The organism is Arthrobacter sp. AG258 (assembly GCF_004364695.1).
In the GTDB taxonomy this organism is placed as follows: Bacteria; Actinomycetota; Actinomycetes; order Actinomycetales; family Micrococcaceae; genus Arthrobacter.
The window spans coordinates 114,191-170,258 of the sequence record NZ_SOBI01000004.1 but is presented as its reverse complement, the minus strand read 5'-3'; the positions used below and the strand labels follow the sequence as shown (position 1 = coordinate 170,258).

54 protein-coding genes (2 of these 54 cut by a window edge) are annotated in these 56,068 nt (G+C 66.5%); 27 read left to right on the top strand and 27 right to left on the bottom strand.

Features of this window, described 5'->3' with window-relative positions:
* Window positions 1–1,471, top strand: the 3' portion of a protein-coding gene (locus DFO47_RS09980; RefSeq protein ID WP_133831541.1) for an acyl-CoA dehydrogenase. It extends 644 nt beyond the left edge of the window; the window shows 1,471 of its 2,115 coding nt (coding positions 645–2,115); its start codon lies beyond the left edge, outside the window; it ends in the stop codon at window positions 1,469–1,471.
* A gap of 92 nt (window positions 1,472–1,563) precedes the next feature.
* On the opposite strand, the gene glgA is transcribed toward DFO47_RS09980, so the two are convergent.
* A complete protein-coding gene (glgA, locus tag DFO47_RS09975) occupies window positions 1,564–2,769 on the bottom strand; it encodes a glycogen synthase (RefSeq protein WP_026264462.1) in 1,206 nt (401 codons plus the stop codon).
* Between the two features lie 101 nt (window positions 2,770–2,870).
* Between glgA and glgC the strand changes: the two genes are divergently transcribed.
* From glgC to DFO47_RS09960, 3 genes are all read left to right on the top strand, one after another.
* Window positions 2,871–4,283: a glucose-1-phosphate adenylyltransferase gene (gene glgC / locus DFO47_RS09970; RefSeq protein WP_133831540.1), complete on the top strand. Its 1,413-nt coding sequence runs from the start codon at window positions 2,871–2,873 to the stop codon at window positions 4,281–4,283.
* Between the two features lie 87 nt (window positions 4,284–4,370).
* Entirely contained in the window at window positions 4,371–5,822 is a 1,452-nt protein-coding gene (locus tag DFO47_RS09965; RefSeq protein WP_133831539.1) for an SDR family NAD(P)-dependent oxidoreductase, read from the top strand.
* A gap of 18 nt (window positions 5,823–5,840) precedes the next feature.
* A complete protein-coding gene (locus DFO47_RS09960) occupies window positions 5,841–6,311 on the top strand; it encodes a pyridoxamine 5'-phosphate oxidase family protein (protein WP_026264461.1) in 471 nt (156 codons plus the stop codon).
* 47 nt (window positions 6,312–6,358) lie between these two features.
* On the opposite strand, the gene DFO47_RS09955 is transcribed toward DFO47_RS09960, so the two are convergent.
* Genes DFO47_RS09955 through DFO47_RS09945 form a run of 3 tightly spaced genes read right to left on the bottom strand, consistent with a single transcriptional unit; the run spans window position 6,359 to window position 9,750 of the window.
* Window positions 6,359–7,210, bottom strand: coding sequence for a transglutaminase family protein (locus DFO47_RS09955; RefSeq protein ID WP_018761309.1), 852 nt, complete (start codon window positions 7,208–7,210; stop codon window positions 6,359–6,361).
* A complete protein-coding gene (locus DFO47_RS09950) occupies window positions 7,207–8,133 on the bottom strand; it encodes an alpha-E domain-containing protein (protein WP_018761308.1) in 927 nt (308 codons plus the stop codon). Before DFO47_RS09950 ends, DFO47_RS09955 begins: the two co-directional genes overlap by 4 nt.
* A 60-nt stretch (window positions 8,134–8,193) precedes the next feature.
* Entirely contained in the window at window positions 8,194–9,750 is a 1,557-nt protein-coding gene (locus tag DFO47_RS09945; protein ID WP_018761307.1) for a circularly permuted type 2 ATP-grasp protein, read from the bottom strand.
* Between the two features lie 179 nt (window positions 9,751–9,929).
* Between DFO47_RS09945 and DFO47_RS09940 the strand changes: the two genes are divergently transcribed.
* Both DFO47_RS09940 and pepN read left to right on the top strand, forming a co-directional pair.
* Entirely contained in the window at window positions 9,930–10,922 is a 993-nt protein-coding gene (locus DFO47_RS09940; protein WP_133831688.1) for a putative sulfate exporter family transporter, read from the top strand.
* A gap of 33 nt (window positions 10,923–10,955) precedes the next feature.
* A complete protein-coding gene (gene pepN / locus DFO47_RS09935; protein WP_133831538.1) occupies window positions 10,956–13,592 on the top strand; it encodes an aminopeptidase N in 2,637 nt (878 codons plus the stop codon).
* Window positions 13,593–13,603: 11 nt separating this feature from the next.
* Here the strand turns inward: pepN and DFO47_RS09930 are convergent, their stop codons facing one another.
* The 5 genes from DFO47_RS09930 to DFO47_RS09910 form a co-directional block, all read right to left on the bottom strand.
* On the bottom strand, window positions 13,604–14,698 hold the full coding sequence (locus tag DFO47_RS09930; RefSeq protein WP_133831537.1) for a biotin/lipoate A/B protein ligase family protein: 1,095 nt from the start codon (window positions 14,696–14,698) through the stop codon (window positions 13,604–13,606).
* A 97-nt stretch (window positions 14,699–14,795) separates the two neighbouring features.
* Window positions 14,796–15,053 (bottom strand): type B 50S ribosomal protein L31, encoded by a 258-nt coding sequence (locus DFO47_RS09925; protein ID WP_018761303.1) that lies wholly within the window; start codon window positions 15,051–15,053, stop codon window positions 14,796–14,798.
* 164 nt (window positions 15,054–15,217) lie between these two features.
* Window positions 15,218–16,027 (bottom strand): RNA methyltransferase, encoded by an 810-nt coding sequence (locus DFO47_RS09920; RefSeq protein WP_018761302.1) that lies wholly within the window; start codon window positions 16,025–16,027, stop codon window positions 15,218–15,220.
* Window positions 16,028–16,034: 7 nt separating this feature from the next.
* Complete coding sequence (locus DFO47_RS09915; RefSeq protein WP_109044609.1) at window positions 16,035–16,820, bottom strand: sulfite exporter TauE/SafE family protein; 786 nt, start codon at window positions 16,818–16,820, stop codon at window positions 16,035–16,037.
* Window positions 16,821–16,840: 20 nt separating this feature from the next.
* Window positions 16,841–17,626: an ABC transporter ATP-binding protein gene (locus DFO47_RS09910; RefSeq protein ID WP_018761300.1), complete on the bottom strand. Its 786-nt coding sequence runs from the start codon at window positions 17,624–17,626 to the stop codon at window positions 16,841–16,843.
* Window positions 17,627–17,749: 123 nt separating this feature from the next.
* Here DFO47_RS09910 and serB point away from each other — a divergent pair, with 123 nt between their 5' ends.
* Window positions 17,750–18,643 carry a phosphoserine phosphatase SerB gene (serB, locus tag DFO47_RS09905; protein WP_133831536.1) on the top strand — a complete coding sequence of 298 codons (894 nt, stop codon included), beginning with the start codon at window positions 17,750–17,752 and terminating at the stop codon, window positions 18,641–18,643.
* A 72-nt stretch (window positions 18,644–18,715) separates the two neighbouring features.
* On the opposite strand, the gene DFO47_RS09900 is transcribed toward serB, so the two are convergent.
* Window positions 18,716–19,468, bottom strand: coding sequence for an SDR family oxidoreductase (locus DFO47_RS09900; protein WP_109044610.1), 753 nt, complete (start codon window positions 19,466–19,468; stop codon window positions 18,716–18,718).
* 140 nt (window positions 19,469–19,608) lie between these two features.
* A complete protein-coding gene (locus tag DFO47_RS09895) occupies window positions 19,609–20,334 on the bottom strand; it encodes a beta-ketoacyl-ACP reductase (protein ID WP_109044611.1) in 726 nt (241 codons plus the stop codon).
* 152 nt (window positions 20,335–20,486) lie between these two features.
* Between DFO47_RS09895 and DFO47_RS09890 the strand changes: the two genes are divergently transcribed.
* From DFO47_RS09890 to DFO47_RS09875, 4 genes are read left to right on the top strand one after another with little or no spacing between them, the layout of a single operon-like run.
* The gene (locus DFO47_RS09890; protein WP_018761296.1) at window positions 20,487–20,915 is read left to right on the top strand and encodes a DUF3099 domain-containing protein; all 429 of its coding nucleotides are present in this window, start codon (window positions 20,487–20,489) and stop codon (window positions 20,913–20,915) included.
* Entirely contained in the window at window positions 20,912–21,172 is a 261-nt protein-coding gene (locus DFO47_RS09885) for a hypothetical protein (protein WP_018761295.1), read from the top strand. The genes DFO47_RS09890 and DFO47_RS09885 overlap by 4 nt, the downstream gene beginning before the upstream one ends.
* Window positions 21,173–22,048, top strand: a complete 876-nt coding sequence (locus DFO47_RS09880) for an SURF1 family protein (RefSeq protein WP_018761294.1) — start codon at window positions 21,173–21,175, stop codon at window positions 22,046–22,048.
* A gap of 2 nt (window positions 22,049–22,050) precedes the next feature.
* Window positions 22,051–22,527 (top strand): YbaK/EbsC family protein, encoded by a 477-nt coding sequence (locus DFO47_RS09875; protein WP_133831535.1) that lies wholly within the window; start codon window positions 22,051–22,053, stop codon window positions 22,525–22,527.
* Here DFO47_RS09875 and DFO47_RS09870 read toward each other — a convergent pair.
* On the bottom strand, window positions 22,524–24,122 hold the full coding sequence (locus DFO47_RS09870) for an ABC-F family ATP-binding cassette domain-containing protein (protein WP_018761292.1): 1,599 nt from the start codon (window positions 24,120–24,122) through the stop codon (window positions 22,524–22,526). The genes DFO47_RS09875 and DFO47_RS09870 overlap by 4 nt on opposite strands.
* 209 nt (window positions 24,123–24,331) lie before the next feature.
* Here DFO47_RS09870 and DFO47_RS09865 point away from each other — a divergent pair, with 209 nt between their 5' ends.
* Window positions 24,332–25,396, top strand: a complete 1,065-nt coding sequence (locus tag DFO47_RS09865; protein ID WP_133831534.1) for a spore photoproduct lyase family protein — start codon at window positions 24,332–24,334, stop codon at window positions 25,394–25,396.
* A gap of 26 nt (window positions 25,397–25,422) precedes the next feature.
* On the opposite strand, the gene DFO47_RS09860 is transcribed toward DFO47_RS09865, so the two are convergent.
* Window positions 25,423–26,427, bottom strand: a complete 1,005-nt coding sequence (locus tag DFO47_RS09860; RefSeq protein WP_133831533.1) for a DUF808 domain-containing protein — start codon at window positions 26,425–26,427, stop codon at window positions 25,423–25,425.
* A gap of 97 nt (window positions 26,428–26,524) precedes the next feature.
* Window positions 26,525–26,962 (bottom strand): VOC family protein, encoded by a 438-nt coding sequence (locus tag DFO47_RS09855; protein WP_018761289.1) that lies wholly within the window; start codon window positions 26,960–26,962, stop codon window positions 26,525–26,527.
* Between the two features lie 307 nt (window positions 26,963–27,269).
* On the opposite strand from DFO47_RS09855, the gene DFO47_RS09850 reads away from it, so the two are divergent.
* Window positions 27,270–27,674, top strand: coding sequence for a VOC family protein (locus DFO47_RS09850; protein WP_133831532.1), 405 nt, complete (start codon window positions 27,270–27,272; stop codon window positions 27,672–27,674).
* A 110-nt stretch (window positions 27,675–27,784) separates the two neighbouring features.
* On the opposite strand, the gene DFO47_RS09845 is transcribed toward DFO47_RS09850, so the two are convergent.
* Together DFO47_RS09845 and DFO47_RS09840 are read right to left on the bottom strand one after the other, a co-directional pair.
* Entirely contained in the window at window positions 27,785–28,351 is a 567-nt protein-coding gene (locus DFO47_RS09845) for a dihydrofolate reductase family protein (protein ID WP_109044615.1), read from the bottom strand.
* A gap of 148 nt (window positions 28,352–28,499) precedes the next feature.
* A complete protein-coding gene (locus DFO47_RS09840) occupies window positions 28,500–29,432 on the bottom strand; it encodes an NADP-dependent oxidoreductase (protein ID WP_133831531.1) in 933 nt (310 codons plus the stop codon).
* Between the two features lie 90 nt (window positions 29,433–29,522).
* Between DFO47_RS09840 and DFO47_RS09835 the strand changes: the two genes are divergently transcribed.
* From DFO47_RS09835 to DFO47_RS09820, 4 genes are all read left to right on the top strand, one after another.
* The gene (locus tag DFO47_RS09835) at window positions 29,523–30,023 is read left to right on the top strand and encodes a MarR family transcriptional regulator (RefSeq protein ID WP_109044617.1); all 501 of its coding nucleotides are present in this window, start codon (window positions 29,523–29,525) and stop codon (window positions 30,021–30,023) included.
* Between the two features lie 131 nt (window positions 30,024–30,154).
* Window positions 30,155–30,799: a biotin transporter BioY gene (locus DFO47_RS09830; protein ID WP_109044618.1), complete on the top strand. Its 645-nt coding sequence runs from the start codon at window positions 30,155–30,157 to the stop codon at window positions 30,797–30,799.
* A gap of 11 nt (window positions 30,800–30,810) precedes the next feature.
* Window positions 30,811–31,548, top strand: a complete 738-nt coding sequence (locus DFO47_RS09825; protein WP_133831530.1) for an ABC transporter ATP-binding protein — start codon at window positions 30,811–30,813, stop codon at window positions 31,546–31,548.
* Window positions 31,545–32,168 carry an energy-coupling factor transporter transmembrane protein EcfT gene (locus tag DFO47_RS09820; RefSeq protein ID WP_133831529.1) on the top strand — a complete coding sequence of 208 codons (624 nt, stop codon included), beginning with the start codon at window positions 31,545–31,547 and terminating at the stop codon, window positions 32,166–32,168. The genes DFO47_RS09825 and DFO47_RS09820 overlap by 4 nt, the downstream gene beginning before the upstream one ends.
* A gap of 22 nt (window positions 32,169–32,190) precedes the next feature.
* On the opposite strand, the gene DFO47_RS09815 is transcribed toward DFO47_RS09820, so the two are convergent.
* A complete protein-coding gene (locus tag DFO47_RS09815) occupies window positions 32,191–33,375 on the bottom strand; it encodes a thiolase family protein (RefSeq protein ID WP_133831528.1) in 1,185 nt (394 codons plus the stop codon).
* Complete coding sequence (locus DFO47_RS09810; protein WP_133831527.1) at window positions 33,365–34,771, bottom strand: AMP-binding protein; 1,407 nt, start codon at window positions 34,769–34,771, stop codon at window positions 33,365–33,367. The genes DFO47_RS09815 and DFO47_RS09810 overlap by 11 nt, the downstream gene beginning before the upstream one ends.
* Window positions 34,772–34,829: 58 nt before the next feature.
* Here DFO47_RS09810 and DFO47_RS09805 point away from each other — a divergent pair, with 58 nt between their 5' ends.
* Window positions 34,830–35,711, top strand: a complete 882-nt coding sequence (locus tag DFO47_RS09805) for a neutral zinc metallopeptidase (protein WP_133831526.1) — start codon at window positions 34,830–34,832, stop codon at window positions 35,709–35,711.
* A 109-nt stretch (window positions 35,712–35,820) separates the two neighbouring features.
* On the opposite strand, the gene DFO47_RS09800 is transcribed toward DFO47_RS09805, so the two are convergent.
* The 6 genes from DFO47_RS09800 to DFO47_RS09775 are packed head-to-tail and all read right to left on the bottom strand — an operon-like array spanning window position 35,821 to window position 40,977.
* The gene (locus tag DFO47_RS09800; RefSeq protein ID WP_018761278.1) at window positions 35,821–36,153 is read right to left on the bottom strand and encodes a metal-sulfur cluster assembly factor; all 333 of its coding nucleotides are present in this window, start codon (window positions 36,151–36,153) and stop codon (window positions 35,821–35,823) included.
* A 12-nt stretch (window positions 36,154–36,165) separates the two neighbouring features.
* Window positions 36,166–36,960: a Fe-S cluster assembly ATPase SufC gene (gene sufC / locus DFO47_RS09795; RefSeq protein WP_109044623.1), complete on the bottom strand. Its 795-nt coding sequence runs from the start codon at window positions 36,958–36,960 to the stop codon at window positions 36,166–36,168.
* 43 nt (window positions 36,961–37,003) lie between these two features.
* A complete protein-coding gene (locus DFO47_RS09790; RefSeq protein ID WP_018761276.1) occupies window positions 37,004–37,360 on the bottom strand; it encodes a non-heme iron oxygenase ferredoxin subunit in 357 nt (118 codons plus the stop codon).
* A gap of 19 nt (window positions 37,361–37,379) precedes the next feature.
* Window positions 37,380–38,621: a Fe-S cluster assembly protein SufD gene (gene sufD, locus DFO47_RS09785; RefSeq protein ID WP_109044624.1), complete on the bottom strand. Its 1,242-nt coding sequence runs from the start codon at window positions 38,619–38,621 to the stop codon at window positions 37,380–37,382.
* Window positions 38,621–40,084 carry a Fe-S cluster assembly protein SufB gene (sufB, locus tag DFO47_RS09780; RefSeq protein ID WP_018761274.1) on the bottom strand — a complete coding sequence of 488 codons (1,464 nt, stop codon included), beginning with the start codon at window positions 40,082–40,084 and terminating at the stop codon, window positions 38,621–38,623. The genes sufD and sufB overlap by 1 nt, the downstream gene beginning before the upstream one ends.
* Window positions 40,084–40,977 (bottom strand): crosslink repair DNA glycosylase YcaQ family protein, encoded by an 894-nt coding sequence (locus DFO47_RS09775; protein WP_347876401.1) that lies wholly within the window; start codon window positions 40,975–40,977, stop codon window positions 40,084–40,086. Before DFO47_RS09775 ends, sufB begins: the two co-directional genes overlap by 1 nt.
* 78 nt (window positions 40,978–41,055) lie before the next feature.
* Here DFO47_RS09775 and DFO47_RS09770 point away from each other — a divergent pair, with 78 nt between their 5' ends.
* From DFO47_RS09770 to DFO47_RS09760, 3 genes are read left to right on the top strand one after another with little or no spacing between them, the layout of a single operon-like run.
* Entirely contained in the window at window positions 41,056–42,024 is a 969-nt protein-coding gene (locus DFO47_RS09770) for an ABC transporter ATP-binding protein (RefSeq protein ID WP_109044704.1), read from the top strand.
* Complete coding sequence (locus tag DFO47_RS09765) at window positions 42,021–42,788, top strand: ABC transporter permease (protein ID WP_133831525.1); 768 nt, start codon at window positions 42,021–42,023, stop codon at window positions 42,786–42,788. The genes DFO47_RS09770 and DFO47_RS09765 overlap by 4 nt, the downstream gene beginning before the upstream one ends.
* Before the next feature lie 7 nt (window positions 42,789–42,795).
* A complete protein-coding gene (locus DFO47_RS09760; RefSeq protein WP_133831524.1) occupies window positions 42,796–43,740 on the top strand; it encodes a COX15/CtaA family protein in 945 nt (314 codons plus the stop codon).
* Between the two features lie 91 nt (window positions 43,741–43,831).
* On the opposite strand, the gene DFO47_RS09755 is transcribed toward DFO47_RS09760, so the two are convergent.
* Window positions 43,832–46,099 carry a bifunctional SulP family inorganic anion transporter/carbonic anhydrase gene (locus DFO47_RS09755; protein ID WP_133831523.1) on the bottom strand — a complete coding sequence of 756 codons (2,268 nt, stop codon included), beginning with the start codon at window positions 46,097–46,099 and terminating at the stop codon, window positions 43,832–43,834.
* Between the two features lie 219 nt (window positions 46,100–46,318).
* The gene (locus tag DFO47_RS09750; RefSeq protein WP_133831522.1) at window positions 46,319–47,278 is read right to left on the bottom strand and encodes a heme o synthase; all 960 of its coding nucleotides are present in this window, start codon (window positions 47,276–47,278) and stop codon (window positions 46,319–46,321) included.
* Between the two features lie 513 nt (window positions 47,279–47,791).
* Between DFO47_RS09750 and tkt the strand changes: the two genes are divergently transcribed.
* From tkt to pgl, 6 genes are read left to right on the top strand one after another with little or no spacing between them, the layout of a single operon-like run.
* Window positions 47,792–49,909, top strand: a complete 2,118-nt coding sequence (gene tkt, locus DFO47_RS09745) for a transketolase (protein WP_109044628.1) — start codon at window positions 47,792–47,794, stop codon at window positions 49,907–49,909.
* Between the two features lie 25 nt (window positions 49,910–49,934).
* Window positions 49,935–51,050 (top strand): transaldolase, encoded by a 1,116-nt coding sequence (gene tal, locus DFO47_RS09740; protein ID WP_018761266.1) that lies wholly within the window; start codon window positions 49,935–49,937, stop codon window positions 51,048–51,050.
* A gap of 6 nt (window positions 51,051–51,056) precedes the next feature.
* Window positions 51,057–52,688: a glucose-6-phosphate isomerase gene (locus DFO47_RS09735; RefSeq protein ID WP_133831521.1), complete on the top strand. Its 1,632-nt coding sequence runs from the start codon at window positions 51,057–51,059 to the stop codon at window positions 52,686–52,688.
* Between the two features lie 15 nt (window positions 52,689–52,703).
* The gene (gene zwf, locus DFO47_RS09730) at window positions 52,704–54,263 is read left to right on the top strand and encodes a glucose-6-phosphate dehydrogenase (RefSeq protein ID WP_026264452.1); all 1,560 of its coding nucleotides are present in this window, start codon (window positions 52,704–52,706) and stop codon (window positions 54,261–54,263) included.
* Window positions 54,260–55,201, top strand: a complete 942-nt coding sequence (locus tag DFO47_RS09725) for a glucose-6-phosphate dehydrogenase assembly protein OpcA (protein WP_018761263.1) — start codon at window positions 54,260–54,262, stop codon at window positions 55,199–55,201. The genes zwf and DFO47_RS09725 overlap by 4 nt, the downstream gene beginning before the upstream one ends.
* Window positions 55,191–56,009, top strand: coding sequence for a 6-phosphogluconolactonase (pgl, locus tag DFO47_RS09720; RefSeq protein ID WP_109044629.1), 819 nt, complete (start codon window positions 55,191–55,193; stop codon window positions 56,007–56,009). The genes DFO47_RS09725 and pgl overlap by 11 nt, the downstream gene beginning before the upstream one ends.
* Here the strand turns inward: pgl and DFO47_RS09715 are convergent.
* On the bottom strand, window positions 55,962–56,068 hold the 3' end of the coding sequence (locus DFO47_RS09715) for an RNA polymerase-binding protein RbpA (protein ID WP_018761261.1). 289 nt of this gene lie beyond the right edge of the window; the window shows 107 of its 396 coding nt (coding positions 290–396); its start codon lies beyond the right edge, outside the window — the gene reads right to left on this strand; the stop codon is at window positions 55,962–55,964. The two genes, pgl and DFO47_RS09715, sit on opposite strands and share 48 nt — an antisense overlap.

The window sequence follows — 56,068 nt, the reverse complement described above, 5'->3', positions numbered from 1 at the left end:
CCAGCTTGTCACCAGGGGAGTCAACCACGGCGTCCACGCACTCTATGTTGACCTCCGGGACCCGGACACCAAGGAGTTCCTGCCCGGCATCGGCGGCGAGGATGATGGCATCAAGGGCGGCCTGAACGGGATCGACAACGGCCGCCTGCACTTCACGAACGTCCGCGTCCCGCGCACCAACCTCCTGAACCGGTACGGCAACGTGGACGCCGATGGCGCCTACACGTCCCCCATTGCGAGTCCCGGCCGCCGCTTCTTCACGATGCTGGGAACGCTGGTCCAAGGGCGCGTGTCCCTGGACGGCGCTGCCGTTGCCGCGTCCAAGCTGGCGTTGAAGGCGGCCATCCAGTACGCCACCGAACGCCGCCAGTTCAACGCTTCGTCCCACACCGACGAGGAAGTCCTGCTGGACTACCAGCGGCACCAGCGGAGGCTTTTCACCCGCCTCGCCACCACCTATGCTGCCGGCTTTGCCCATGAACAGCTGCTGCAGAAGTTCGACGACGTCTTCTCCGGCGCGCACGACACCGACGCGGACCGCCAGGACCTCGAAACCCTCGCGGCGGCGCTTAAGCCGCTGAGCACCTGGCACGCGCTGGATACCCTGCAGGAGTGCCGGGAGGCATGCGGCGGTGCCGGATTCCTGATCGAGAACCGGTTCGCCTCGCTCCGGGCCGACCTTGACGTCTATGCCACGTTCGAGGGCGACAACACCGTGCTGCTGCAGCTTGTGGCCAAGCGCCTGCTCGCCGACTACGCCAAGGAGTTCCGGAACGTGGACTTCGGCGTGCTGGCGCGCTACGTGGTAAACCAGGCGGCCGGCGCCGCGGTCCACCGCACCGGCCTGCGCCAGGTGGCGCAGTTCGTGGCGGACACCGGGTCGGTCCAGAAGGCTGCGATCGCCCTCCGCGACGAGGAAGGCCAGCGCGCGCTCCTGACCGACAGGGTGCAGACCATGGTGGCTGAGGCGGGTGCCGCACTCAAGGGCAGCAAGCGCCTCTCGCAGGACAAGGGCGCAGCCTTGTTCAACAGGCACCAGAACGAACTTATCGACGCTGCCCAGGCACACGCCGAGCTGCTGCAGTGGGAGGCCTTTACCGAGGCGCTCCAGCAGGTGGCCGACCCGGGCACCAGGAAGGTCCTGACCTGGCTGCGGGACCTCTTTGGCCTGTCCCTGATCGAGAAGAATCTGTCCTGGTACCTCATGAACGGCCGCCTCTCCATGCAGCGGGCACGGACAGTGGGCGGCTACATCAACCGGCTGCTGGAGAAGATCCGTCCCCACGCCGTGGACCTGGTGGACGCTTTCGGCTACGGGGAGGACCATGTCCGCGCCGCCATCGCCACGGGTGCCGAAAAGGTGCGCCAGGACGAGGCCCGTGCGCACTTCCGGAATGAGCGTGCCAGTGGCCAGGCTCCGGTGGACGAGAAGGTCCTGATCGCTAAGACCGCGGCCGGCCGCAACGGCTGAGACACACGGGCCGCCCCCTCGAGTGGCATAACGACGACGGCGCCGCCCCCCTTCCACGGGGGCGGCGCCGGCGTCGTTTCTGCGTGGAACGCTCAGCTGGTGGCGGGCAGCACCGAACGGTAGACCTCAAGGGTGGTCTCGGTGATGGATTCCCAGGAGAAGTGTTTTTCGGCACGTTCCCGGCCGGCCTGTCCCATGGCGCGGGCACGCTCGGGATCTGACACCACTTCGGTGAGGGCTGCTGCGAACTCCTTGACGAACTTCTCCGGATCCAGCGGCGTTCCGGTCCCGTCGGTCACCTGCTCCAGGTCCACCAGGAGCCCGGTCGTGCCGTGCTCCACCACTTCGGGGATGCCGCCGGTGGCGCTGGCCACCACGGCTGCCCCGCAGGCCATCGCCTCGAGGTTGACGATTCCGAGGGGTTCGTAGATGGAGGGGCACGCGAACGCTGTGGCGTGGCTGAGCACCTGGATCAGCTCATGGCGCGGCAGCATCCGCTCGATGAGGACAACGCCCGTGCGCTGCTTCTGCAGGTCCTCGATCAGTGCGGCGGTTTCCGCTGCCAGCTCGGGGGTGTCGGCCGCGCCCAGGCACAGGACCAGCTGAACGTCGGCGGGAAGCTTCGCGGCGGCCCGCAGGAGGTAGGGGACGCCCTTTTGCCGCGTGTTTCTTCCCACAAAAACGACGCTTGGTTTGGCTGGATCGATGCCCAGGGCGCGGACGGCGTCGTCATTCTCGTCACGCTGCCACAGCGCAACATCGATGCCGTTGTGGACCACCCGGACCTTCTCCGGGTCCACGTTGGGGTAGCTGCGCAGGATGTCCTGCCGCATGCCCTCCGAAACGGCGATGATGGCGGCCGCAGCTTCGTACGCCGTCTTCTCCACCCAGGACGAAAGGGCGTAGCCACCGCCGAGCTGCTCAGCCTTCCAAGGACGCAGCGGCTCGAGGCTGTGGGCACTGAGAACGTGCGGAATTCCGTGAAGCAGCGACGCCAGATGCCCCGCCATGTTGGCGTACCAGGTGTGCGAATGGACCACGTCGGCGCCTTGGACATCCGGCACGATGCGGAGGTCCACGCCCAGGGTCTGGACCGCGGCATTGGCCCCGCCGAGGTCCTCCGGCACCTGGTAGGACGTCACCGTCGCCCCGTGGTAGTCAGCGTCCCGCGGCGCCCCGAAAGCACGAACCTGCAGGTCAACATGCTTACTAAGCACCCTGCTCAATTCGGCGACGTGCACCCCGGCGCCACCGTAGATCTCCGGCGGAAACTCTTTAGTCACAATGTCTATACGCACAAGACCCAAGGTAGTCCTTCACGCATAACTGTTCTAGTGTGAAGGAGTCCGGGTGCACCGGACTGTCTTGGGAGTTACGAAGGCGTACAGGAGCGACCACCATGCCGTTAAATAAGAAAGTCCTGGCCATTGTCCTCGCAGGCGGCGAGGGAAACAGGCTGATGCCACTGACGGCAGACCGGGCCAAACCCGCCGTGCCCTTTGCCGGCAGCTACCGACTTATCGATTTCGCGTTATCCAACCTTGTGAATTCCCGCTACCTGCAGATTGTCGTCCTGACCCAGTACAAGTCGCACAGCCTTGACCGCCACATCTCTGAGACCTGGCGCATGTCCACCCAGTTGGGCAACTACATCGCTTCCGTTCCCGCCCAGCAGCGCGTGGGCAAGAGCTGGTTCCTTGGCAGCGCCAACGCCATCTACCAATCCCTGAACCTTATCCATGACGCCAACCCCGACATCGTCGTCGTGGTCGGCGCGGACCACGTCTACCGCATGGACTTCGCCCAGATGGTGGCCCAGCACGTCCACAGCGGCGCCAAGGCCACGGTCGCGGCCGTACGGCAGCCGCTGCACATGGCCGATCAGTTCGGCGTCATCGAAGTGGACCAGAACGACTCCCAGAAGATCGCCGCGTTCGTCGAAAAGCCGGCCAGCACGCCGGGCCTGGCGGCGGACCCGTCCCAGTTCCTGGCCTCCATGGGCAACTACGTATTCGACGCTGACGCCCTGGTGGCAGCCCTGCATGTGGATGCCGAGCGGCTGGACACCAAACACGACATGGGCGGCGACATCATCCCCTACTTCGTCAACCGTGGTGAAGCCGGTGTCTACGACTTCACGCTCAACGACATTCCCGGCTCCACCGACCGTGACCGCACCTACTGGCGCGACGTGGGCACCATCGACTCCTTCTACGATGCCCACATGGACCTCATCTCCCCGATGCCGGTGTTCAACCTCTACAACTCCGAGTGGCCCATCTACACCCGGCAAAGCATCTCGCCGCCCGCGAAGTTTGTCCGGGGCGACAACAACACGGTGGGAACGGCCCTGGACTCGATCGTGGCCAGCGGCGTGGTCATCTCCGGCGGCATCGTTGAAGGCTCCGTCCTTTCCAACGACGTCTACGTGGCCACGAGCGCCAGGATCACGGACTCGGTCCTGATGGACAAGGTTCAGGTTGGAGCAGGCGCCGTGATCAACCGGGCCATCCTGGACAAGAATGTCAAGGTGCCGGCAGGGGCTGCCATCGGCCTGGACCCGGACCTGGACCGGGCGCGTGGTTTCAAGGTCACCGAATCCGGCATCACCGTCCTGGCCAAAGGCCAGCAGGTACCGGAACCCGGCGACGACGAACGGCAGCTGGCCGCCCAACACCTGGGGCTCATGCCAAACGCCGTCAAGGCTGCGGCTGACCAGTACCCCGAGGTCCGCGAGACCGTGGGCAAGGTGGCCGGGACGCACGCGGCCGCCGCGGCGCAGGCCTCACCGGACGGCGCCAGGGTGTCCTGACCTAGTACTGACGGCAAGAGCATACGGCGCGGGCCGGAGCACCTGGACGGTCCTCCGGCCCGCGCCGTACGCTGTAAAATTTGGCTAATGAGCTCCCCCGATCTGACCCCTGAGGAAATCCAGGCCTGCCTCAAGGTCCTGAATACGATCCACGCGTACGACGAGGAGCACCCCGACTACGTTTCGGTGCGCCGCGCCACCGGCAAGATGTTCAAGGCCGTCAAGCGCCACCGCAGGGTCACCAAACGCGATTCCATTGCCGAAGCCGACCGGGCAGTCATCGCCCAGACCGCCACCGCTGCCCCGGACCGGATCGACGACGAAACCCGCGGCAACAAACTGGCCCCGTCCGCCACCGGAAACATCGCCGGCCACCTCATCCGGTCACGTCCGTGCTACATCTGCAAGCAGCATTACACCCAGGTGGATGCCTTCTACCACCAGCTCTGCCCCGAATGCGCGGCCTTCAGCCACAGCAAGCGCGACGCACGCGCTGACCTCACCGGCCGGCGTGCGCTGCTCACCGGCGGCCGCGCCAAGATCGGGATGTACATCGCCCTCCGGCTGCTCCGGGACGGTGCCCATACCACCATCACCACCCGCTTCCCCAAGGACGCCGCCCGCCGGTTCGCCGCCATGGAGGACAGCGCCGACTGGCTGCACCGGCTCCGGATCGTCGGCATCGACCTCCGTGATCCGGCCCAGGTGATGGCATTGACCGATTCGCTGGACGAGGCCGGGCCGCTGGACATCATCATTAACAACGCGGCCCAGACCGTCCGTCGGTCAGGCAACGCCTACAAGCCGCTGGTGGATGCCGAGGATGAGCCGTTGCCCCCGGCCCTGGAACACGCCAACGGTGGTCCCGAGTTGCTGACCTTCGGCCACGCCCATGACAAGCACCCCCTGGCCCTGGCCGGCAGCGTGACCGAACACCCGGTCCTGGCCGGCGATGCGATCACGTCGCTCGCCCTGTCCACCGGCTCGGCGTCACTGGAACGGATTGCGTCCGGGACGGCCATCGACGCCGGGGGGCTGGTCCCGGACCTGGCCACCATCAACAGCTGGACCCAGGTGGTGGACGAAGTGGATCCGCTGGAAATGCTCGAAGTCCAGCTCTGCAACGTCACGGCCCCGTTCCTGCTGGTCAGCCGCCTTCGCGGGGCCATGAAACGGTCCACGGCGCGACGAAAGTACATCGTGAACGTCTCCGCCATGGAAGGCCAGTTCTCCCGGGCCTACAAGGGGCCGGGACACCCGCACACCAATATGGCCAAGGCAGCGCTGAACATGATGACCCGCACCAGCGCCCAGGAGATGCTGGACACCGACGGCATCCTGATGACGGCAGTGGACACCGGGTGGATCACCGACGAACGGCCCCACTTCACAAAGGTCCGGCTCATGGAGGAAGGCTTCCACGCTCCCCTGGACCTGGTGGACGGCGCGGCCCGCGTCTATGATCCGATCGTCATGGGCGAAAACGGTGAGGACCAGTACGGTGTCTTCCTCAAGGACTACAAGCCCAGCCCCTGGTGATGGGCGTATGCTCACGGCATGAGCAACGAGTCATCAACCCAAGTGGAGAACCTGGAACACCACGATTGCTGGGCATTGCTGCGGACCGTCTCCGTGGGCAGGCTCGCGGTACTGGTGGACGGGCGGCCGGACATTTTTCCGGTCAACTACACAGTGGACGGGGGCACCCTGGTGTTCCGCACCGGCCAGGGCACCAAGCTCTCCGCCGCAACCGGTGAGGACGCCGCCGTCGCCGTGGAGGCAGACGGCGTGGACCCGGCCACTGGCCTGGCGTGGAGCGTGGTGATCAAGGGGACCGCCGCACTGGTCACCAGCACCGAGGAGGTCCTCGATACCTCCCGCCTCTACCTGTTCCCCTGGCAGGCAGGACGCAAGGATGCGTTCGTGCGCGTCACCCCGGAGTCCATGACCGGGCGCCGCTTCAAAGTCACCGATCCGATGACCTGGTGGACGCAGATCAGCAGTTCTGCCAGGTCAGCACCGGAATAGGACGACGCCGCCACCTCCCCCGGCCGCGAGGGCCGGGGGCGCCGTGGTCAGGCGAGCTGGGTGATCTCGACGCTTACATTGAGGGCGGACCCGCCACCGCCGGACAGGATGCCCTTCAGCGGAGGCACGTCGCGGTAGTCCCGGCCACGCGCCACCGTGACGTGGAAGTCCCCGGCCGGTTTGTGGTTGGTGGGGTCCCAGCTGCGCCAGTCCCCGTCCCACCATTCCAGCCAGGCGTGCGACTGCCCGGCCACGGTTTCGCCGATCCCGGCACTGGACCGCGGGTGCAGGTAGCCGGAAACATACCGGGCCGGAATGCCGCAGCTCCGCAGTGCACCGATGGCAAGGTGGGCCAAGTCCTGGCAGACACCCTGACGCTGGCCCCAGGCCTCTTCCGCATTGGTGGTGACGGCGGTGGAGCCGGACATATACGTCATCTCGCCCCGCATCCAGGCAAAGACCGCCATGGCCGCCTCGTGCGGGTTCTTGCCGGCCACCACGCCGGGAACGATGCCCAGGACTTCCTCACCGGGGCCGCTCAGCCGGGACTGCGGCAGCCAGTCGCTGAACGTGTTCAGGGTGTCCGGCGACGCCAGGACGTCCCAGCCCACGATGTCCGCCTCGGTGGGGATCTTTTCCGCCCGGTGCACCTCCACAGTGATGTTGGAGACCACTTCGAGGTTGTCGTGCGGCATCTGCATGTCAAAGGCCGTCACCCGGGTGCCCCAGTAGTCACGGTAGGTGCTGACGGCTGCCTGGGACGGGGACACCTTGACCACGGATTCCAGCACTACCTGCTGGGAGTCCGTCAGCGGCGTCATCCGGGCTTCGTTGTAGGACAGCGTCACCCGCTTGTTGTATTTGTAGGCCGTCCTGTGGACGATGCTCAACCGGGTCATGACACTTCTCCCACCCAGGCAAGTTCGTCCGCCTGATTGAAGTACTTACGGGAAATGGCATCCGAGGCCTGGGAAACCGCCTTCTGCACCCGCTCCATGTGCTCTGGCAGTTCGGACATGAGGTCATCCGTCCGGTGGAACTCGAGGAAGGTCCGGGCCTGGCCAACGATGCGGCGGGCGTCGTTGATGAAGCCAACCCGCTGCGCGGACGGATCCAGCTTGGCAAGGCACTCGTCGGCGTCGCGCAGTGCGTAGACAATCGACCGCGGGAACAACCGGTCCAGGAGCAGGAATTCGGCCGCGTGCTGGTCGCCGAACGCTGCCCGCCGGGTCCGCAGGAACGATTCGTAGGCACCGGCGCAGCGGAGCATGTTGACCCAGGACATGCCCGCAGAGAGCACGTCGCGGGTCGAGAGCATCCGGGCCGTCATGTCGGCGCGTTCCAGGGATCGGCCCAGGACCAGGAAGAGCCAGCTTTCGTCGTGGCTGACCGTGGTGTCGGCCAGGCCGCTGACCATGGCCGTCCGCTCCAGGGTCCAGTTGCAGAAGCGGTAGGTGCCCACCACATCCTTGCGGTGCTGGCTGAGCCCGTAGTACGTGGTGTTCAGGCTCTCCCACAAACCGGACGAGACGGTTTCCCTTGCACGGCGGGCGTTTTCCCGGGCTGCCCCGAGGGACCCGGCGATGGACGTGGCGCTCGTCTTGTCGTAGGCCAGGGCGTGCAGCAGTTCGGGCAGGCCAAAGTCTTCGCTTTGCGGCCGGGCTCCCATTACCGCCAGGAGTTCCTGGGCAACGCTTCGGCGTTCCTCCATCGGGAGGTGGTTCAGGCGCTCCAGGTGCACGTCGAGGATGCGGGCGGTGCCGTCCGCCCGCTCCACATAGCGGCCGATCCAAAACAAGGACTCGGCAATACGGCTAAGCATTCGCGGCTACCTCCTGCGCGTCCGGAACGTTGAAAGAAAAATGCCCGACGGCGGCGCGGCTCACTGCTGCTGCTCCGACTGGCGGTCCCGCCAGTTGCTTTCCACGGGCCACACGGAGACCCGCTCGCGGACCGTGACCGACTGGCGGGGAACAGTTTCCACCGGCATCTGGGGTGAATCGGCGAGGACCCAGGTGTCCTTGGATCCGCCGCCCTGGCTGGAATTGACGATCAGGGACCCTTCCTTCAGCGCCACCCGGGTGAGCCCGCCGGGGAGCACCCAGACATTCTCGCCGTCGTTCACGGCAAAGGGCCTCAGGTCCACGTGCCGGGGACCGAATTTGTCCCCGCCGAGGGTGGGAACGGTGGATAGCTGCAGCACGGGCTGTGCGATCCAGCCGCGCGGATCTGCGATGATCCGCTGGCGGAGGGCGTCCAGTTCATCTTTGGAAGCGTCCGGGCCGATGACCAGTCCTTTGCCGCCGGACCCGTCCACCGGCTTGACCACCAGTTCGGCAAGGTTGTCCAGGGTGTACTCCCTGGCCTCCTTCTCCTCGAGGCGGAAGGTGTCCACGTTCGCGATGATGGGTTCCTCGCTGAGGTAGTAGCGGATCAGGTCAGGGACGTAACTGTAAACCAGTTTGTCGTCCGCCACGCCATTGCCCACGGCATTGGCGATGGTGACACCGCCGGCGCGGGCGGCGTTGACCAGGCCGGGGCAGCCGAGCATGGAATCGGAGCGGAATTGCAGCGGGTCCAGGAAGTCGTCGTCGATCCGCTTGTAGATGACGTCCACGCGCTGTTCGCCCGCGGTGGTGCGCATGTAGACACGGTTGCCGCGGCAGATGAGGTCGCGGCCTTCCACCAGTTCCACGCCCATGAGCCCGGCCAGGAGCGTGTGTTCGAAGTAGGCGCTGTTGAACACGCCGGGGGTGAGGACGACGACGGTGGGGTCGTCGACGCCGGCCGGCGCGGTCTTGCGCAGGGCCGAGAGCAGCCGGCGGGGATACTCCTCGACCGGCCTGATGAGCTGCTGGCCGAAGGCTTCGGGCAGGCCCTTGGCCATCGCGCGCCGGTTCTCCAGCACATAGCTCACGCCGGAGGGAACACGCACGTTGTCCTCCAGGACGCGGAACGTGCCGGCGGCGTCGCGGACGACGTCGATGCCGGAAATGTGGACCCGGACCCCGCCGGCCGGTTCAAAGCCGTGGACCTGGCGGTGGAAGTGTGCACTGGTGGTCACGAGCTGGCGCGGGATGACGCCGTCGGAGACCACCGTCATCTTGTCGTAGACGTCGTTCAGGAAAGCCTCGAGGGCGCGCACACGCTGGGCGACGCCGCGCTCCAGGACGCTCCACTCGGCGGCCGGGATGACGCGGGGAACGATGTCCAGCGGAAAGGGCCGTTCCTCGCCCGCGTAGTCGAACGTGACACCGCGGTCCAGGAAGGTGCGGGCCATCGAGTCCGCGCGCGCACTCACGTCCGCCAGCGAGAGCTTCCGGAGGGCGTCCGCCACCTGCCCGTACGAGTCCCTGGCCTGCTGGCCGGGGGCGAACATCTCGTCGTAGGCCCCGGTGCGGCCCGCGGCCTCGGAGTAATCCTGGAATAGGTCTGACATGTCCAATAGCCAACCATCTTTTTGTTTCGAATTCATTACTGCCATCCATTCTGGCGTGTTGGCACCGATGGCCCGGTTCGTACTTTACGGGCCTCTTCGGGCACAGTAGGTGAGTGCCAGACAGCAGAAGCCTCCCAGCGCCGGGCCACGGCGGTTCCCGTCGCCCGCTGGTCCGGCTCATGGCAGGCTTACTGACCGCGGCAGCCGCCGTTGCCGCCGCGTTTCTCGTGCACGGACTGGTTCCTGCCCTGCCGGCCATGACCGTTGCCGTGGTCCTGGGCGTCCTCGCCGCCAACCTGCCGGGATCGGGAGCGTGGACGGCCGGCCCTGCCAGGCCGGGTCTGGATTTCGCCGGCAAGCACCTGATGCGCGGCGGGATCGTGGTCCTTGGCCTGAAGGTCAGCGTCATGGACGTCCTGGGCCTGGGCTGGCCGGCGCTGGTCCTGATCGTGGGCGTCGTGGCTGCCAGCTTCGGCGGGACCTACGCGATCTGCCGCCTGTTCCGCCTGCCGCCGGTGACATCGCTGCTGGTGGCCACCGGGTTCTCCATCTGCGGCGCCTCGGCAATCGGCGCCATGGCCGCCGTCCGCCGCATCCGGCACGCGGATACGGTCCTGCCGGTGGCCCTGGTGACCCTCTGCGGAACCCTGGCCATTGGTGTCCTTCCCCTGCTTTCCCATCCGCTGGGGCTTTCCGCGGCCGTCTTCGGCGCCTGGACGGGTGCCTCGGTGCACGACGTCGGCCAGGTGGTGGCCACGGCGCAAACCGCCGGCACCGCGGCGCTGGCGATCGCCGTCGTCGTCAAGCTCACCCGGGTCCTGCTGCTGGCCCCGGTTGCCGCGCTGGCGGGGGCGCACCACCGCAGCGGCGCCCGGCCCCCGGCCGGGCCGGACGGTTCCACCGCGAAAAGGCCGCCGCTGGTGCCGTTGTTTGTCCTGGGGTTCGTTGCCATGGTGGCGCTTCGGTCAACGGGTTGGCTGGGTCCCGGCTGGCTCGAGGCCGGTGCCACCCTGCAGGACATCCTCCTGGGCGCAGCCTTGTTCGGGCTGGGCTCCGCGGTGCGGATCCGCACCCTGCTGCACACGGGCGGGCCGGCGCTCCTCGCGGCCCTCGCCTCCTGGCTCCTGATTGCCGTGCTGGGCCTTGCAGCCGCCTTCGTGATCGCGGGCTGAGTCAATCAAACGGCACCATGATTAGATAGCCGGGTGTCACATGAGAATCTGCAGCGCCGCGAAGCCGCTGAACGTTCAGTCCTGATCAGCACCACCAGTTACGACATCTCGCTGGATGTGCGGCAAGCGGCGGATCCGGCCGTCGCAGGGTACACGAGCCGCAGCGTCATCAACTTCACGGCTTCAGAGCCCGGCGCCAGCACGTTCCTGGATTTCATCGGCGGCGAAGTGCACAGCGTGTTCCTCAACGGCAAGGGCCTGCCGGTGGCGGAGGTGGTGGATGGCGCCCGGATCCGGCTGGACAACCTGCGGGCCGAGAACCAGGTGACCGTTACCGGCACGGCGTTGTACAGCCGCTCGGGCGAAGGCATGCACCGCTTCGTGGATCCGGCCGACGGCCAGTGCTACCTCTACACCCAGTACGAGCCGGCCGACGCCCGCCGGGTCTTCGCCAACTTCGAGCAGCCGGACCTCAAAGCCGCCTACACCTTCCATGTGACGGCGCCGGCCCACTGGCAGGTGGCATCCAACGGGGCAGAGGTGAACCGCACCCTGCTCACCAGCGATCCGGCTACCGCCCGGTGGGACTTCGCCACCACGCTGCCCCTGTCCACGTACATCACCACGGTCCTCGCCGGCCCCTACTTCAAGGCAGAAGACCGCTGGGAGGCAACACTCGACGACGGCACCCGCCTGGACGTGCCGCTCGCCCTCTACTGCCGGGCGTCCATGGCGGCGTCCTTTGACCCGGAGGCGCTGTTCGGGCTCACCAAGGCAGGCCTGGACTTCTTCAACCGCCTCTTCGACTTCCCCTACCCTTGGGGGAAGTACGACCAGGCATTCGTGCCCGAGTACAACCTGGGCGCCATGGAAAATCCCGGCCTGGTCACCTTCACGGAAAGCTACGTCTTCACGTCCCGCGCCACGGATGCGCAGTACCAGGCCCGGGCCAACACCCTGATGCACGAGATGGCGCACATGTGGTTCGGCGACCTGGTGACCATGCAGTGGTGGGACGATCTTTGGCTCAAGGAGTCGTTCGCCGACTACATGGGCACCCTGGGCGTGGACCAGGCCACCGGCTGGGACACCGCCTGGGTCAACTTCGCCAACAAGCGCAAGGCCTGGGCCTATGTGCAGGACCAGCTCCCCACTACCCACCCGATCGTGGCGGACATCCCCGACCTCGAAGCCGCCAAGCAGAACTTCGACGGCATTACCTACGCCAAGGGCGCCTCGGTGCTGAAGCAGCTGGTTGCCTACGTCGGCTTTGACGCCTTCATCGCCGGATCACGGGAGTATTTCCGCAACCACGCCTATGGAAACACCACGCTGGCCGATCTCCTCGAGGCCCTCCAGGCCGCTTCCGCCCGGGATTTGACCGGTTGGGCCCACCAGTGGCTGCAGACCTCCGGGATCTCCACCTTGTCCCTTGAGGTAGGCGCCGGCGGTTCCGACGACGGCCTGCCGGCAGGGGTGGCCATCGTCCAGGAAGCAGTGGACCCGGCCACCGGACGCGAAGAGCTGCGGCCGCACCGCCTCCGGGTCGGCTCCTACGATTTCGACGGCGAGGGCGCGCTGGTCCGTACCAGGAGCTTTGAGACCGACGTGGCGGGCGCCAGGACGGAACTCCCCCAGCTTGCCGCACAGCCACGGCCTGCCCTCATCCTGGTCAACGATGACGACCTGACGTACGCCAAGGTACGGCTGGACCCGGACTCCCTGGCGACTGTCCGCGCCGCCCTGGACCGGATCACCGACCCCATGGCCCGCGCCCTCTGCTGGACGGCCTTGTGGAACTCTGCCCGCGACGCGCAAAGCCCAGCCGCCCTCTACGTGGACGCCGTAGCCGCGTTTGCCCCCGCCGAGACCGGAATCGGCGTCCTGTTGAACATCCTCGACAACGCGGCCACCGCCGTCGAACACTATGTCCCGCCGGCAGCCAGGGACTCGGTCCGCGCGTCCTTCCTCGCCACCGCGGCAACCGAACTGGACCGGGCCACACCGGGGTCGGACCAGCAACTGGCCTGGGCGCGGACCTTGGCGGGCTTCAGCAGGCACGATCCCGCCCTGCTCCCGCGGCTCCGCGGCCTGCTGGACGGCTCAGCTCCCGTGCCAGGCCTGGCCGTCGACGCTGAACTGCGCTGGCAACTGTGGCACGCGCTGGCCGCCAACGGACAGGCCACCGCCGCCGAACTCGATGCCGAACTCGCCCGGGACACCACGGCCTCCGGCCGCGCCGGCCACGCAACGGCGATGGCGGCCCGTCCCGAAGCCCACGTGAAAGCGGCAGCCTGGGACGCCGCCGTGAAGAAAGACGAGCTTTCCAACCAGTTGCTGTCAGCCACCATCAATGGTTTCAGCACGGCACCGGCACAGTTGCTTGACCCGTACGTCGGCCCGTACTTCGATTGCCTGCGGACCGTTTGGGCTGAGCGGAGCATCGAAATCGCCAGCCGGATCGTGCGCGGGCTCTACCCGTCATCGCAGGACTTGGCGCAGGGCGCGGCTCCTGAACAGCATGCAGTGGTCCGGCGGACGGATGACTGGCTGGCGGCCAACGGGGATGCACCGCGAGCCCTGCGCCGGATCATCATCGAACAGCGAAGCCACCTGGTGCGGGCGCTCACGGCGCAGGCCGCCGGCGTTTCGTCATCGGTCGGCGGGTAACCGCCGTGAGGCTACGGAACCCGGTAGAGCCACTCCTCGGTGCCGAATTTCGCAGCCACGCGTTCCTCGGCGGCTGCGAGCTCGTGCCCGGCCAGCTGTGACGGGGCGGCCCCGTAGCGCTCGCTGAACACCTCGATCATGGCTTCGATGATCGCCATCCGGGCAAGGCCCGTCTGCCGGCGGAGCGGATCGACGCGCTTCTTTGCGCTGCGGGTGCCCTTGTCAGAGAGTTTTTCCCTGCCGATCCGCAGCACCTCGACCATCTTGTCGGCGTCGATGTCATAGCTCATGGTCACGTGGTGCAGCATTCCCCCGTTGGCCAGGCGTTTTTGCGCGGCGCCGCCGATCTTTCCCTGATCCGTGGCGATGTCGTTGAGGGGGACGTAGAAGGCGTTGATACCGAGCTTCTCCAGTGCCGCCATGACCCAGGCGTCCAGGAACGGGTAGGAGTCGGCGAAGCTCAGCCCGTCCACCAGCGTCTGTGGCAGGTAGAGCGAGTACGTGATGCAGTTGCCGGCTTCCATGAACATCGCGCCGCCGCCGCTGATCCGCCGGACCACGTTGATGCCGTGCTTGGCCACGCCGTCGGGATCCACCTCGTTCTGGACGGACTGGAAGCTGCCGATCACCACGGACGGTTCCTGCCAGTCCCAGAACCGCAGGGTGGGGGTCCGCTCCCCGGCGCCGACGGCCTCGGTGAGAACCTCGTCCAGGGCAACGTTGATTTCCGTGGGGAGCACTGTGGGCGCAATGACGTTCCAGTGGTGGTCCGTCCAGGAGGTCGCCTTGGCAAGCGCGCGGCGGACCGTGACGGCCACGGCGTCGGCGGAGAAGCCGAACAGGACGGCCCCGGCCGGGAGGGCGGCCGTGACGGCAGCAGCAAGGTCCGCGGCCGTCGTCGTCTCCGGCAGTCCGGTCAATGCCCGGTTGATGTCTTCCAAGGCTTCGTCGGGTTCGAGGAAGAAGTCGCCGCTGACGGAGACCTCCGCCAGAGCCCCGTCCTCGACGGAAAGGTCGACCACGACGAGCTTGCCGCCGGGGACCTTGTATTCGCCGTGCAGTCGCGGGGTGCCGGCAGGATCAGTGGCAGGAAAGTGCTGGCTCATGCTTCCCATCCTGCCCCAAAAAACGGGTGCACGGTTAAAGCAGAACGCCCGCACCGTTTCCGGTGCGGGCGTCCAGCAACAAGCTTGGGCGAAGGAATTACTTCTTGCCGCCGAAGCCCTTGAAGCGAGCGTTGAAGCGCTCGACGCGGCCTGCGGAGTCCATGATGCGCTGCTTGCCCGTGTAGAACGGGTGGGACTCGGACGAGATTTCGACGTCGATGACCGGGTAGGTGTTGCCGTCTTCCCACTCGATGGTCTTGGAGGAAGACACGGTGGAGCGGGTCAGGAACTTCGTGCCGGAGGCCAGGTCGTTGAAGACAACAGCTTCGTACTTCGGGTGGGTATCAGACTTCATAATTGGACCTTTGTTCGCGCAACTGGATTTTGCCAGTTGCCAGGTATGAATGGGATGGCTGGGATCTGTCGGATCAGCCGAAGCTGAAAAAGCAGGACAACCAGCTATCCATCATAGACCAAGCCGAGGGGGCTGACGAACCGGCGCCCCTGTGAAGGTGCAGGTCACCCCCGTGCGCGCAACTCCCAGAACGCCACGGCTGAGGCCGCGGCCACGTTGAGGGAATCCACGCCGTTGCGCATCGGGATTTTGACGGCGAGGTCGACGGCGGCCAGGGTGCCGGCGCTCATGCCTGCACCTTCGGTGCCGAGCACCAGGGCGAGCTTGTCTGGATTGCGGGCTGCCACCGCGTCGACGTCCTCGGCGTCCGGCGTCAGCTCCAGCGCGGCGACCGTGAATCCGTGGTCCTTGAGTACCTGCAGGTCCCCGGGCCAGTCCTGCAGGCGCGCCCAGGGCACCTGGAAGACGGTGCCCATACTGACCCGGACGCTCCGGCGGTAGAGCGGATCGCCGCACCTCGGCGAGACGAGCACCGCGTCAATATCCAAGGCTGCGGCAGAGCGGAAGATCGCGCCCACGTTGGTGTGGTCCACGATGTCCTCCAGCACGGCCACGCGGCGGGCACCGGCGAGGAGCTCCGGCAGGGGCACCGGGGCCGGGCGCTGCATCGCCGCCATCGCGCCGCGGTGGAGGTGGAAGCCGGTGATTTCCTCCAGCAAGGCGGCCGAGCCAATGTACGCGGGAACGTCAGGGTAGGCCTGGAAGACGTCGTCGAGGTCCGCCATCCATTTCTCTGCCAGGAAGAATGAGCGCGGCGCATGGCCTGCCGCCAGCGCGCGGCGGAGCACCCGCGACGATTCGGCGATATACATCCCCTCGGCAGGCTCGCGGAGCTTGCGCAAGTGGACATCGGTCAGCGTGGTGTAGTCGCTTACGCGCGGGTCATCGGCGGATTCGAGGTAATGGAAGGTCACCGGGTGATTATTTCAGCAGGTTGGCGATCATAACGCCCAGGGCCACGATGCCCAGGCTGAAGATGACCGCCCGGAGGACGCGCGGCGAGAGCTTCCGGCCCACCTTGGATCCCATCAGGCCGCCGATGGTGGAACTGACGGCGATCAGCAGCACCACCAGCCAGTTGATCCGGTCGAAGGCGAAGACCAGGTAGGAGATGGCGGCCACCATGTTCACGCCGAGGACCAGGATGTTCTTCATGGCGTTCGCGTTCTGGATGGTCCCGGTGAGGAACACCCCGAGGATTCCTACCAGCAGGATTCCCTGTGCCGCGACGAAATAGCCACCGTACACGCCGGCCAGGTACACGAGCACCACCAGGAGGATCCCGTGGCGCTTGTCCCGTACGGCGTGTTCGGGATTGGCCTCGCGGTTGCGGACCCAGTCCTGGAGCCTGGGCTGGAAAACCACCATCAGCAGCGCCAATACCAAGAGCACGGGAGCGACATAATGGAAAACCTGTTCGGGCAGGTGCAGCAGCAGCCACGCCCCGGTGATCCCGCCGAGGACCGACGCCGGCAGGAGCCGGAGCACCTGGCGGCCCCGCCCTGCGAGCTCCCGGCGGTAGCCGAACGCACCGGCCGCGGTACCGGCCACGAGGCCCATGGCGTTGCTCATGGAAGCTACAACCGGGGCCACCCCCAGGGCGATGAGGACCGGGAAGGTGACCAGGGTCCCGGAGCCAACTACTGCATTGATGGTGCCGGCCCACAGGCCGGCGACGAACACAATGGTGCTGCTGAAAAATTCCACAACGGTTCGGCAGGCGTGGCTTAGCGGCGTGCTGTAGCGGTGTAACGGCCCGCGTTTTCGGACACGTCCAAGGGAAGGCCGAAAGTAGTGCTCAGGTGTTCTTCGGTGAGGACCTCGGTGATGGGGCCGGCGGCCACCACGCCTCCGTCCCGGAGCAACATGGCGTGCGTGAAGCCGGGGGGCACTTCTTCGAGGTGGTGCGTGACCAGGACCATGGCCGGAGCGGCCTCGTCGCGGGCGAGCTCGCCAAGCTTGTGCACCAGTTCTTCACGTCCCCCAAGATCCAGGCCTGCGCCCGGCTCATCCAGCAGCAGCAGCTCGGGATCGGTCATCAGGGCGCGGGCGATCTGGACGCGCTTCCGCTCCCCCTCGGACAGGGTGGCGAAGGTCCGGTTGAGCAGCGGCCCCATGCCCCAGTCGTTCAAAAGCCGGAAGGCGCGCCGTTCGTCGTCGCGCTCGTACCCTTCCCGCCAGCGTCCGGTGACACCGTACGCCGCGGTGACCACCACGTTGAGGACATTCTCATGCTCAGGGATCTGGGTGGCCAAGGCCGCCGATGACAGGCCAATGCGTGGCCGGAGCTCGAAGACGTCCACCCGGCCAAGGACTTCGTCAAGGATGCCGGCCGTGCCGCTGCTGGGGTGGAGCCGGGCTGCGGCAATCTGGAGGAGGGTGGTTTTGCCGGCGCCGTTCGGGCCAAGGATGACCCACCGCTCGCCCTCGTTGACCTGCCAGTCGACCTTGTCCAGCAGGGTCTTCTTACCACGGACAACGCTGACGGAGTCCAGTTCCAGAACATCACTCATAGGAATAGACACTAGGACAAAAAAGATGATGACTGATAACCGGCGTGAAGGTCCCGGGAACCCCCGAAGTCGGGTGCGCAACGAATGCAGGGGACCTTGTTGCCGCTCGATAAGATTGCAGGCATGACTTCGAACGTTACTGCGGTCAGCTATGGCCAAAATTTGACCCCCGACGGGCTGGAGCAGCTGCGTTCCGTCCTTGCTGGACAGGGCGCCGAGGTGCTGTCCGAGACCGTCCTGGGCGATGACCGCTACCAGGTGTCCCTGGCAGAACTCGCCTTTCCCGACAACACGGCGGCCGGGCTCGCGTCCCTGCGGCGGGCCGTGGCAGCGGCCGCGATCGAGGGTTTTGACACCGCCCTGGTGCCGGCCGGGCTGCGCGCCGCCGAACGGAAGCTGCTGATCATGGACGTCGATTCCACCCTGATCCGGCAGGAGGTTATCGAACTCCTGGCCGCGTACGCCGGCAAGCGGGAAGAAGTGGCCGCCGTGACCGAGGCCGCCATGCGCGGCGAACTGGATTTCGCGCAGTCCCTCCACGCCCGGGTGGCTGTCCTCGCGGGGCTGCCGGCCGACGTCGTCAATTCCGTCCGCCACGAAGTGCAACTCAGCGAAGGGGCCGCCGAACTGGTTGCCGCGTTCAAGGCCGCAGGCCACGTGGTGGCTGTGGTCTCCGGTGGCTTCAACCAGATCCTCGCACCGATCGCCGCGGACCTTGGCCTGGACTACTGGCAGGCCAACGAACTGGAAATCGTGGACGGTGCGCTGACCGGCAAGGTGCTCGGCGCGGTGGTGGACCGGGCCGCGAAGGAGAAGTACCTGCGCGAGTGGGCCGCGGCGGAGGGCATTGCCCTGGAACACACCGTTGCCGTAGGCGATGGCGCCAACGACCTGGACATGCTCGGCGCCGCCGGCATCGGGGTGGCGTTCAACGCCAAGCCGGCCGTCAGGGCGGTAGCGGATGCCGCAGTGAACATGCCTTACCTGGACGCCGTCCGCTACATCGCTGGGGTCTGAGTCCCTGCAAACAACTGATGGGCTCCGCTTGGCGGAGCCCATCAGGGGTTTAAGGCGTACAACAGCGGGCGGCTACTGGACGCCCTTGCCGAAGTAGTCTGCGCCGCCGGCATACTCGGTGTGGCCGGACTCGACGTCGGCCGTTGCCATACCGGCCACAACCTGGGCGAATTCCTCCACGGAGTACAGCTTCCCGGCTTCGGCGCGGCGTGCCTCGATGGCACCTGGCGTGGAGCGGTCCAGGAGCGTGGCGGTGACGGTGCCTTCGATCATGTCCCCGGAGACCACCACGAGGGAGATGCCCTTCTCCGCGAGGTTGGGGATCAGTTCCCGGAGGGCGTCCTCACCGGCGCGCTTGCTGCGGGCAACGGGCTCGTAGGCTTCCATGGTGGGAACGGTGTTGATGAAGTGGGCCTGGTGGCTGGTGACAAACACCACGCGGGAGCCTTCCCGCATGAGGGGCACGGCGGCGTTGAGCATGTTCACCTGCGCGTCGCGGTTCAGTTTGAGCGCGTAGTCCTCCCCCATCCCCGTTTCCATGCCGCCGGAGGCGTTCAGGACCAGGATGTCCAGGGACCCGAAGTTTTCCATGGCCGCGCTGGCCAGCGCCTGCACGCCTTCCTGCGTGGTGAGGTCGGCACCGACGGCTACCGCCCGGCCGCCGTCGGCCTCGATTCCCTGTACCACTTTGTTGGCGCGGGGCGCCTTCTGGCGGTAATTGACGACGACGGCGGCGCCTTCCGAGGCGAGGATCTTGGCTACGTCCGCGCCGATGCCCCGCGATGATCCGGTGACGATGGCCGTCTTGTTGTCCAGCAGTCCCATACGAGCTTCCTTTGTTCGAAACATCCAAATCGTTGTGGCCTGCAGTCCATCATGCCAGCGGCTGTTCCCAATGCCTTTGTCCGACCTCGACAAATAAGGGCCACCGGCCTAGTGCACTGCAGGGCCGTGGGCGGGGCTGGTCAGTGCCCCATGCCCAGGCCGCCGTCCACCGGGATGACGGCCCCGGAGATGTAGGCGGCTTCGTCGCTGGCGATCCAGCGGACCACATTGGCAACCTCTGACGCTTCGGCGAAGCGGCCGGCCGGAATGCTGGCCAGGTAGTCCTTCTGGGTTGCTTCGGGGAGTTCGGCGGTCATGTCGGTATTGATGAAACCGGGGGCCACCACGTTGGCGGTGATGCCGCGTGAACCAAGTTCGCGGGTGAGGGACCGGGCGATGCCCACCAGTCCGGCCTTGGACGCGGAGTAGTTGATCTGGCCCGGAGCGCCATACAGGCCGGACACCGAGGAGATCAGGACGACGCGGCCCTTGCGCAGCCGGATCATCCCTTTGGACGCACGCTTGATGACGCGGAACGCGCCGGTGAGGTTGGTGTCGATCACGGAGGTGAAGTCGTCCTCGCTCATGCGCAGCAGCAGCGTGTCCTTGGTGATGCCGGCATTGGCCACCAGGACTTCGACGGGGCCGTGGGCGGCTTCCACTTCCTTGAAGGCTGCGTCCACGGAGGCCTCGTCGGTCACATCGGCCTTGACCCCGAGGATTCCCTCCGGCAGCTGCGATTCACTGCGGTAGGTCACGGCCACTTTGTCGCCGTTGGCCAGGAATGCCTGTGCGATTGCCAGGCCGATACCGCGGTTTCCGCCGGTGATCAGGACGCTGCGGGCTGCGGAAACTGCTTCAGTCATAGAGGGCTCCGGTTTTCTGCGGCAGGCTGGGCCGCGGTTGCAGTGAGTGGTTTGGGCTGCCTCCGATCTTAGCGGCAGCCCCGGTACGGGTTTGGGCAGCACTGCCGATGGTGCGAGAATTGAGGGAAGCCTTTGGAGCGTGATTATTCACCGTGACCCTTGAAAACCATGCGGGACATTCCGCGCCCGGAGAACCGGGCCGGTTCTCCGGCGATACCGAGGTACACAGCATTACCGAAGCTGCTGGAGCGCACTCGGAGGACATGCGACAGCGGATGATCAAGTACGCCCTGGCAATGGGCATCCGCATGGTTTGCCTGGTCATGATTTTCGTGGTGGACGGCTGGTTCAAGATCATTGCGGTGGCCGGCGCGGTGTTCCTTCCCTGGGTGGCGGTGGTCATAGCCAACGGCAACGACAAGGCCGAAGGGCACAGCGACCTGCTGATCGATTCCGCGCCCCTGGCGGAGCTCGAAAGCCCGGCTCCCCCGGCCGAGGACGAAGAAGCAGGGAGCGCGGTGCTCCAGGGCGAACTGGTAGCAGACGACGAGGAACAGGGAGAGGAGCGGCAGGCGCCATGAGCCTTTTCGATTTCGCAGCAGGATCGGACATGGCATCGGAGTCAACGGCTCTCTGCTCGCGGAAGGCCTGCAGGTCCGAAGCGTCCTGGCAGCTCCTCTGGAACAATCCCAAGATCCACGCTCCCGAGCGGCGGAAGACCTGGCTGGCCTGCGCGGAGCACCGGGTATGGCTTGAGGACTATCTGCAAACGCGGGGACTCTGGAAGGAAACCCTTCCCCTGCAGGCGGACGCGGTCCCCCTGGAGCAGGACATCTGAATGTACCGCTTCCTCTTCTCCAGCAAGTGGCTGGGCTATCTCCTGCTGGCCGCCATCTTTGCCACGGCCTGCGTCTTCCTGGGCCGCTGGCAGATGGACCGCCGCGCCGAAACCCTTGCCGAAATCAACAGGGTCGTCAACAACTATTCGGCAACCCCCATCCCTTTCTCCCAGGCGAAGGACCAGTTCGCGCAGCTGGACCCGGCCAAGGAATGGACCCAGGTTGAGCTCAAGGGAACCTACGATGCTGCCGGCCAGCGCGTGGTGAGGAACCGGCCCCTCAACGGCCAGCCGGGGTACGAGGTTGTTGTCCCGTTCCGGCTGGACAGCGGCGAAACCGTGGTGATCGACCGGGGTTGGCTGCCCATCGGAAACAAGAATCCCGGCAGTCCGGATTCGGTGCCGGCGCCCCCGGCCGGTGAGGTGACCGCCGTCGTGCGCTTGAAGCACAGCGAGCCCGAGCTGCAGCGCGGGGCACCCACGGGACAATTGGCGTCCATCGACCTGCAAACTTATGCGGCGCAACTGGGCTATCCGGTGTTCACGGGGGCGTACGGCCAGCTGGCCTCGGAAACGCCCGCTGTTGCCGACATGCCCGTGGCGTTCCCCAAGCCGTCCACGGACGAGGGGACGCACCTTTCCTACTCCCTGCAGTGGTTCGCGTTCGGCGTGCTCATGTTCGTCGGCTTTGGCTATGCGGCGCGGCAGCAGGCGCGCAACGCCGCGATTGACGCCGAGGATGAGGAGACGCCCGCCGACGGGGCCGTCCACTCCGCCGTCCCGGCTGCCCGCCGTCGGCCGGCACCAGCGCGGAAGCGCACCAAGGCGACGGCCGAGGAAGAAGAGGACGCCCTCCTGGACGCGCAGGGGTTCTAAGAATGAGCGGGTACGACGCCGGCCCGGTCGCCTTGGTGCGCTCGGCACTGCTCGAAGCAGGGTTACCGGATACGGTGCGGACTTTTGCTGCCGGCGTCCCCACCGCCCTGACAGCGGCGGAAGCGCTGGGGTGCGACGTTGCGGCCATTACCAACAGCCTGGTTTTTGAGCTGGACGGCCGGCCGCTGCTGATCCTCGCCAGCGGCGCGGCGCGGGTGGACACGAAGCTGGTGGCCGGGCAGCTGGGCCACGGCAGGATCCGCCGGGCCTCCCCCGACTTTGTCCTGGAGCACACGGGCCAGCAGGTGGGCGGCGTGGCACCGGTGGGCCACCCCGCGCCCATCAGGAGCCTCCTGGATACCAGCCTGCGGGAACACGAAGTGCTCTGGGCCGGAGCAGGCGACCATAACTCCATGTTCAGCATCACCTACCAGCAGCTGCTCCGCATGACCGCGGCCCGGGAGCTGACCGTCCGCTAGGCCAGGGTGATCAGGTCCAGGTAGTCCTCGTTCCAGAGGTCCTCCACACCGTCCGGGAGCATGACGACGCGTTCGGGGTTGAGGGCCTCCACCGCGCCCTCGTCGTGGCTGACCAGGACGACGGCGCCGGTGTAGTTCCGCAGGGCGCCCAGGATTTCGGCGCGGCTGGCGGGGTCCAGGTTGTTGGTAGGTTCATCGAGGAGCAGGACGTTGGCGCTGGAAGCCACGATGGTGGCCAGGGCCAGGCGGGTCTTCTCTCCGCCGGAGAGGACGCCGGCGGGCTTGTCGACGTCGTCGCCGGAGAACAGGAACGAGCCCAGGATGCCGCGGACCTCGGCGTCCTTCATGTCCGGCGCGGAGGAGCGCATGTTCTCCAGCACGGTGCGGTCGTGGTCCAGGGTTTCGTGTTCCTGGGCGTAGTAGCCCACCTTGAGCCCGTGGCCCGGGATGACCTCGCCGGTGTCCGGTGCGTCCACGCCGGCGAGCATGCGCAGCAGGGTGGTCTTGCCGGCGCCGTTGAGCCCCAGGATGACCACCTTGGAGCCGCGGTCGATCGCCAGGTCCACGTCGGTGAAGATTTCCAGCGAACCGTAGGATTTGCTGAGCCCGTCCGCGGTGAGCGGGGTCTTGCCGCAGGGCGACGGATCGGGGAAACGAAGCGCTGCCACGCGGTCCTGCTCGCGGACCGCTTCCAGGCCGCTGAGCAGCCGTTCGGCACGCTTGGCCATGTTCTGCGCGGCGACGGCCTTGGTGGCCTTGGCCCGCATCTTGTTGGCCTGGTCCATGAGGACCTGTGCCTTCTTTTCGGCATTGGCGCGTTCACGCTTGCGGGCGCGCTCATCCGTTTCGCGCTGCTGGAGGTAGCGCTTCCAGTCCATGTTGTAGAAGTCGATCTGGGCACGGTTGGCGTCCAGCAGGAACACCTTGTTGACGGTGGCTTCCAGCAGGTCCGTGTCGTGGCTGATGACGATCAGGCCGCCCTGGTGGTTCTTCAGGAAGTCACGCAGCCAGGCGATGGAGTCGGCGTCGAGGTGGTTGGTGGGCTCGTCCAGCAGCATCGTCTCGGCATCGGAGTACAGGATGCGGGCCAGCTCCACGCGGCGCCGCTGCCCGCCGGAGAGCGTCTTCAGCGGCTGGTTCAGCAGGCGGTCGGGGAGGGCGAGGTTGGAACAGATCGACGCCGCTTCAGCCTCGGCCGCGTAGCCGCCCGCGGCCAGGAACTCCGATTCCAGCCGGTCGTAGCGGTTCATGGCCTTCCGCTGGACCTCGGGGTCCTCGCTGGCCATCTCATCGTGCGCCTTGCGGAGTTTGCCGACGACGATATCGAGGCCACGGGCAGAGAGGATCCGGTCCCGGGCCAGCTGCTCCATGTCAGGGGTCCGCGGATCCTGGGGAAGGTAGCCGATTTCGCCGCTGCGGGTGACCTTGCCGGCAGCCGGAAGCCCCTCCCCTGCAAGGACGCGGGTCAGCGTGGTCTTGCCGGCCCCGTTCCGGCCCACCAGGCCGATCTTGTCCCCTTTGTCGATGCGGAAGCTCACCTGGTCCATGAGGAGCCGGGCGCCGGCACGCAGTTCAAGATCCTGGACAGTAATCACAGCAGGTAAGGCCTTTCACAAACAGGGATAAGCCGCGGCCCGGAGCGTCTGTGGTTGGGCGGGGCGGTAAACGGCCGGAGAACGGCACAGTCCAGTCTACCGTCCAGCAGGCCACCACAATTTCAACCTCCGGGCCAGTGGACTATCGGTGCCGGCACCGGCCGTGGCGTGCGGATGCCGGCTTCCTGCACCCATGGAGAATGGGGTGCATGGAATTTGACCGTCTCCTCCAGGTCCGGCGCATCTATGCCCAGCCTGAAGCTTTGGAGCTGCCCCGTGGCCAGGAGATCGTGGCACGCTGGCCGGATGCCGACGTTGTGCTGGTGGAGAACCATTGGAACATTCCGGACGTCCACGGTGACGAAACGAACGTCCCGCGGTGGTCACGGATCAAGACGGAGGCGCTGGTCCTCGGCGTGAAGAAGTCGCTGGCCGTCAAGCCCAACGGGCGTTCTGCGGACTTCATCGCACCCTCGACCGCCAACGGGTGCGCCATGGCGTGCGCCTACTGCTATGTTCCCCGCCACAAGGGCTACAGCAACCCGGTCACCGTGTTCGCCAACATCGGGCAGATCGCCGGAGCCATCGAACGGCATGCCGCCCGCCAGGGGATCAAGCTGGAGCCCAACCAGTGCGACGCTGAGCTCTGGGTCTATGACATCGGAGAAAACAGCGACTGCTCCGTAGACGCCCTGATCAGCGACAACGTGGAAGAGCTGGTCGCGTTGTTCCGCGAACTGCCCAACGCCAAGCTCTCCTTCGCCACGAAGTTCGTCAACCCCGCGATGCTGGAATGGGACCATGGCGGCCACACCAGGATCCGCTTTTCATTGATGCCCGCGGACCTGGCAAAGTCCATCGATGTCCGCACATCGCCGGTTGCCGACAGGATGGCCGCCATCAACGACTTTGTTGCAGCCGGCTACGAAGTGCACGTGAATTTCTCCCCGGTCATCATCACGGATACCTGGCTTGCGGACTGGGAACAACTGCTGCGCCAACTCGACGCAACCCTGACCCCCGAAGCCAAAGCCCAACTGGCGGCGGAGGTCATCTTCCTCACCCATAATGAGCAGCTGCACAACGTCAACCTTGGCTGGCACCCGCAGGCAGAGGAGGTGCTGTGGCGTCCCGGCCTGCAGGAAGCCAAGGTCTCGTCGAACGGCTTCAGCAACGTCAGGTACCGCGCGCGGGCGAAGGCCGGTTACGTGCGGCAGCTCTCCACACTCGTCGCCGACATAGCGCCGTACTGCCGGATCCGCTACGCGTTCTAGCGGAGGCTGTTGTTCGCCGCGCGGCGTCAGCCCTGGTGATTCTCCGACTGCCGACGGCCGGCCGCGTCATGACCGTCCTTGGCTTCTTTGGCCTTGCCAAACGGCAGCACTTTCATCAGCGGGCCCACGACTGCCAGGACCACCAGGCCCCAGGCAAGTCCCAGTACCGCCGAGCACAAAGTGTTGACGAGCCACGCGAGGAGGCCGCCGACGGCTGGAACGGATTCCACCGGGTGCTCCAGGGCGTGGACGAGGTCGTAGGGTGCGTGCCAGCCGAGATCGTGGGCCCCCTGCAGCATGATGTGGCCGCCAACCCACAGCATGGCAATCGTGCCGACGAACGTGATGGCCGCCAGGACGGCCGGCATCCCCCTGACGAGCAGTTCACCGATGCGCTTGGAACGTGACGAGTCCTTGTCCATCAGGTGCAGCCCGATATCGTCCATTTTGACGATGAGGGCCACCGCACCGTAAACCAGCACCGTGATGGCAAACGCCACCAGCACCAGAATGAACGCCCGGACCCAAATGGATTCCGTTGCGACCTCATTCATGGAGATGACCATGATTTCGCAGGACAGGATGAAGTCGGTGGTGATGGCGCCCTTGACCACTTTTGCCTCGGCGTCGTGCCCGCGCTCCACGGCCGGAGCCTCCCCGGCGTCATGATGGCCGCCACGGAACTTGTGCCAGACCTTCTCCGCTCCTTCATAGCAGAGGTAGGTTCCGCCCAGCATGAGGATGAAGGGGATGATCCCGGGAACGAACGCACTGATGAGCAGCAGGGCCGGGAGGATGATCAAGAGCTTGTTGCGAATCGAGCCCCAGAAGATCTTTTTGATCATTGGCAGTTCCCGGGCCGGGTCCGCACCTGAGACGTACTGCGGGGTGACGGCGGCGTCGTCGATGACCACGCCCGCGGCCTTGGCTCCGGCCTTTGCGGCGCCGGCCGCGACGTCGTCCACCGAGGCGGCCGCGATCCGGGCCAGCGCTGCCACGTCGTCGAGCAGGGCGACGAGACCGCCGCTCACAGCCGGCCTCCGCGCAGAGTGTTATTGCGGCGGTAGGGATTTGGGGCAGGGTGCGTGATGGGCATGTTCGGAGTATATTGCAGGCCGCCGGGCGTCCTCAGCCCTTCTGCAGTTCCTCGGCGAACATCACAATGATTCCGCTGGGGCCGCGCACATAGGAGAGTTTGTAGACGTCGCCATACGTTGCGACGCCGCGCAGCGGGTGGCAGCCGTGCCTGGCAGCAATGCCAAGGGCATCCTCGATGCTGTCAACGGAGAAGGCCACTCGATGCATGCCGATTTCGTTGGGCAGGGTGGGCTCTGTGGGGATTGCATCGGGGTGGATGTATTCGAACAGTTCGAGGCGGCCGTTGCCGTCCGGGGTCTGGAGGAGGGCAATTTTGGCGTGGTTGCCGTCCAGGCCCACAGCCGTGTCTGCCCAGTCGCCGCTGACCGTGTCGCGGCCCAGGACGGTGAGGCCGAGGTCGGTGAAGAACGCGATTGTTGCTTCCAGATCGCTGACGGCGATGCCGACGTTTTCAAGTTTGATGGGCATACGGCACAGGGTACCAAGCAGGCGCTTCCCGCAAACCCCTGTTTTGGTGCGAAGTCTGCTGTCTGAGTCCCGCTCATGGCGGCAGACAGATGTGCCGACATGTCGTGTGACAGTCCTTAAACCGGCGTAACCAGTATTCGACTTGGTTGGGGACGTCCAGTGGTCGAGCGATCGTCCGGCTGGAAGTCAGTGGCGAAGCCACAGCGGACCCGGGCGGGACGCCTCGGCAATGCGGCAGCGCCCAGCCCAGTTGCGGACCGCCGCTGGGATCTTGACCTCATACTTGCATCTTGCAACTATGAGCCGCATGAGCCTCTTCATCACCTGCCCGGTTGACAGCGTTGAGCGCGCCACCGCTTTCTACACCGCACTGGGCTGGACTCTTAAACCGGAAATGTCCAATCAGAACGTGTCATGTTTCGCGATCGCACCAGAGCAGTTCGTCATGCTCGGCAGCCGCGAGATGTATGCGAGCGTCGGCGGCGCCGAGGAGCTGGTAGGCGGACCCGATACGCCGTCAAAGGTCACTGTCTCGTTTGATGTCGGGAGCCGTGAGGCGGTCGATGAGCTCGTCGAGCGCGCCGGTGCCGCCGGCGGGCGGATCGGTGATACCGACGACTACCCCTTCATGTACCAGCGCCAGTTCGACGATCCTGACGGTTACCACTACTCGCCGTTTTGGATGAAACCGGACGCCGATCCGGCCGAGTGAGTGATCCGCCGCGGCCCGGCGTTGCGCGGGATCTTCCCTGCAGGCGAACTGACACTGATGAGCATCCATCTGATCTCAGCTTCAGCTAATACTGGTCCCGTTCAGACCATCTACGAACCCGTGGGCCCTGGCAGCACGGTCGGGACGTATTCAACCAGCTGGATGCGTCCATCGAAGGTCCGGCTGCCGATCATGTCGAGGGCGACGTCGGGGTACCCGTCGTAGATCCTCTCTCGGCCGGTGCTCCCGGTGATGACGGGGAAGATGACCACGCGGAAGCGGTCCACGAGACCTGCCTTCAGTAGCGACCGGCACAGCGTGAGGCTGCCTATCGTGCGCATTGACGTCGTCCCGGCTGCCTTCATCTCTCGCACGGCCTCAACGGCGTCCCGCGCGACGAGTTGAGCGTTCGCCCACGCGAGGGGTTCGCGCAATGTCTTCGAGAACACGATCGTCGACAGACCGGCCAGAGGTTCGGTACCGGGTTCGCCGGCAGCGGAGAGGCCTGACATGACGCGGTACGTCGTTGCCCCCATCAGCACGGTGTAGTCGACTTCGGGGGTATCTCCGAGCCATGCCAGGTATTCGGGCCCTTCAAGTCCCCACCAGCCCGGCCAGCCGTCCGCAGCCGCGTAGCCGTCGAGCGAGGTGATGAAGTCGATGAGGAGTTCGGGCATCGTCGGGTCCTTGTCCGAGAATTTCAGCTGGTGCGTTCATCCTCTCTCCGATGTAAGGCGGCTACAACGCCTGCTTGCCTGCCCACCAATGCAAAGCCCGAATGCCGGAAGCGTTCGCCATCCCCGAAACCGACGTTCGGGCAGCAGGTCAGCCCGCCAGGACAATGACCTTGCCGGGCACGCGGCCAACGCTCGCCTCCGCGTGGAGGGCAGGCAGTTCCGCGAGGGGAATGCGTCGGGTGACTTCGACGGTGAGTTGCCCGTCGTCGACCAGGGATACCAACTCTGAGAGGCGTTCGCGGTTGGGACGGACGTAGACGGTGGCAGCACGCACACCACGCGTCTCGTCGCCCGGCGTCTGCATGAATGCCGTGGTGCTGACCACCGCGCCGCCATCGCGTACCAGGGCCACCAGCGCGGCAAATTGCTCCGGCTCGATCGGAGCCAGGTTGAGCAGCACATTCACCTGCCCGTCGACGGCGCCGAGCAGGTCGACGGCCGTATGGTCGATGACCTCATCCGCGCCTGCCGCACGGACAGCGTCGATACTGCGTGGACTTGCGGTTGCCACCACGTGCACGCCGGCGCGCTTCGCGAGTTGGATGGCATATTTGCCCACCACACCGCCGGCGCCGACAATGAGCAGCCGCTGTCCTGCCTCCAGCTGCCCCTCGTCAACGAGGGCTTGCCAGGCCGTCAATGCCACTGAAGGCAGCGCCGCTGCATCAGCCAGTGGAATGGTCGCCGGGGCGGCCACGACCGCATCGGCGGGGGCAATGACGTAGTCCGCGGCGCCGCCGTCCTGTTCCATGGGCAGGAACCCGATGACCGGATCGCCTGCCGAAATACCCTCGACGCCTTTGCCTACCGCATCGACGATGCCGGATACGTCATAGCCGGGAACGTGCGGCAGCACCACCGGGATCGGCAGGAATCCCGCCCGCATTCCGTTATCGGCCGCATTGAAGGCGGACGCGGCTACACGCAGCCGGACCTCTCCGGCGGCCGGCACCGGCTGCTCGATCTCCGTGAGCTGAAGCACCTCGGGGCCGCCTGCCTCGTGAAACTGCACTGCCTTCATGATTGTCCCTTTCAGTTGATGCTTCGAATTTGAAGCAATGGAATGAAGGTAGCATTGCTTCGAACTCGAATCAACCCCTAGGATGGAACCATGGACGAAGCACCCTCGAACCTGACCCCAACCCAGCTCGGGGCGTATTTCGCGTTCACGGAGGTCAGCAGCCTGCTCCGCCACGCAGTGGAGAAACAGCTCCGCGATGCCGGTGACCTCAGCTACGTCCAGTTCCAGCTCCTGGCCCGCCTCGGAGACGCCCCGGACGGGCAGCTGCGCATGACGGACCTCGCCGACGGCGTTGTCTACAGCCGCAGCGGGCTGACCTACCAGGCGCAATCGCTCGAACAGCGCGGCCTCGTCTCCCGCTCCCCCTCCCCCGAGGACGAACGCAGCACCGTCCTGACACTCACCGACGCCGGCCGCACCGTGCTCGGGGCCGTGTTCCCCGGCCATATCAACGCCGTGCGGAGCTTGCTGTTCGCGGCCCTGTCAGACAGCGACGTTGACGACCTCGCGCGCATCCTCGGCCGGGCATCCGCGCACCTCCGCGCAGCTCCGCCGCGCTCCGCCGCACCCCGCCGTCGGAAGGCAACCTAGGGGCCAATTTGTGCCCAGCCCAACGCAGCGCGCACCCGGCGTAGTAGACCCCCTACAAAATAGGCACCGTTCCACCCCGGTAACGTCGGCGGTACATTAGATTCCGCTTGTACAACCCCGACAGGACCGCCATGAGCAACACCCGCACCACTACACCGAACAGCCAACCGACAGGACGCCGCCGCTGGAACGGCACCGACCTGGGGCTTATTGCCGTCTTCGCCGCCCTCGTCGCCGGCGCAGCACTCGTGCCGGGGTTGGCCCTGAACGGTTTTGGCGTCCCCATTACCTTCCAGACCCTCGCCGTGATGCTCACCGGCCTGGTGCTCGGTCCTGCCCGCGGACTTGCCGCCGTCGGGCTCTACACCCTCCTGGGGCTCGCCGGCCTGCCCATCTTCAGCCAGGGCCGCAGCGGCCTGGGCATCCTTGCCGGCCCCTCAGCCGGCTACATCATCGCTTTCCCCATCGCGGCGGGAGTGGTGGGCTGGCTGGCCACCATCATCATCAAACGCACCAGCAAGGCCCGCGCGCTTTGGTTCTTCCTCGCCGCCACGGCCACCAGCGTTGTGGTGGTCCACACCCTGGGCATTTTGGGCATCGCCCTGAACTCGAAGGCAACCCTGGAACAGGCCTTCGTGGGCGACCTTGTCTTCTACCCCGGCGACGTCATCAAGAACATCCTTGCGGCGGCCATCGCCGTCGCGCTGCACCGCGCCTTCCCCGATGTCCTGGTCCGCCGGGTACGGCGGCAGGCCGCCACCCCTGCAACGGCGTAGGACTGCAAGCCATGCCCACCGTGACATTCGACAAGGTAACCGTTGCGGTCCAACAAGAGGATTCCCCGCAGCCCAAGGTCCTCCTTGATGACGTCAACCTCCGGCTGGACGAACCACGCGTGGGCGTCATTGGCGCCAACGGCTCCGGCAAGTCCACGCTGCTGCGGCTGGTCAACGGGCTGGTCCAGCCCACCACGGGCACGGTGGCGGTCGACGGCGACGACACAGAACGTGCCGTGCGGAAAGTCAGGCGGAACGTCGGCTTTGTCTTCACCGACCCTCTCTCCCAGCTGGTGATGCCCACCGGCCGGGAGGACGTGGAGCTGTCACTGCGCCGCTCGGTGAAGAACGGAGCCGAGCGGCGCAGCCGGGCCGAGGCTGCCCTGGCGCGGCTCGGCCTCCTGACGCAGGCAGACCAAAGCATCTACGAACTCTCCGGCGGCGAACGGCAGCTGATGGCCCTCGCCGCCGTCCTGGCCATTGACCCCAAGGTCCTGGTCCTGGACGAACCGTCAACACTGCTGGACCTGCGCAACCGCGAGCTGCTCCGGAGGACCCTGGCGGGCCTGGACCAGCAGATCATCATGTCCACCCACGACCTGGACCTTGCCCTGGAAATGGACCGGGTGCTGGTTATCGAACAGGGGCGCGTGGCCTTCGATGGCGCCCCGGCCGACGCCGTGGCGGCCTACCGTTCCTGGTGCATGGACGGGCTCAACAGGATCAACACCGCAACGGACACGCCATGAGGGGCCACGGATTCCTCCTGGCCAATTACGTGCCGGGGAGCTCGTTCCTCCACCGGTCACCGCTGGCGCTGAAGTTCCTCCTCGTGGTTGGGTGCGGCCTGGCATCCTTCGTCATCGTGGACTGGGGCGTCTCTGCTGCGGTCCTGGCAGTTCTTGGCGGACTCTTCCTGGCGGCAGGCGCCGGGGGGAAGAGGCTTTGGGGGGCTGTCCGGCCGCTGGTCCCCGTGCTCCTGGTGGTGGGACTCTTCCAGGCGTGGCAGCTGGGCGCACCCACCGGCGCAAGGATTGTGCTGAACATCCTGGTGTGCGTCGTTGCTGCGTCCCTGCTCACCGCCACCACTCCGGTGCAGCAGCTGCTTGACGGCGTCGTCCGGCTGGCACGACCCTTCGAAAGGTTCGGTGCCGACCCTGAGCGTTTCGCCCTGACCATCGGCATCATGCTCCGCAGCATTCCGTACATCGCGGGAACATTCGCTGACGTACGGGACTCCGCGCGGGCCAGGGGCCTGGAACGCAATCCGCGGGCCCTGGTCCTGCCGGTATTCATCACCTCCGTGGCCTACGCACGGCAAACCGGGGAAGCGCTCGCCGCCCGCGGCCTGGGCGAGGCCGAGGACTGACGGGGCACGCTAAAAACCCGGCTCAGCAGCCCAGGCGCCGGTACTCCAGGAGCGCGGCCGTTCCCATGCCGCCCGCCATGCTGATCATCGCCATCGCCAAGGTGCCATCGACTCCCGATTTCCGTGCCTGCGCGAACAGCCGGGTCACCAGGACCGCCCCGGACGCCCCGTAGGCGTGCCCCAGGGCCAAAGCACCGCCATCCAGGTTCACCCCCGCCGGATCGATCCCCAGCTCATCGAGGCACGCGAGCGTTTGCGAGGCGAACGCTTCGTTGAATTCCACGAGGTCCAGGTCCCCGGCCGCGACACCGGCCCCGGCCAGCACCTGCCGGGCCGCGCTCGCGGCACCGATCCCCAGCACCCCCGGAGCAACCCCGGCGGTGTGGGTACCGCGCACCAGCAGCGCGTCCCGGGCGCCCAGTTCGCGTGCACGCTGCAGCGAGGTCATGACGACGGCGGACGCTGCGTCCGCGTCGAAGCACGAGTTCCCGGCGGTGACGGTGCCCCCGGCGACGAAGGCGGCAGGGAACCGCGCCATGATTGCCGGGGTGAGGCCGGCCCGCGGTCCGTCATCGGTGGCGACGGTGCCTCCCTGGGTGGGCAGGGCCACGATTTCGCCCTCAAAGGTCCCGCCCCGCCCTGCTGCAAGGGCTTTCCGGTGGCTGGCCAGCGCAAACGCATCCTGCCGGTCGCGGCCGACACCATATTCCTGCGCCACCGTCTCGGCGGCCACGCCCATGTCCGGATCGCCGAAGCTGTGCGGCACAAACTGGGCGCGATGGTAGAACTCCGGACCGCCGTCGTCGTTCCGGTGCGCCCGCAACGGTGCCGTACTGGTGCTTTCCACTCCGCCGGCAAGGTATACCGGGTTGCCGCCGCCGGCGACCAGCCGTGCTGCGAGGACGATGGCGTCCAGGCCGGAGCCGCACTGCCGGTCCACGGTGAGCCCCGGAACGGTGACCGGCAGCCCGGCTTCCAGGAGGGCAAGACGGGCCACGTTTCCGCCGCCCCCCACGGCATTGCCGATGACGACGTCGTCAACGGCGGACGGCTCCAGGGCGGCCTGGCCGACCAGCTCCCGCAAGACCGGGGCCAGGAGTTCATGGGAGCGCAGGGCCCGCAAAGGCCCGTTGATCCGGCAGACCGGTGTCCGGAGGGCGGCGATGATGACCGGCTGCCGTTCCGCCGGGAGATCCTCAGCCACCAAGGCTGCGCACCCGCGGGTCCCTGGCGTTGATCCATTCCAGCAGCATGCTGCGGCTGACCTTGCCGCGATCCGTGGTGGGGAGTTCGGGCAGGACGTAGTACTGCAGCGGCCTTTTGTCCCTGGCCAGGATCTCCTCCAGCCCGGCCCGCAGCTGGGTGGCGGTGATTCCGCCCTGGGACGGGACCACGCCGGCCACCACACGCTGCCCGCGCAGGTCGTCCGGCATGCCGGCAGCCACCGCTGCGGCCACCCCTGGAACGGCGGCCAACGCCAGTTCAACCTCATGCGGGTAGACGTTCCGCCCGGCGGTAAGGATCATGTCCGCACGCCGGCCCAGGATGTGCAGCTCCCCGTCCGCAAGATAGCCCTGGTCCCCCACCGTGAACCAGCTCCCGAACGAGCGCAGGGCCTCGCCGTCGTCCCCCCACAAATAGCCGTTGCTGACCATGCCGCTGCGGACGCAGATATTGCCGTAACTGCCCTCCGGCACCCCGGTGCCGGCGTCATCCCGGATGCTGACCTCGACGCCGGGAAAAGGCCGGCCAATGCCGGTCCCACCCGGAGTTCCGGGCTGCCCGGCCGCCAGTCCGAGTCCGGAGACGAAGCTGAGCTCGGACGCACCGTAGTACTCGTAGATCGTCGCATTGGGCGCCCAGCGCCGGGCGGCTTCAAGGGTCCTGGCATCGAGTTTGGAACCGGCACAGATGATGGTCCGGATCCCCGATGCGTCAACGCATCCGGTCATGCCGCGTTCACTGAGCATCCGCAGCATGGTGGGCACCAGCACCAGCCGGGTTACCCGGTCGTGCGTAATAGCCGCATGGACGTCGCCGACGTCGAACGACTCCAGCGTTTGGAACTCGGAGCCGGCATAAAGGCATTCGGCCAGGGCATACAGGTTCAGGCTGGCCGCCAGCGGGCCGGGCGCGAGGGTCACATCATCCTGGCGCAGGCCGAAGAACTCGATGGACGCGTCAAAAGACTGCTGCCACGAGTGCCGGGAGCGGGTGAAGGCCTTGGGCACCGACGTGGTTCCCGAGGTAAGGCCAATGAGGAATCCGGTGTCCGGCGGCCCGTCGGCCAGGGCGTCGTCCGGATCCACCTGGGCAGGAACCGCGCACGCCTCAACCCGGCGGACAATGTCTTCCTGCAGGGCGGCGGGCCAGGAGGGGTCGAGGACCGCGCACTGCCGGGTGCCGGCGACCGCCGCAGCGAACCTCACCGCGAAATCCACCGAATTGGCCTCGCAGAGGGTGGTCACCGACTTTGTCTCCGCCACCAGCTCTGCGGCAGCGTCCCGCAGCTCCGCCCAGTCCAGCCGGCGCCCGGCGACCACGACGGCGGTGTGGTGCGGCCGCTGCTCCGCCCAGCGCTGGATCTTGTTCAGGAAAGGCACGGACCAACTTTACCGGCAGGCACGGATTCAGCCTCCGGGCCGCGGGTATTGTGACGTTATGAGTTTCAACGACAATGCGCAGCTGGATCCGTCCCAGGTCCAGGACCGGCGGGGCATGGGCACCGGGGTCAAAGTTGGGGGCGGGATTGGCGGCGGATTAGTGCTGCTCATTGCGCTGCTCTTGGGCATCAACCCCAACCTCCTTGGCGGGTTGACCGACGGCGGGACCGCCGGACAATCCCAGGGCACCGCGCCTGCCTGTAAAACCGGCGCGGACGCGGACGCCCGCCTCGACTGCCGGATCACCGGTACGGTCAACAGCCTCAACGCCTTTTGGCCCGGCTACCTGAAGAAGTACAACGTGCAGTATCCCCGCCCCGAAGCAGTGATCTTCAGCGGCGGCACCAATACCGCTTGCGGGGCCGCCACCTCGGAGGTGGGTCCGTTCTACTGCCCCACCGATACCACCGCGTACTTCGACCCAGGGTTCTTCCAGGAACTCGTGGACCGGTTTGGCTCCTCCGGCGGCCCGCTGGCGCAGGAATATGTGGTGGCCCACGAGTTTGGCCACCACATCCAAAACCTCCTGGGCGACCTGGGGCGGGCCCAGCAGGACCCCCAGGGACCCGAATCCGGTTCCGTGCGGACCGAGCTGCAGGCTGACTGCTACGCAGGATTGTGGGCCAAGTATGCCTCCAGCACTCCGGACCCGGCCACCGGCCAGCCCTACCTGGAACCGCTCACCCAGCAGGATGTCAACGATGCCCTCTCGGCGGCCGCGTCCGTGGGTGACGACCGGATCCAGAAGGCGGCCACGGGGCGCGTCTCCCCGGAGGGCTGGACGCACGGGTCCAGCGAGGAACGCCAGCGCTGGTTTGCCCGCGGCTACCAGTCCGGGGACATCAAGCAGTGCGACACCTTCAGCGCCGCCACCCTTTAACCGGGCCCACGCCTGGCCCTACGCTACCGAGGGGCGTAAAGGGCCGGTGGGGACGACGACGGCGGGCCACCTTCCCCTGGGGAAGGTGGCCCGCCGTCGTCGTACTTATTCAGATGTTGAAGCCGAGGGCCCGCATCTGGTCCTTGCCGTCGTCGGTGATCCGCTCGGGACCCCAGGGCGGCATCCATACCCAGTTCAGGCGCCAGTCGTCCACAACGCCGTCCAGGGCCTGTCCCACCTGCTCCTCGAGAACATCGGTGAGCGGGCAGGCAGCAGTGGTGAGCGTCATGTCGATCAGCAGGGCGCCGTCGTCGTCGGAGTACTTGAGGCCGTACAGCAGACCCAGGTCCACCACGTTGACGCCAAGCTCAGGGTCGATGACGTCCTTGAGCGCCTCTTCGACGTCCTCCAGGGCCGTTCGGCCCGGCTTGATTTCGGTCATGACAAGTCCTTACTAGGCCTGTGCTGCGGCAGCAGCCGCGATGGTGGCTGCACCGGCGCCCGTGGCGTAACGGTCGTAGCCCTCTTCCTCGAGGCGGTCGGCCAGTTCGGGGCCGCCTTCCTCGACGACCTGGCCGTCCACGAACACGTGGACAAAGTCAGGCTTGATGTAGCGCAGGATGCGCGTGTAGTGAGTGATCAGCAGGGTGCCCATGTTGCCTTCGGCGTGGGCGCGGTTGACGCCCTCCGAGACGATCTTGAGGGCATCGACGTCCAGGCCGGAGTCAGTCTCGTCGAGGACGGCGAACTTGGGCTTGAAGAGCTCGAGCTGCAGGATCTCCACGCGCTTCTTCTCGCCGCCGGAGAAGCCTTCGTTGACGTTGCGCTGGGCGAAGTCGGCGTCGATCCGCAGCTTCTCCATCGCGGCCTTGACGTCCTTGGTCCAGGTGCGCAGGGCCGGCGCCTGGCCGTCAATGGCGGTCTTGGCGGTGCGGAGGAAGTTGGTCATGGTGACACCGGGAACCTCGACCGGGTACTGCATGGCCAGGAAGACACCGGCGCGGGCGCGCTCGTCGACGCTCATGGCCAGGACGTCTTCGCCATCCAGCGTGATGGTGCCGCTGGTCACGGTGTAGCGGGGGTGGCCGGCGATGGTGGATGCCAGCGTGGACTTGCCGGAGCCGTTGGGGCCCATGATGGCGTGCGTTTCGCCGGTCCTGATGGTCAGGCTGACGCCCTTCAGGATCTCCTTGGTGCCCTGCTCCGTGTCAATGCTGACGTGCAGGTCCTTGATCTCAAGAGTTGACATGCTCTTCTTTCTTCTTCGTTCGTAAGTCCGGTGCTGCGGGCGCTCAGTAGTTGTTTACTGCCGCGCCGTTCAAAACGTTGGTGACGTCCACGTAGACGTCGTCGCCATCGAGTTCGACGGCAAAGACGGGCACGGGATCGTAGGCGGGGAGCTGGAGGGGCTGGCCGCTGCGCAGGTCGAACTGGGAGCCGTGCCCCCAGCACTCGATGGCGCAGCCTTCCACGTCGCCCTCGGACAGTGAGATGTCCGCGTGCGAGCAGGTGTCGCCGATGGCGTGGATGTCGCCCATCGAGTCCCTGACGACTGCCACAGGATAGCCGTCCACCAGGATACGCAGCGCCTGCTTGACCTTGATGTCATTGGCGCTGCACACCAGCTCGCCCTTGGGAGTCCCGTTCATGCGTTCGTGCCCGTCCGTCCTAGTAGTCGATTGCGGTGAGTTCGCGTTCCACAGCCTCGGTCAGGCGCTCTTCGAGGGCCGGAACCTTGATCTGCTGGATGATCTCGTTCAGGAAGCCGCGCACCACCAGCCGGCGGGCAACATCCTCGGGGATGCCGCGCGCCATCAGGTAGAACAGGTGCTCGTCGTCGAAGCGGCCGGTGGCACTTGCGTGGCCGGCGCCTTCGATCAGGCCGGTTTCGATCTCGAGGTTCGGAACGGAGTCCGCGCGGCAGCCCTCGGTCAGGACCAGGTTCTGGTTCTTTTCGTAGGAGTCGGTGCCTTCGGCCTGCTTCTGGATGAGGACGTCGCCAACCCAGACCGTGTGCGCACCCTTGCCCTGCAGCGCGCCCTTGTACAGGACGTTGGACTTGCAGTTGGCCACGTTGTGGTCCACGAAGGAGCGGTGCTCGAGGTGCTGGCCGGCGTCGGCGAAGTAGAGGCCCAGGAGCTCGGCCTCGGCGCCTTCACCGGCGAAGCGGACGTTGGAGTTCATCCGCACGATCTTCCCGCCGAGGGAGACGGCAATGTGCTTGTAGACCGCATCCTTGGCGACCTCGGCGTCGTGCTGGGCCAGGTGCTTGGCGTCGTCGCCCCACAGCTGCAGTGAAACGACAGTGAGGTGGGCGCCTTCGCGGACCAGGATCTCCACGTTGCCGTTGTGGTCGGCCGAGCCGTCGTGTTCGATGATCACCACCGCACGGCTGTTCACCCCGGCTTCGATCACATGGTGGGAGTTGGTGCGCAGTCCCGCCCCGTTGCCGGTCAGGACGAGCCGGACCGGGGCGTCCAGTTCGGTGTTGGCCGGGATCGAGATGAACTGGGCCTCTTCCGAGTTGGCGGAGCCGACGACGGCGGCCCGGTCGGCCGGGACCAGGGTGGCACCGCGGGGGGCCTCACCGGCCCGCAGGGTTCCCTGGCGGACAGCCTCGGGCGCTTCGACGGAGACGCCCAGGGCGCCGGCTTCCGCGGCCGTGTCGGAAAGCAGGTTCGCCAGTTCGCGCACCGGAGTGAAGCGCCACTCCTCTTCGCGGCCGTTCGGCAGCGCGAAATCGGCCACCTTGTGGCTGGTGAGGCGCTCGGCGCGGGAGGCCATGACCTGTACGCCATGGCTGTGGTGGCGGTCCACCTTGGAGGCAACGAGGTGTTCGCCCTCCTCGGTGAAACCGGCGATCGACGGTGCGCCGATGCGCGCCTTTTCAGTAGTAGCTTCGGCAGTCATTAACCGACGGATCCTTCCATCTGGAGTTCGATGAGGCGGTTCAGCTCAAGGGCGTATTCCATGGGCAGTTCACGGGCGATCGGCTCAATGAAGCCGCGCACGATCATGGCCATGGCCTCGTCCTCGGGCATGCCGCGGGACATGAGGTAGAACAGCTGCTCCTCGCTGACGCGGGAGACTGTGGCCTCGTGTCCCAGCTGGACATCGTCCTCGCGGATGTCGATGTACGGGTAGGTGTCAGACCGGGAGATGGTGTCCACCAGGAGCGCGTCGCAGCGCACGGTGTTGGCCGAGTGCTTGGCGCCTTCCCGGACCTGGACCAGGCCGCGGTAGGCGGCGCGGCCGCCGCCACGGGCAACGGACTTGGAGATGATGGAGCTCTTGGTGTTCGGCGCGATGTGGACCATCTTCGAACCGGTGTCCTGGTGCTGGCCTTCGCCCGCAAACGCGATGGACAGGGTTTCGCCCTTGGCGTGCTCGCCCACCAGGTAGACGGCCGGGTACTTCATGGTGACCTTGGAGCCGATGTTGCCATCGATCCATTCCATGGTGGCGCCGGCTTCGCAGATGGCGCGCTTGGTCACCAGGTTGTAGACGTTGTTCGACCAGTTCTGGATGGTGGTGTAGCGGACGCGGGCGCCCTTCTTGACGATGATTTCCACCACGGCGGAGTGCAGCGAGTCCGAGGTGTAGATCGGCGCGGTGCAGCCTTCGATGTAGTGGACGTAGGAGTCCTCGTCGGCAATGATCAGCGTGCGCTCGAACTGGCCCATGTTTTCCGTGTTGATGCGGAAGTAGGCCTGCAGCGGGATCTCCACGTGGACGCCCTTGGGCACGTACACGAAGGAGCCGCCGGACCAGACGGCGGTGTTCAGCGAGGCGAACTTGTTGTCGCCCACCGGGATAACCGTGCCGAAGTACTCCTGGAAGATCTCCGGGTGCTCTTTCAGGGCAGTATCGGTGTCCAGGAAGATGACACCCTGCCGTTCGAGGTCCTCACGCAGCTGGTGGTAGACAACCTCGGACTCGTACTGGGCGGCGACACCGGAAACAAGGCGCTGCTTTTCGGCCTCGGGGATGCCCAGCTTGTCGTAGGTGTTCTTGATGTCTTCGGGCAGGTCATCCCAGGTGGCAGCCTGCTTCTCGGTGGACCGTACGAAGTACTTGATGTTGTCGAAGTCGATGCCGGACAGGTCCGCGCCCCAGGTGGGCATGGGCTTGCGGTCGAAGTACTTCAGGCCCTTGAGGCGCAGGTCAAGCATCCATTCCGGCTCGCTCTTTTTAGCCGAAATGTCCCGGACAACCTCTTCGTTGAGCCCACGGCGCGCATTGGCGCCGACATCGTTCTTGTCAGCCCAGCCGTACTCGTAGTTGCCGATGCCGTGGAGCTCGGGATTCTTTTCCAGAATCTCCGAGATCACAGTGTTTTCGGCTACTGCTTTCTCTGATAGTTGGTCCGTCATCACGGCCTTTCTTGCTGATGGTTGATTACTTCGTCCAGGCCGGCGGGGGCTGCGGCCGGCACGGTGGCCGGTTTGGCAGGCAGCCTGCCTGTAGGAATGTGGGTGGTGCAGACGTGGCCGCCGCGGGCCAGGGTGGACAGGCGGCGGACGTCCACTCCGACCAGTCGTGAGAACACTTCGGTTTCGACGTCGCAGAAGACGGGGAAGCGGGCGGCGAGCTGCTGGATGGGGCAGTGCCCCTGGCAGAGCTGCACGCTGGACAGCGCGGCGGGCAGCGGCGCCTTCGCTTCGATGGCGGCGGCGGAAGCCACGAAGTTGTCCCGGCTCAGAGCGGCCGAAAGTGCCGTGGCGCGGTCCCGGATGTCCGGGCCTGCTTCCTCGATTTCGGGTGCGTAGCGCCGCTCCATGTCCGCGAATCGTTCTTCCGCGAAGGCGCGCACCGCGTCCGGGCCGGCAACCTTCTGCAGCTGCTGGAGGGCCAGGGCGGCAATGTCCAGGTAGTCATTGCCCAGGCTCGATTGGCCCTGTGAACTCAGGACGTAGCGGCGGGCGGGACGGCCTGCACCCGCACCGGGCTTCGCCACCCTTTTGACCTCGATGACGCCTGCACGGGAGAGGTGGTCCAGGTGCCGGCGGACAGCCGCCGGGGTGAATCCCAGCATGTCTCCGAGCTCGGCCGCGCTGACGGGTCCGTGTTCCAGGACGGCAGCGAGCACCCGGTCACGGGTACGCTCGTCGGCATCAGCCACGGGAGCCGGCCCCGCCAAGGGCACAGCAGCAGCATTGGTCATGGAATACACAACACAATCATGTCGTAATTTAGTCCACGACTCCAGTAAGGGCAGGCTGACCTTGGGTCCTGCCGGAATGTGACCGCGCGCTTCCCGTGCCACCCGGGAGTGCCGCCCGGCGCCGGACGCGGGAGCCGCAGCAAGGACGGCACTGAATACTACATCCCGTAGAATACTGTGGTGCGATCCCCCAAGTCCCCTGTCCTGTCCATTAATGGGCTCATCAAGGACGTAGGCCCCCTATCCAACCTGGACGGAAAGATGCTTCGGGTGGTGAGCGGCGTTTCACTCATCGCCGAGCGGGGGGAAGTGACCGCGTTGCTGGGCGCCAACGGTGCCGGCAAGACAACCACCCTCGAATGCGCCCAAGGCCTGCAGAAACGCAGCGGCGGCAGCATCTCGCTGCTGGGCCAGGACCCGGCCGCGGCCGGGTCCGGCCTCCGCGCCCGCGTTGGCGTCATGCTCCAGGATGGCGGGCTCCCGCCGTCGGCAAGGCCACTGCCGCTGCTGCGGCACATCGCCGGCCTCTACGCCGACCCCTGGCCCCTTGAAGACCTGGTGGGCAGGCTGGGCATCGATACCTTCAGCCGGACCAGCGTCCGCAGGCTGTCCGGCGGCCAAAAGCAGCGCCTTGCCCTGGCCGCCGCCCTGATTGGCCGTCCCGAAGTACTGTTCCTCGACGAGCCAAGCGCCGGCCTGGATCCGCAGTCCCGCCAGCTGGTGTTCGAGCTGATTGCCGAACTTCGCGACGGCGGCATGGGCATCATCCTCACGACACACCTGATGGACGATGCCCAGCGCCTTGCCGATTACGTCTACATCATCGACGGCGGCCGCAACGTGGCAGAGGGAACGGTCCAGGAACTGCTGCAGCGCAGCCCGGTGGCGGACCCGGGCGCCGAACACGTCCGGACCCTGGTCTTCGAGGCACCGGCCGGCCTGGACGTGGCCGCCGTGCTGCCCGCCGGCGTCGACGTCTCCGAAGTACGCGCCGGGAGCTACACGGTGACCGGCACCCTGACACCGCGCCATCTGGCCGCCCTGGCGCAGTGGTGGGAAGCGAAGGGCATCATGCCGGCCTCGATGAGCCTTCAGGCGCGTAGCCTTGAAGACGTCTTTTTGGATATCTCGGGAAAGGACATCCGATGAGTGCCGCAGCACTGCAGGAGCACCAGCAGCCCGCTCCCCTGCTTCGCCGTGTGCTGCTGCAGGGCAAGTACGAGGCACTGACGATGCTCCGGAACGGAGAACAGCTGATCCTTGCAGTGGTGCTTCCGCTCCTTGCCCTGGTTGGCCTGACGGTGACCCCGTTCCTGGACGGCATGGGCTCCAGCCGCGTGAACGTGGCGGTCCCCGGCATCCTGGCCCTCTGCGCGATGTCAACCGCCTTCACCGGCCAGGGCATCGCCACCGGGTTTGACCGCCGGTACGGCGTCCTGCGGTTCCTTTCCACCACGCCGCTCGGCCGTGGCGGCCTGATCGCCGGCAAGGTCCTTTCCGTCCTGGCCGTCCTCTGCCTGCAGGTGGTTGTGGTGGGCCTCGTGGCGCTGGCCCTGGGCTGGCAGCCGACGGCGGCCGGCTGGCTTCCCGGCCTGGGACTGCTGGCGCTTGGCGCCGCAGCCTTCACGTCGCTGGGGCTGCTGGTGGCCGGAACGGTGCGGCCGGAAGCGACCCTGGCCATCACCAACCTGCTGTGGATCCTCCTGGGCGCCATGGGCGGCATCGTCATCCCTGCCGAACGGCTGCCCGCCGCAGCCCAGGCCGTCATCCACTTCCTGCCCTCCGGCGCGCTCGGCGAATCCATGCGCGCCGCTTTCCTGGGCGGGGCCGTCAATGGCGGCGCCGCCCTCATCCTGCTGCTCTGGACCGTCATCGCCGGGGCCGCAGCCATCCGTTGGTTCAAGTGGAATTGAGAAAATCGTGACCACGGCTTCCCGCCTCCCCCAGCTCGCCAGCCGCCTGGCGTCCCGGCTGCCCCGCACCGTGGACGTCCGCGTCCGCCGCCTCGCTGTCGCGTCGCTGATTGGCCAGACACTCCTGGTGGTCACCGGCGGCGCCGTCCGGCTGACGGCGTCCGGACTTGGCTGCCCCACGTGGCCGCGCTGCACTTCCGATTCGCTGGTGAACACCCCGGAAATGGGCATTCACGGTTTCATCGAATTCGGGAACAGGCTCCTGACGTTTGTCCTGGCCGCGATTGCCGTGCTGTTGCTGGTGTACCTGTGGAACCTGCGGAACGAACGCAAGGACCTCTTCCTGCTGGCCCTGGGCCTGCTGGCCAGCATCCCGGCGCAGGCCGTGATCGGCGGCATCACCGTGCTGACCAACCTCAACCCATGGGTGGTGGGCCTGCACTTCCTGGTGTCGATGGCCCTGGTGGTGTTCTCCACCTTGCTGGTGAACCGCGCTTTCGGCCGGACCGGCCGTTTCCTGGCGGCCCGGCCGGCCGTGCTCCCCGCGGTCCTGCGCCCGGTGACGGCCGCCGTCGCCCTCTTCTCTGCCGTGGCCGTCATGCTTGGCGTGGTGGTGACCGGGGCCGGGCCGCACGCCGGTGACGCCGATGCGCCCCGCAACAACCTCGACTGGGACCTTGTGTCGCACATCCATGCCGTACCCGCCTACTTGGTGACTGCCGGCACGGCGGTGGCCCTCGTCCTGGTGGTGCGCCGGCGGATCACCGGCCCGTTCCGGACCGCCGTGCTGGCCCTCCTCGGAGTCACGGTCCTGCAGGCTGTCATCGGGTTCACCCAGTACTACAACGGCATTCCCGCATTGCTGGTGGCGGCCCATATGCTCGGCGCCGCGTTGCTGATGGCCGCATCGACGAACGCCTGGGATCTCGCCCGCTCGAGCACAGCCACGTAGGTTCAGGCACCGCCACGAAGAAGGCGCCCCGGTCCGTCTATGGACCGGGGCGCCTTTCCTCTAGTCGCAGGCCGTGCCGCAGGTGCCCGGACTAACCGGACGTCAAGGCGCCGTCCTGCAGCCTGGACCCGAGCGCCGGGTCGAGGTCCGCTATGCCGTCCGGCGTCACTTCGAGGACCCGCGCGGTGGCAATGTCGTAGAACAGGCCGGTTGCCTGGACCTGCCCGCCGGCCAGGGCCGGCCCCGCGTGCGGATGGTTGTGGAGCTTGCCCAGCTGCACGGCGACGTTGACCATCGCCAACTGGTCCACCGTGCCGTACCCGGCGGCGGCTGCCTGCCTCCCCACCGGGTGGCCCGCCAGCAGTTCGGCATGGCTTTGCCGGGCGTGCCCCAGCCAACGCCCGAACGCCGGGCCCAGGGAAGCGTGGTCCGCGCCGTCCGCCTCGGCGATCAGCGCCTTCATGGCGCCACAGTTTGAATGCCCGCAGATCACCAGCGACTTCACGCCCAGGCCCGTGACGGCGAAGGACAGGGCCGAGTCGATCGAGGAATCCTGGCCGTGGTTGCACACAACGTTGCCGATGTTCCGCAGGGTGAGCAGATCGCCCGGACCACTGCTGGTGATCAGGTTGGGGTTCACGCGCGAGTCAACGCAGGCCACGAACAGGCTGTCCGGGTTCTGCACTTCGGCCAGGTCGTGCACCAGGGGACGCACCTGGTCCGCGAACCGGCGGTGATACTTGTTGATTCCCTGCAGCAGGGATTCCTTCCGGGGTGGCAGCGGCAGCTCGCTGGCTTCTCCGCGGCGGGGCGATTGGTGTGCCGCGTCCCGGAACAGCGTGTTCCCGTGCTCTTCGAGGTTCACGGTGCCGCCTGTGGCCTGGTGCTGGACCTGCCAGGCCAGCAGGGCTTCGCGGAACGAATGGTCCACGTAGTCCGCATTCAGTTCCACGACGACGTCCACGGCGGCGGGGATTGACTGCAGCGTCCCGTTCAGCCGCGGCAGGGCGAAGAAGCTGCAGGATCCGGCAACTGTCACCCGCCAGGGCGACGACGCGGCGGCGGGCGGGTGGGCCTGGATCGGGGCGCGCAGGACCCGCCACAGCACGCACGCGGCGGCCAGGGCGAGCCCGATCATGACGCCCTCCAACAGGTTCAGGAAGACGACGCAGCCAAGGGTCACGGCGTAGATCAGGAGGTCACCGGTCCGCAGGCTGGTGCGGATATCGGCCACCTTGATCAGGCGTGCACCGATGACCACCAGCAGGCCGGCGAGGACGGCCAGCGGGATGAGCTGAATCAGTCCGGCGAAGAGCGCCGAGAAGGCGAGGACCCAGATGCCATGCAGCACGGCGGACGTGCGGGTGGCCGCGCCGGCTTCCACGTTGGTGGCGCTGCGGACGATCACACCCGTGACGGGAAGGCCGCCCAGTGATCCGGAGACGATGTTTGCGGCGCCTTGGCCGACGAGTTCCTTGTTGAGGTTGGTTCGCGGTCCGGTGTGCATTTTGTCCACTGCAACCGCGGAAAGGAGGGATTCGATGCTCGCGATCAGGGCCATGGTCAGGACTGCGAAAGCGAACGCCCGCCAGTTTCCGTCGGGAAGCTGCGGCAGGGCGATCGCATCGAAGATCGAACCGTCGAGGGAGATCCGTTCCACCCCCGGGGCAAAGGCGACCGCCAACGCGGTACCGGCGGCAACTGCTGCCAGCGGGCCGGGCACCCGGCGGACAATGGCGGGAAGGAACCGCCAACACAGCAGGATCACGATGACCGCCAGGCCCAGCAGGGCGGCATGCAGTTCCAGGTTAATAATGGCGGCGGGCAGTCCTGCGAGGTTCTCAAGCGCAGAGCCTGCGGGCCGCGATCCCAGCAGCACGTGCAGCTGCTGCAGGATGATGGTGACGCCGATGCCGGCGAGCATGGCTTTGACCACCACGGGGGAAACGGCCAGGGCTGCCCGGCCGACGCGGCAGGTGCCCAGCAGCAGCTGCACGACGCCGGCGGCCACGGTGATGGCGCACGTCACCTGCCAGCCGAACTCCTGCACCAGGCCGGCCACGACGACGGTCAGCCCGGCGGCGGGACCACTCACCTGGAGCGGCGAGCCGCCAAGGCTGCCAGCCACGATGCCGCCGATGGCGGCGGCGATCAATCCCGCCATGATCGGGGCACCGGATGCGGCCGCAATGCCAAGCGAGAGCGGGAGCGCGACGAGGAACACCACCAGTGAAGCGGGAATGTCGGCACCGAGATGGGAAGCAAACCCGGGGATGCCGGGTTTTTTCCGGAGCGGATTCCAGTTTCCACCCGGTGGGCTGTGGCTGGGAGCGGGGACGGCTGTGGGACGGGCTTCCATGGGCTCTTTCCTTTGCTTGCGGGAAGGGTCCGGTCCACCGTAAGCAGCTGGTCATGTTCAATGACAGTTAACGTGATAGATATGACAAAGATGTCATATTGTTCGCCAAGGCAACGAATCAGTGGCTTACCCCACGCTTGCCGCCCAACAAGGCTCAACAACAAAAAGCGGCCCCCACCGTGAGGTGGGGGCCGCCGGCAGGTTGGTGCGGCGTTTCAGCTAGCCGCCTGCCACCGCTCGGCCAATGAAGGGATCGACGGCGAGGGCGATAAAGAGCAGGGTCAGGTAGCTGATGGAGCCGTGGAACACCTTCATGGCCCGCTTGTCGGGGATGTCCTCCCGCTGCGCACGCCCATACAGGGCATGGGACTCATAAAGGAACCATGCGCCCGCCAGGACGGCGGTGGCCGTGTAGACCCAACCGGCACCGCCTGCGGGAATCATCAGCAGCGAGCAGGCGACCATGGCCCAGGCATAGAGGACAACCTGGACGGAAACCACCTTGGCGCCGGCGATGGCGCCGAGCATCGGGACATTGGCGTTGCGGTAGTCCTCGCCGTAGCGCATGGACAGCGGCCAGTAGTGCGGCGGTGTCCACAGGAAGATCACCATGAAGAGGATGACCGCCGGCCACTCCACCGAATTGGTCACCGCAGCCCAGGCAATCAGGACCGGGAAGCACCCTGCCGCGCCGCCCCACACAATGTTCTGTGCGGTACGGCGCTTCAGGATCATGGTGTAGACCACCACGTAGAAGAAGATGGCGCCCAGGCCGAGCCAGGCTGACAGCGGGTTGGCACCAAACCAGAGGATCACGATCGCCGCCGCACCCAGCAGCCACGAGAAGACCAGCGCTTCGCGGGGCGTGACTTCGCCCGTCACCAGCGGCCGGTTTTCGGTGCGGTGCATCAGCTTGTCGATATCCCGGTCGATGTAGCAGTTGAATGCCCCGGCACTTCCGGCGGCGAAGGCGCCCCCCACCAGGGTGGCAAGGATCAGGCCGATGGGCGGGAAGCCCCGCTCGGCGTAGATCATGGTGGGCAGGGTGCTCACCAGGAGCAGTTCGATCACGCGGGGCTTGGTGAGGGCGAGATACGCCTTTGCCTTGCGGGCAAACCCGGCGCCGGAGGCCCGGGATGCGTTTAGCGGCGTATCTGTTGTGCTCACGGTGGCAGTCACCCGTTCTGTGTGGCAGTTGAGGCTGGCTGTGCAGCTCCGGTCGTGCGGCCCCGCCCCGGGCATGGCACGACGAAAAGAAATTGCCATGTGCCTGCATCTGCCGGGAGACTCCGGCTGCAGTGGTGCCCACCGGTGTTGGCCTCCGAATATCATACCGTGCCGGCACCCCCGTCCGGGGCCTGCCATATGCGCAGTTGATCGCTCGCAGGCCCATTCGAGCAGATTAACTCAGCCTTCCGCCGGAGCCTTTCACAAAAGGGGAAATTGCGTCCAAAACGTGAGATTCGGGCCGCCCGGACTATGGATAAGAGCTAAGCTGTCACCAGATCAGCACGCAGCAAGTAAGCGGTGGAAAACGCATTCCCACTTGCTGTTCGTGACTGAATGCAAAGATCAACGTTTCGATGGTGAACGGCTGGTACACACCAAAGCGGCGCCACAGAGCGCGCCCTTAGCCGGATCCGGTGTACCACTGCCACCAGCACAGAGAGGGGCCCGGTTTTCGTGCCACATTTGGAAGAGCAAGAACTGTCATGGACCAGCCTGGACCAGCGCGCCGTGGATACCATCCGCGTGCTGGCGGCGGATGCCGTAGAAAAGGTTGGCAACGGCCACCCGGGTACGGCGATGAGCCTGGCCCCGGCCGCGTACCTTCTTTTCCAGAAGCTGATGCGCCACGATCCGCGTGATCCGCACTGGCTGGGCCGCGACCGCTTCATCCTGTCCCCCGGCCACACCTCCCTCACGCTCTACATCCAGCTGTTCCTTTCCGGCTATGGGCTGGAACTGAAGGACCTGGAAGCGCTCCGCACCTGGGGTTCACTCACCCCGGGCCACCCTGAGTACAAGCACACGGCCGGCGTGGAAATCACTACCGGCCCGCTGGGCCAAGGCTTGGCGTCCTCCGTGGGCTTTGCCTACTCGCAGCGCCGCCAGCGCGGTCTTTTTGACGCCGACGCTCCCGCGGGCGAATCGCCGTTCGACCACACCATCTGGGTTATCGCCTCCGACGGCGACCTCCAGGAAGGCGTGACCTCCGAGGCATCCTCGCTTGCCGGCCACCAGGAGCTTGGCAACCTCGTGGTGATCTACGACGAGAACCACATTTCCATCGAGGACGACACCGACATCGCGTTCACCGAGGATGTCCTGAAGCGCTACGAGGCCTACGGCTGGCACACCCAGCGCGTGGACTGGACCCGCACGGGCGAATACAAGGAAGACGTCCAGGAGCTCTACTCGGCCCTGCTCGCCGCGAAGGCCGAAACCTCCAAGCCGTCAATCATCTCGCTGCGCACCGTCATCGGCTACCCGGCACCCAAGAAGCAGAACACCGGCAAGATCCACGGCTCGGCCCTGGGCGCCGAGGAAGTCGCCGCGCTGAAGGAAGTCCTGGGCTTCGACCCCGCCAAGTCCTTCGACGTGGACCAGGAAGTGCTCGAACACGCCCGTGCGGTGGTTGAACGCGGCGCTGCCGAACACAAAGAGTGGGAAGAGTCGTTCAACGCCTGGCAGGCAGCCAACCCGGAAGGGGCAGCACTGCTGCAGCGCATCGAAGCCCGCGAACTTCCCGAGGGCATCGACGACGCCCTGCCCGTGTTCCCCGCAGGCAAGGACGTTTCCACCCGCGCGGCGTCCGGCAAGGTCCTCAATGCGCTGGGCCCGGTCATGCCCGAACTCTGGGGCGGCTCCGCCGACCTCGCCGAGTCCAACAACACCACCATCGAGGGCTCGCCGTCCTTCGTGCCGGCCTCCAAGCAGACCGACGCGTGGTCCGGCAACCCGTACGGCCGGGTGCTGCACTTCGGCATCCGCGAGCACGCTGCCGCGTCGATCGTCAACGGCATCAGCCTGGCAGGAAACACCCGGGCGTTCTCGGGCACCTTCCTGATCTTCAGCGACTACCAGCGGCCCGCCATCCGCCTCGGCGCACTGATGGGTGTGCCGTCCCTGTACGTCTGGACGCACGACTCCATCGGCCTGGGCGAGGACGGCCCCACCCACCAGCCGGTGGAACAGCTGGCCTCACTGCGCGCCATCGTGGGACTGGACGTGGTCCGCCCCGGCGACGCCAACGAGGTTGCTGCCGCCTGGAAAACCATGCTGGAAAACCACGCCAACCCCGCAGGCATCGTCCTGACCCGCCAGAACATCCCCACGTGGGAACGCGGTGCGGGCGACGCCGACGGCGACACCTTCGGTTCCACCGCCGGGGTTGCGAAGGGCGGCTACGTCCTGGCCGAGGCTTCGAAAGACGGCGCCACGGTACCTGCCGACGTGATCCTCATTGCCACCGGTTCCGAGGTCCAGCTGGCCGTCCAGGCACGCGAAGCGCTGCAGGCCGACGGTATCGCCGCCCGCGTCGTCTCCATGCCGTGCGTCGAGTGGTTCAAGAAGCAGGATGCCGCCTACCGCGAATCCGTCCTGCCGGCCGCCGTCAAGGCACGCGTCTCGGTTGAAGCCGGACTGGCCTTGGGCTGGCGGGAATTCGTCGGCGACGCCGGCCGTTCCATCAGCCTCGAGCACTACGGCGCTTCCGCCGACTACAAGCGCCTTTTCCAGGAATTCGGCATCACGGCAGAAGCAGTTGCTGCCGCCGCCAAGGACTCCCTCTCCAGCCTCCAGGGCTAAACCTCATCTTTTAGGAGATACAGAAATGACTACTCCCACCCAGCAGCTCTCCGACGCCGGAGTCTCCATCTGGCTCGACGACCTCTCCCGCGGACGCCTGGAAACCGGCACCCTCCGCAAGCTCATTGAAGAGAAGAACGTGGTTGGCGTGACCACCAACCCGTCCATCTTCCACGCAGCCATCACCTCCGGCACGGACTACGACGCCATCATTGCCGGCAAGGCAGCAGAGGGCGCCAGCGTGGAAGACACGATCTTCGAGATCACCACCACCGACGTCGCCGACGCCTGCGACCTCTTCGCCCCGGTGGCCGCAGCCACCAAGGGCGTCGACGGCCGCGTGTCCATCGAAGTCGACCCCCGCCTGGCCTGGGACACCGCAGGCACCATCGCCGAGGCCAAGCACCTCTACCAGCGGGTCAACAAGGACAACGTCCACATCAAGATCCCGGCAACCCTGGAAGGCCTCGAGGCCATCACCGCCACCCTGGCCGAGGGCATCAGCGTCAACGTAACGCTGATCTTCTCCCTGGAGCGTTACCGCGCGGTCATCAACGCCTTCCAGTCCGGCCTGGAGCAGGCCAAGGAGAACGGCCACGACCTCGCGAAGATCCACTCCGTGGCCTCGTTCTTTGTCTCCCGGGTGGACACCGAGATCGACAAGCGCCTGGACAAGATCGGCACCGACGAAGCCAAGGCACTGAAGGGGAAGGCCGGCGTTGCCAACGCCCGCCTTGCCTACCAGGTCTACGAGGAACTCTTCTCGACTGAGCGGTGGGCACTGCTCGCCGGGGCCGGGGCACTCCCCCAGCGTCCGCTGTGGGCCTCCACCGGCGTGAAGGACCCGGCGTACCCCGACACCCTCTACGTCACCGAACTTGTCGCTCCCGGCGTCGTCAACACCATGCCGGAGAAGACCCTGGACGCCACCTTCGACCACGGCGTGGTCACCGGTGATACGGTCACCGGCACGTACGCCGAGGCGAACGCCACCCTCGACGCCCTGGAAAAGCTCGGCATCTCCTACAACGATGTCGTCGCCCTGCTCGAAACCGAAGGCCTGGACAAGTTCGTGGCCAGCTGGAAAGAACTGCTGGCCGACGTCGAAGGTGCCCTCGCCTCTGCACGGAAGGCCTCCTAACACACAATGAGCACACTCAGCTTCGACGCCACCGGCGCTGCCCAGCAAGCCCTGGACCAGCACCTTCCCGCCCTGGTAAATGACCGGATCGCCACCCGGATCTTCGCGAAGGACCACACCCTGTGGGGTCCTGATGCGGAGTCGGAGTCGGCCATCCGCCTCGGCTGGGTGGAGGCGGCCACCGTTTCACAATCCTTGGTCAAGGACATCCTGGAACTCCGCGACGCCCTGCGCGCCGAAGGCGTCACCCGGATCGTGCTTTGCGGCATGGGCGGATCCTCGCTGGCCCCCGAGGTTATCGCAGGCACGGCCGGCGTCGAGCTGACGGTGCTGGACAGCACGGACCCCGACCAGGTCCGTGCTGCCCTTGAAGACCGGCTGGCCGAGACCGCAATCGTGGTCTCGTCCAAGTCCGGTTCCACCCTGGAAACCGACTCACAGCGCCGCATCTTCGAGCAGGCCTTCACCGAGGCCGGGCTGGACGCCAAGAGCCGGATCATCATCGTGACCGATCCCGGTTCCCCGCTGGACAAGTCGTCCCGCGAAACCGGCTACCGCGCGGTTTTCAACGCCGATCCGAACGTCGGCGGACGCTACTCGGCGCTGACGGCGTTCGGACTGGTGCCCTCCGGCCTGGCCGGGGTTGATATCCAGGCCTTCCTGGATGAGGCCGAGGAAGCCGCCGAGGTCCTCAATGACGACGCCCCCGAAAACATCGGCCTCGCCCTGGGCGCCGCCCTCGGCGGTACCAGCCCGCTGCGGAACAAGATCGTCATTGCCGAGGACGGCTCCGGCATCGTTGGCTTCGCCGACTGGGCCGAGCAGCTCATCGCTGAATCGACGGGCAAGCTGGGGACGGGCATCCTGCCTGTCGTGGCGGGTCCCAACGCGCCCGAGGTGACCTCCGGCGCGCAGGACGTCCTGGTGGTGCGGCTGGTAGCCGCGGATGCCGACGTCGAACTCGGAGACAACCAGGTGGCCATCGCAGGAGGCCTCGCCACCCAGATGATGGTGTGGGAGTTCGCCACCGCCGTTGCGGGCCGGCTGCTGGGCATAAACCCCTTCGACCAGCCTGACGTGGAAGCCGCCAAGGTGGCTGCCCGGGGGCTGCTGGATGCCCAGCCGGAGCCGACCCCTGCCGCTTTCGTGGACGGTGCCATCGAGGTCCGGGGCGGCGACTGGCTCGGCGGCGCCACCACCGCCGCCGAAGCCGTCAAAGCACTCCTTGCCACGCTCGCTGCCGACGGCTACCTGAGCGTCCAGGCGTACTTCGACCGCCTGGCCTTTTCAGGCCTTGAAGGAATCCGTGACGAGCTCGCCGCGGCTTCCGGCCGGCCGGTGACGTTCGGCTGGGGCCCGCGCTTCCTGCACTCCACCGGGCAGTTCCACAAGGGCGGCCCCGCGATCGGCGTCTTCCTGCAGGTCACCGCTGCGGCGGCCGAGGACCTCGCGATCCCGGACCGGCCGTTCAGCTTCGGCGAGCTCATTGCCGCCCAGGCAGCAGGCGACGCCCAGGTCCTGGGCCAGCACGGCCGGCCCGTGCTGCGCCTCCACCTCACCGACCGTGCCGCCGGTGTGGCGCAGCTGCAGGACCTTGTCGCAGCGCTGTCCACCCGCGCATCCGCAACCGAGAGCTAAGGCGCAGAAGCAACCATGCCAGAAACTGAATACGGCAGGAAGGGCGCGGGCCGCGGGCGTAATCCGTTGCGCGACCCGCGTGACCGCCGTTTGAACCGGATTGCCGGTCCTTCGTCGCTTGTCCTCTTCGGGGTGACAGGCGACCTTGCCCGGAAGAAGCTCATGCCGGCGGTGTATGACCTCGCCAACCGCGGGTTGTTGCCTCCCAGCTTTGCGCTGGTGGGATTTGCCCGCCGTGAGTGGGATAAGGAGGACTTCGCCGCCGAGGTGAAGGCCTCCGTGCAGGAGCACGCGCGCACACCGTTCGATGAGGCGGTCTGGAACCAGCTGTCCGAGGGCATCCGGTTTGTCCAGGGCGAGTTCGACGACGACGCCGCGTTCGAGCGCCTCGGCGAGACGATCAAGGAGCTCGACGACGTCCGCGGCACCCGCGGGAACCACGCGTTCTACCTGTCGATCCCGCCCAAGGCGTTCGAGCAGGTGTGCCGGCAGCTCTCCAAACACGGCCTGGCGCAGGCTGACGGGGACAAGTGGCGGCGGGTGGTGATCGAGAAACCGTTCGGCCATGACCTTGAATCGGCGCGGCAGCTTAACGACATTGTCGAGTCCGTCTTCCCGCCGGACGCCGTGTTCCGGATCGATCACTACCTGGGCAAGGAGACGGTCCAGAACATCCTGGCACTGCGTTTCGCGAACCAGCTGTTCGAACCGCTGTGGAACGCCAACTACGTGGACCATGTCCAGATCACCATGGCCGAGGACATCGGCACCGGTGGCCGGGCCGGGTATTACGACGGCGTGGGTGCGGCCCGCGACGTCATCCAGAACCACCTCCTCCAGTTGCTGGCACTGACGGCTATGGAGGAACCGATCTCCTTCAACGCCGATGACCTGCGGGCGGAGAAGGAAAAGGTCCTCGCCGCGGTCAAGCTCCCGGACGATCTCTCCACGCACTCCGCGCGCGGCCAGTTCACCGGTGGATGGCAGGGCGGCGAGCAGGTCCAGGGCTATCTGGAAGAGGAAGGCATCCCCGCCGACTCCACCACGGAGACCTATGCGGCAATCCGGGTGGACATCCACACCCGCCGCTGGTCCGGGGTTCCGTTCTACCTGCGTGCGGGCAAGCGCCTGGGCCGCCGCGTCACCGAGATTGCCGTGGTCTTCAAACGAGCCCCGAATTTGCTCTTCCGCGACCATGGCGAGGACGACTTCGGGCAGAATGCCGTGGTGATCCGGGTCCAGCCCGACGAGGGCGTAACCATCCGGTTCGGTTCCAAGGTCCCCGGCACCCAGATGGAAGTCCGTGACGTGACCATGGACTTCGGCTACGGGCACTCGTTCACCGAATCGAGCCCCGAAGCGTACGAGCGGCTGATCCTGGACGTTCTGCTTGGTGAGCCGCCGTTGTTCCCGCGCCATCAGGAAGTGGAGCTGTCCTGGAAGATCCTGGACCCGTTCGAGGAATACTGGGCCACCCTGGCCGAACAGCCCGAACCCTATGCCCCCGGCTCCTGGGGCCCGGCCAGCGCCGATGAGCTGCTGGCCCGCGACGGACGAACCTGGAGAAGGCCATGATCGTAAACCTGCCCGATACCACCACCTCGAAGGTATCCAAGAAGCTCATGTCCCTGCGCGAGCAGGGCGGGGTGATCGCCCTGGGTCGGGTCCTCACCCTCGTGGTGGTGACCAAGTCCGGGCTTGAGGAAGAAGCCATTGAGGCCGCAAATGACGCCAGCCGGGAACACCCCTGCCGGATCATCGTCCTGGCCGACGCCGGAAAGGACGCCGAGGACCGGCTCGACGCGCAGATACGCGTGGGCGGGGATGCCGGCGCATCCGAGGTCATCGTGCTCCGCGGCTATGGCCAGCTCGCGCACGAGTCCGAATCCCTGGTGGCCGCCCTGCTGCTCCCGGACGCCCCGATCGTGGCCTGGTGGCCGCACGGGGCACCCGAGAACGCGTGCGAGACCTCCATCGGCGCGATCGCGCACCGCAGGATCACAGACTCTGCCAACGAACCGGACCCGCAGGCGGCACTGGAACGGATCCACCACACCTACAAAGCCGGTGACACCGACCTCGCATGGACCCGGCTGACCAACTGGCGGATCCAGCTGGCCGCGGCACTGGACGAAGTCGATTCCTCGCCCGTCACCGCGGTCGCGGTCGAAGGCGCCTCGGACTCACCCTCCACCATCCTGCTCGCGGCGTGGCTAACGCTGACCCTGGACGCACCCGTGACCATCGTCGCGGACCCGGCGGGGACAGGGATCCGCCGCGTCCGCCTCAGCCGGCCCGGCGGCGACGTGCAGCTCTTCCGCCCCGGACTCTCGGTCGCCGAACTCACCCAGCCCGGCCAACCCGCCCAACGGATCACCCTCCCCCGACGCAGCCTCCGCGACTGCCTCGCCGAGGAGCTCCGCCGGCTTGACCCGGACGAAGTGTTTGGCGAAGTGATTACTATTGGACTGCCACGTACCAATCTAAGGAGCGTCCGACCCAGTGAGCGTTGACCCCAGAGTAAGCATCCATCCTGATTCGTCCGTCCTCATGGCCGCCATCGCGGCCCGCCTGATCACCAAGCTCGTTGATGTCCAGGACAAGTACGGCGAAGCCACAGTGGTGCTCACCGGGGGGACCGTGGGGATCGGTACGCTGAAGGCAGTGGCCGATTCCCCGGCGGCTCCCGCCGTCGATTGGTCCAAGGTCAACTTCTGGTGGGGTGACGAACGTTTCGTTGGTACCGCGGACCCGGACCGGAACACCAAGCAGGCGTTCGATGCCCTGCTCTCGCACATTCCCGTGGACCCGGAACGGGTCCACTCCCCGGGCTCCGCGGACGACTTCGGTACCGCAGAGGAGGCGGCCGAAGACTATGCGCGGCAACTCCGGGAAGCGGCAGCAGCCGAACATGCAGCAGACATGTCCGATGACCGCCCGGATGAGCCGTCAGCGTTGCCGCGCCTTGACGTGGTACTCCTGGGCGTCGGCCCCGACGCCCACATCGCGTCCTTGTTTCCTGAGCAAGCCGGCATCAGGGAAAAGAACCTCACAGTGGTGGGCGTCCGCAACTCGCCCAAGCCCCCGCCGCTGCGCATTTCACTGACTCTGCCAGCCATTAATACGGCGTCAGAAGTCTGGATGGTGGTGGCCGGAGAGGACAAGGCCGGGGCGGTAGGGCTTGCCCTTGCCGGCGCCAACCCGGTCCAGGTACCTGCCGCCGGACCGCGCGGTACGTCCCGTACCCTGTGGCTGATCGACGAGAACGCCGCCTCACGTGTCCCGCAGCAACTCGTCCGAAAAGACGCCGCGGGCGCGTAGCTTTTCCAGCGCTCCGGCCAGGACGTCTTCCGCGTCCCGGTCGGAGCGCCGCTCTTTAA

What these genes read in the sequence shown, in the direction of transcription:
- DFO47_RS09945 (WP_018761307.1), bottom strand. Translation starts at nt 9,750, where the DNA reads ATGTCAGACCTATTCCAGGATTACTCCGAGGCCGCGGGCCGCACCGGG.
- zwf (WP_026264452.1), top strand. Translation starts at nt 52,704, where the DNA reads ATGCCAGAAACTGAATACGGCAGGAAGGGCGCGGGCCGCGGGCGTAAT.
- DFO47_RS09850 (WP_133831532.1), top strand. Translation starts at nt 27,270, where the DNA reads ATGAGCCTCTTCATCACCTGCCCGGTTGACAGCGTTGAGCGCGCCACC.
- DFO47_RS09940 (WP_133831688.1), top strand. Translation starts at nt 9,930, where the DNA reads ATGGCAGGCTTACTGACCGCGGCAGCCGCCGTTGCCGCCGCGTTTCTC.
- DFO47_RS09885 (WP_018761295.1), top strand. Translation starts at nt 20,912, where the DNA reads ATGAGCCTTTTCGATTTCGCAGCAGGATCGGACATGGCATCGGAGTCA.
- DFO47_RS09895 (WP_109044611.1), bottom strand. Translation starts at nt 20,334, where the DNA reads ATGACTGAAGCAGTTTCCGCAGCCCGCAGCGTCCTGATCACCGGCGGA.
- DFO47_RS09910 (WP_018761300.1), bottom strand. Translation starts at nt 17,626, where the DNA reads ATGAGTGATGTTCTGGAACTGGACTCCGTCAGCGTTGTCCGTGGTAAG.
- DFO47_RS09835 (WP_109044617.1), top strand. Translation starts at nt 29,523, where the DNA reads ATGGACGAAGCACCCTCGAACCTGACCCCAACCCAGCTCGGGGCGTAT.
- DFO47_RS09800 (WP_018761278.1), bottom strand. Translation starts at nt 36,153, where the DNA reads ATGACCGAAATCAAGCCGGGCCGAACGGCCCTGGAGGACGTCGAAGAG.
- DFO47_RS09925 (WP_018761303.1), bottom strand. Translation starts at nt 15,053, where the DNA reads ATGAAGTCTGATACCCACCCGAAGTACGAAGCTGTTGTCTTCAACGAC.
- tal (WP_018761266.1), top strand. Translation starts at nt 49,935, where the DNA reads ATGACTACTCCCACCCAGCAGCTCTCCGACGCCGGAGTCTCCATCTGG.
- DFO47_RS09950 (WP_018761308.1), bottom strand. Translation starts at nt 8,133, where the DNA reads ATGCTTAGCCGTATTGCCGAGTCCTTGTTTTGGATCGGCCGCTATGTG.
- serB (WP_133831536.1), top strand. Translation starts at nt 17,750, where the DNA reads ATGACTTCGAACGTTACTGCGGTCAGCTATGGCCAAAATTTGACCCCC.
- DFO47_RS09725 (WP_018761263.1), top strand. Translation starts at nt 54,260, where the DNA reads ATGATCGTAAACCTGCCCGATACCACCACCTCGAAGGTATCCAAGAAG.
- DFO47_RS09930 (WP_133831537.1), bottom strand. Translation starts at nt 14,698, where the DNA reads ATGAGCCAGCACTTTCCTGCCACTGATCCTGCCGGCACCCCGCGACTG.
- DFO47_RS09840 (WP_133831531.1), bottom strand. Translation starts at nt 29,432, where the DNA reads ATGAAGGCAGTGCAGTTTCACGAGGCAGGCGGCCCCGAGGTGCTTCAG.
- DFO47_RS09965 (WP_133831539.1), top strand. Translation starts at nt 4,371, where the DNA reads ATGAGCTCCCCCGATCTGACCCCTGAGGAAATCCAGGCCTGCCTCAAG.
- glgC (WP_133831540.1), top strand. Translation starts at nt 2,871, where the DNA reads ATGCCGTTAAATAAGAAAGTCCTGGCCATTGTCCTCGCAGGCGGCGAG.
- DFO47_RS09845 (WP_109044615.1), bottom strand. Translation starts at nt 28,351, where the DNA reads ATGCCCGAACTCCTCATCGACTTCATCACCTCGCTCGACGGCTACGCG.
- DFO47_RS09865 (WP_133831534.1), top strand. Translation starts at nt 24,332, where the DNA reads ATGGAATTTGACCGTCTCCTCCAGGTCCGGCGCATCTATGCCCAGCCT.
- DFO47_RS09900 (WP_109044610.1), bottom strand. Translation starts at nt 19,468, where the DNA reads ATGGGACTGCTGGACAACAAGACGGCCATCGTCACCGGATCATCGCGG.
- DFO47_RS09830 (WP_109044618.1), top strand. Translation starts at nt 30,155, where the DNA reads ATGAGCAACACCCGCACCACTACACCGAACAGCCAACCGACAGGACGC.
- DFO47_RS09755 (WP_133831523.1), bottom strand. Translation starts at nt 46,099, where the DNA reads ATGGAAGCCCGTCCCACAGCCGTCCCCGCTCCCAGCCACAGCCCACCG.
- DFO47_RS09855 (WP_018761289.1), bottom strand. Translation starts at nt 26,962, where the DNA reads ATGCCCATCAAACTTGAAAACGTCGGCATCGCCGTCAGCGATCTGGAA.
- DFO47_RS09955 (WP_018761309.1), bottom strand. Translation starts at nt 7,210, where the DNA reads ATGACCCGGTTGAGCATCGTCCACAGGACGGCCTACAAATACAACAAG.
- DFO47_RS09765 (WP_133831525.1), top strand. Translation starts at nt 42,021, where the DNA reads ATGAGTGCCGCAGCACTGCAGGAGCACCAGCAGCCCGCTCCCCTGCTT.
- DFO47_RS09790 (WP_018761276.1), bottom strand. Translation starts at nt 37,360, where the DNA reads ATGAACGGGACTCCCAAGGGCGAGCTGGTGTGCAGCGCCAATGACATC.
- DFO47_RS09880 (WP_018761294.1), top strand. Translation starts at nt 21,173, where the DNA reads ATGTACCGCTTCCTCTTCTCCAGCAAGTGGCTGGGCTATCTCCTGCTG.
- sufB (WP_018761274.1), bottom strand. Translation starts at nt 40,084, where the DNA reads ATGACGGACCAACTATCAGAGAAAGCAGTAGCCGAAAACACTGTGATC.
- sufC (WP_109044623.1), bottom strand. Translation starts at nt 36,960, where the DNA reads ATGTCAACTCTTGAGATCAAGGACCTGCACGTCAGCATTGACACGGAG.
- DFO47_RS09805 (WP_133831526.1), top strand. Translation starts at nt 34,830, where the DNA reads ATGAGTTTCAACGACAATGCGCAGCTGGATCCGTCCCAGGTCCAGGAC.
- DFO47_RS09820 (WP_133831529.1), top strand. Translation starts at nt 31,545, where the DNA reads ATGAGGGGCCACGGATTCCTCCTGGCCAATTACGTGCCGGGGAGCTCG.
- DFO47_RS09735 (WP_133831521.1), top strand. Translation starts at nt 51,057, where the DNA reads ATGAGCACACTCAGCTTCGACGCCACCGGCGCTGCCCAGCAAGCCCTG.
- DFO47_RS09960 (WP_026264461.1), top strand. Translation starts at nt 5,841, where the DNA reads ATGAGCAACGAGTCATCAACCCAAGTGGAGAACCTGGAACACCACGAT.
- sufD (WP_109044624.1), bottom strand. Translation starts at nt 38,621, where the DNA reads ATGACTGCCGAAGCTACTACTGAAAAGGCGCGCATCGGCGCACCGTCG.
- DFO47_RS09825 (WP_133831530.1), top strand. Translation starts at nt 30,811, where the DNA reads ATGCCCACCGTGACATTCGACAAGGTAACCGTTGCGGTCCAACAAGAG.
- DFO47_RS09875 (WP_133831535.1), top strand. Translation starts at nt 22,051, where the DNA reads ATGAGCGGGTACGACGCCGGCCCGGTCGCCTTGGTGCGCTCGGCACTG.